Here is a 41,158-nt window from a genome sequence, read left to right as displayed (position 1 = left end):
GAGTTGAAGCAGGAAGATTTCAGTTTGTTAGCAAACGTTAGTAAATTATGAGCGGCGGTCGCTTACACTTCAACAGCTTGGGCGATCGCCCCATCAAATTCACAACTTCATCAAAGCCCTATTTCCCAATCCATTCCTCAGAAACTTCCCGGATTGTCGTCTAGTGCCAGCAAGAAATTGACCAAATCATTCTGCTGAGAAGGCGAAAAACCAGTCGTAGCATCTACATAAAATTCGTGACCTGTGCCGTCTAGATTGCTCAGTTGCAGGGCAGGATTTAGCCGATTTACCGCAATCACTTGAGTTCGGAGAGACCGATCGAGCAACGCCCGCAAACTATCTGCCGGATCTGCTGGAATCGCCTGACTGAGCGTGCCCGAAAGTCCCAATCCGCTAGGGTCAACGATACTAAAACTGCCGTCTGCTCCCACTTGCAGCGCCCCCTTACGAACCGCCACGCCGCCATCGTGCAGGTAAGGTGCCGTCAGATACAATCCCCGCAAAGAAGGCGTTTTGTAGCCACCGTCTGGCAACAATCCCTTGGGCAGTGTCGTTGGGCTGTCAGAAATGCCCGCCGTCGGCACGTCGATCACTTCAGCATTGGCAGGAATGGGAACTGGCGTATTCAAGCTGTAAATTTTGGGCGGAACCAGCAGCGCATTTTGAGCCAGACGCGATTCAGCACGAGCCGGATTTGATTTAATCTCAGCGATCGGGTGAATCAGATTATCTGTAAAGAAGGGCGATCGATGGCAGGTGACACACTGCGCTTGTTCAAAAATTTGGGCACCCCGTTCGACAGACCCGCTCTGCAACGCTTGCTGATTTTGTAGCGTCTGATTGGGTGGCGGCACCAAACTATTTTGCCAAGCGGACATCGCATTTGCCGCAAACAAAAACCGACCACTGGCAATGTCAAACTTAAGCGTATTGGGGCTAAACACCAGACCATTGTAGGTAAACAGCGACAGCTTTAGATTGGGATAGCTGCCCACTCCCGGAGCCGCCACCTGATCTTCAAGTTCTGCTTGAGACAAATTGGGAGCCACCTGACGCAGCCACTCCGAGGGTTTGACGGGCGGCCCTGCTGGCAATCTCAGTTTTGGATCAGCCGCATTTTGCAGAACTGTCCCTAAATAAACTTCTCGATCGACCCCAAGCGTTTCTGCACTTCTCTGCGCCGCCGCCAACAAATTAATCTCCGACGAGTGAACGCCATTATTGATCGCACTCAACCCCCCAAACGGGCCAACCGCAAACTCGCCACCTGCTGTATAAGGGCCAGACTTAAAAGTAAATACCGCCGGAATTTGGGTCGTATTGTCAATGCTGTCGGGCGAACTTTCAAAATGACCGTAAGGCACCGCCAACACTGCATCATCAAACGCTCGTTCAAAGATTTGCGGGTCGGGAAGTTTCACTAATTTTCCGGTGCTGTCGAGGATCGTCTTGCCGTTGCCCTGATATTTAGCATCCAGCGGGTTGAAATTTAAGCGGGCAAACCCTGCGGCCGAGTTAGGAGCCAGCGCAATCAGCAGCGGCACCCCCAAATCGCCATTGGGAACGCCCTTAAGCTGCTCGCCTTTGGGTGAAAGCGCAACATGGCAAATGGCACAGGTCACATCACCGCTGACTTTGAGACCGATCGGTAAGACACCCCCTCGCGGAATATCCAGCCCCGTACTCACCGTTGTTCCTTTAAGAAAGGTTTGACTTCCTAGCGTGATGTTTTTCTGAAGCGTAATTTTGAGATTGCTGGTGGGCTGCCCGCCTTGTTTGAGAATCGCCGCCGTTAGCTCTGGAAACACTTGGGTGATGCCCTGTCCAAACCCCAAAACTCGCTGTAATCCAAAGGTATCGCCAATTTTGCGATCAAAAAAGATTTGCTCTCCTTTACTAATTAGTTGGGACGTGATTTTAACAGCCCCAATTCGAGCGTAGGACGTGGAGCTATTTGGATCAAGCCCTTTTTGACGAACGAGATCTGCGGCTTCTTGAGCAGTCAGCGATCGCCCAAAATAATCATAAGAGCCGATCACTTGAGTAGGCGCAGGGGACAGTAAAGGAGAAGTAGCATTTACTGCACCTGGATGTACTAAAAGATTTGAGATAAAAAAGGCTAAAAAGCTGACTAAAAGGCTGATCAAAAAGAGAAAAAGTGTTCGACGATATCTCATGGAATTCTCCTCGTCTAGCTTTACTAAACTGCGGCAAAAGTTAGGCACTTCGTCAGACTCAACGATGCCCCTTCTGGATTTGGCTTGTAAAACTTACTTCGAGCGAATTCAACAATCAGACGCATAATAGCGATCGATTCATCATCATCTTCTCGACAAATCCATTCAAAATTTGTTAATTATTATTTCCGTAAGCCTTAAGTTAAGAACTGTCTCATACAACTCAAAAAATTAGCGCTAACTCAACGTCTTAATTCATGTTTTTTAACAAAACTGCTAAATAGAAGAGATCCCTTACGATGAGATCGAGAAGGAATCAAGATGTCTTGTTATTCGCCTCTAAAATTCTGTTTTGGTCAATCTTGTTTCAGGAGATTTCCTTTATGAAACTTGCCCTTTGTCTGACGACAGCGTTCTACTGCTTACTTCTATCAATGTCGCCTGCTTTAGCTCAAAACGTTGACTACCCATGCTACATGCAAGGAGAAAATCGACTTGTAGATCTTTCTAAACTGTGTGGTCAGCCTGTCTCAATGCCTGCCAACAGTGCCTTTGTGAGCGACTTTCAAACGTTGGCTGGCCAGTATCCGACTCAGGTCAATCAAGCACTCAACCAGTACATTGGGCAAAATCAAGGAAGCGCGATCGCCGCCGCTAAAACCACCTGCCGAGTGGTGAAATTTGGTGGTTCAACTGCCACAGAAACTCGCCAACGAGCGCTTTTGGCTTACAACAATTCACCTGTAGACCAGGCAAAGCAGCAGATTACCGCAGATCTGGCAACTACACACTTTTGCCCATAAACTGCTCAGTGCTGAAAAGTTCTAGCTTTGGAGTCCAGCGGGCAACTCAAACAGCCCATCCGATCCGGGGACAAAATTTACGACTTCGACGATCGCATCCAGGTTTAGCACGCCATACAAATGAGGAAACCACTTATCTTCCTCGACAAGCTCATACTTAATCTCTGACTGCACCTTGTCAATCTCAATGCAAAGCAACACCAGCGACAATTCGCCTCGGTAAAAGCGGTTAGCTACCCAGACAACTTGTTGAAGCTCGGAGCAGTGAATAAAGCCCTCTGTTTCTAGAGAATCACACCGATAAAAGCCTTGCTGTTGTGCTTGCTGCCATTGGTCTTGAGAAGTAATGTGGAAAATAAGACTCATAGCCAGCCAAAACGATTAGTGCGTCAGCGTCTGTTGCGGTGAAGAAGTCTGCATGTGCAAACTCAATGAGGGCAGTGAGAATGCCTGAAACGATGAGAAACTAGGCGCTTCACTGGCTTTGGGTGATCTTGCCGCCGCCAGAAGACTCAGGAGTAAGGTGATTACCGCCGCTTGGAGTAGTTTTTCTAACATCACAAATTCTCGACTTCAGGAACAACCGAACTGCGTAACCACCCTTTCAAAAATCCTACTCAAGAAAGGTACGATCGCGTTCTTCTTTTAAGATGTCCTAATTGATTGAGATGGTTTGTGATTTCCCTCACGACGGCATAAACACTTAATCACTTTGCTCAGAATCTTCATATCCTGAGAATTACTGGATCAAGTGAGCAGAGCCTAACAGTAAAGCACTCAGACCATGTTTTGCCTACGGAACGGTGGCTGCGATCGATTTGAGTTACCCGCAAGGAGTCACCTCGCACTAAACCTTGTCACACCGAATTTCAATCAAAAACCCATCCGGGTCATAAAAATAGATCCCGCGCCCCGTCGGACGGCTAACCGGGCCATGATCGATGAGAATCTGATGGTGATGCAACACCTCAACGGCACGATCGAACGCTTCAGGAGCGATGTCAAACGCTAGATGATTGGCGCGAGTAAACTGCTGTCGGGGGTCAGGATGAGGCGCAGACAAGTCAGGCTCCCAAAACAAATCGAGAATCATGTCATCTGGAGTCTTAAAATTGGCAACCTTCCCAGAAGCAACTTCAGCCTTTAGCGTTTCGGGGACTTCTGCACCCGTTAGCTCGTGTAGCCCTAAAACTTCGCCGTAAAAATGACGAGACACCTGCATATCGCGCACATTGATGGCAAAGTGATGCACACGACGCAGGCTACCTGGAGACAACGTAAGGGTTGGAGATGTGGAGAGCATATAACGTGTTGAGGAGTGAGGGTTGGATGTCAAAAGATTTTCATAGCAGCTAACACTCTTTTAGCGTGAGACTCTACAAAACTCACCCTTTTCTCAAAATTCAGTCGATCGCAGGCTGACATTACGTGGATCGTCAAATCTCGATTGTTTAAAACATCTGCGATCGCAGGCTGAGATCTGGGAGGACTTTTGAGGAGAGCTAGAGGGAATCTAACGGCGAGTCACCGACTAAAGATATTTATCTGCGCTCAGTTTGAAATTGTTTGAAAAGACGTTTGAGAAGCAGCGAATCGATCGTAGATACAGGATATTTCAGCTTATTCTTTATCAGAATCTTAACGAAGTCAGTTTTCTCTAACACATCCACTGAGTACGTCTGAGGCTTTTCTAGACCTTCCAGACAACTAACAAAATTAACTCAGCACTCGCTTAAAAGTCTGATGTCAAAATTTAGAACTGACCCACGGGGATCAATCACTTTTCGATAAATAAAATTACTTCCCTCAGATAGAGATTTTTACTTCACATTAACTTTATACTGTTTGTTGGTGAAAAAGTATCGTCTACTACAATTTATTCTAGACACACATGTCAATCCTTGGTTTTGTATGGGTAGCATCATGGTTTGGCTGCTTTCCAGAGATTGGGGAAAAGCTGATCGAAGCGCCTAAACACCTGGCGCAGATCTTCTCCAACCAGATACCGCAGCCTCTTCGAGATACCCGCAAGGGGTCGAGCAATGCGTCTGACATTTCAAAAACCTCCCTAAAAAGCGCAATCAACTCAGTTCGCAGTTCCTATCTTTTCAACCTTGTACCGCTTAACTTAAAGCTGAGTCAAAGTTTTCATCCAGCACAATCCACAGAACAGCCCGCCTCACCCAACGCAGTTTTGTTAGGAGCGATCGAATCTTTTTTAAGTCCCAAGTCAGCTTCTCCAGAGACGCATTCAGAAAGCCCAGAATCAGCCTTGCAGCCGATCGCTTGGACAGTCTCCTCAGAAGTTGTTACGGACAATCCGTTTAACTACCTGGCCGAAGTGGTGCAAAACTTCTTTGCGGGGGTGCCGACTTTAGCTGCGGAGTCCAGTTCTGTAGTCGTGCTTCAAGCAGGGTCGCAGCAGAGCGAAAGTTTGAAACAAGTCCGCACTGGCTTTTGGCGATGTCCCACCCAACCCGAAAGCTTCTCAGGGCAGACCACAGGATTTCAAATTTGGGTCAAAGGATGCCTCGTGGCAGAGATTCCCCATCAGACTGAGGCAGAAGCGATCGCTCAGAAACTGGAAGATCTGCTCAAAGAGCCTGGACTTGATGCTTCCCAGTTAAGACCCAGCATTGAGCGCAACCATCCCGCCGGAAAGTGGGGCGATCGCGTCGTATTTGTCATCGACGATGATCTGGCGGCTCAGTTTGAGCGTCCGGCTGAGATGGTGGCGATCGAATGGGTCAACAATTTGCGCGTTGCTCTGAGTCAGTCGTCGCTTTCGCTGGCAGACGCTCAGGTGACTATGCACAGCTTGCGAGACACCGGAGACAGTATCAGTGGGTTAGCGTCCTGGTACGGCCCTTACTTTCATGGACGAGAGACGGCAACCGGGGAGATTTTTGACCAAAATGAATTGACCGCTGCTCACCCTTCCTTGCCCTTCGGCACCTATTTAAGGGTGACCAATCTGGCAAACGGCAAAAGTGTCGTCGTGCGGGTTAACGATCGCGGGCCCTACTTTGACAACCGAGTATTGGATCTCTCTAATCGGGCCGCCCGTTGTATCCACAGCGAAGACAAAGGGGTGGTGCCGATCGAAGCTGTGATCATGCAGCCCACCCTCAGTGAAAATATTGCCTTTAAGTAGTCCCAAACGGCAAAACGATGTGGCGGGTCGCATCGATCGTCAACCATCCTTCTTCTCGAAGCTGACCGAGGAGGCGGGTAATCGTGACGCGAGTGGTGCCGATCGCATTGGCCAGGTGTTGATGTGTCAGCCTTACGTTAATGCGAACTCCTGCCTTGACGGGTTGCCCAACTTCATGTTGTAGCAGCAAGAGAAGCTGACGCAATCGATCTTCGACTCGGCGGCATCCGGCCAATGCCAGAAAGGCTTCTGCTTGCTGAAGGCGACGACTCATATGGCGACAGATTTCCTGGGCTAGAACAGGCGATTGCTCGATTTCTGACAGGCTGACAGCCATCAAGTCTACATCGGTGAGGGCGATCGCTTGATAAGGCTGAATGTAGGTCAGAGGCAGCCCAAAGGGCATAGAGGAGTTGGCTAGTCCCAGTAGCGCCTCGTCCCCAGAAGGATAAAGCGTACTCAGGAGCACTACACCTCGACAGACGACCCAAATTTCGTGAGGCGACATCTGGATTGATTGCCCACTGCGAAATGGCTGCAAATTGCGTCCTTGATAGCGCTGCTCTAAAACTTGGCGCAGATCAGGATGGTTGAGAACTTCGGAACTAAAAGATTGGATCATGTGAGGTTCAAGGGGATATCAGATCCTATTTCTCACCTTAGAACCTCGACTTCAAGGTTAGGTAATTTCAAGGTTGGGGTCAGGTTAAGCTTTGGAGTAATCAATGATTTGAGTTGGGAAAGTCGATCGCGCTTTCGACGTTGCCGAAGCTTGAAGTAGCGAACAACCGAATCCTCACAACTCAAATAAGATAGCGATAGTTGCGCTTTCCTTAACCTGGTTACAATGAGGGGTGAGAACCGGATAAGGGTGAAATTGCGGTGACTGCAACTCCAGATGGCGACGGGCAGAAGGGGCCTTACCAGAAGGTCGCGAGTTCTAATCATTACACCCTGTTGGGGCTGCATCCCTCAGCGTCGGTGCAAGAAATCAGACAGACTTACCGGGAAATGAGTAAGCTGTATCACCCAGACACGACTCAGTTGCCGCCTGCGATCGCCACTCAAAAATTTCAGCAACTCAACGAAGCCTACGCGACGCTTTGTAATCCCGATCGCCGAAGTGCTTATGATCTCAAGATTGGGTACTCTCGTGTCGTTGTGGTACAGCCGCTTCCTAGTTTGAGTCGGCCCCAGCCGCGCTACACCGATTCTGCTTACATTGACGCAACTGATCGACCGCTCTCGCCCGGAGAGATTTTTGCCCTGTTTATTTTGGGCATCACTTTTGTGGGATGTTTAATTTTGGCCATTACGATCGGCTTCACGAGAGGAGAGTCTGCTTTCCAGCCGCTGACGACTCAAGAAGCGATCGTCCAAGAGATTCCACAACTTCCACAGCCGATGGAGAAATTAACTTCTCCTGAAACGCCCGAAATCCCAATAACGTCCAATGTCCCTTGATCGAATCTCAACCCAAACCCGCATGACTCTTCCTTCGGCTGACACTCCCTTATATAACCATCCTCTTCCCCAGATTGAATTCTGGCTTGCCAAAAAAGGCGGTCAGCAAGATTCTGAAGATTTGCACTGCTGGCTGATCGAGACTCCCCAGTGGCGAGCCGAAATCTGTCTAGAAGTTGAGCAACTGGCAGTTCGCTACTTATTAGATGATCGGCCCGATGTGCAAAGAGCCTTTAAATACTCGCTGAGTCGTCAGGATATCGAAGACGCTATTTTTGCTGGCCCGTGACTGTCTTCTATTTTTCTAAAACTCTGCCAAACCTGCGATCGCGCTCCTGATAAGACACCAGAGCTTGATGAAATTCGTGGCGATTAAAGTCAGGCCACAAGGTTTTCGTCACGTAGATCTCGGCATAGGCCATCTGCCACAGCAGAAAGTTACTAATCCGCATTTCTCCACTCGTGCGAATTAGCAGGTCAGGATCACAGGTTCCCGCAGTATAAAGGTGTCGCTCAAACAAACTTTCGTCGATCTCGTCGGGCTGCAAATGACCCTGTTGTACCTGAGTAGCGATCGCTCGGCAGGCTTTGAGAATCTCTTGTCGTCCGCCGTAATTGGTGGCAACTGTAAAGCGAATTCCTTGATTGTCCTGGGTTTCTAGCATCGATCGCTCGATCTCATTTTGTAGCGTTGGGGGCAGAGCATCCAGATTACCCACGAATTTGATCCGCACATTTTCCTGCATCATTTCGCGCAGTTCTTGCCGTAAGACTCGCTCAAACAGCGTCATCAAAAACTCCACTTCTTCGAGCGGCCGGCCCCAATTTTCGGTCGAAAAGGCATAAGCTGTTAGCGCTTGAACGCCCCAATCTCGACAGCACCTCAACAGATCTTTGAGCGCATCCACCCCTCGCCGATGACCCATAATTCGCGGGAGACCCTGACTTTTTGCCCAGCGGCCGTTGCCATCCATAATGACAGCAACATGTTTGGGAAGGCGAGCGCGATCGAGGTCAGCCGGGAGTTCTTGAAGGATCGTTTGCTTGGCAGTCATTGTTTTCTGGGGGAAGCCGATGCTTGAGGTGGAAAAGGGTTGTAGGTGTCGAGCAGGATTCGACTCTAGAGTAACGATTCTGAGACGAAATAAAGATAAATCTCTTGCAAAGATGCCATAAGATCAGTCCCTTCATTCTGCTTTTTTTTCATCTTTGGGCCGGCCACTGATTTTTTGGGTGCCGCTAATTTTTGAAAACAGGGCGAAAACTTTGGTAGCAATTTGGCGGCCCAGGGTGCGGAAATCGGGGGCAACGGCTTCGCGATCGCCGGATTGAGAAAATCGCGCTTCCAACAGTTCTTTGAGTTTGCTGCTGGTTAAAGGACGGTTTAGTGTGCCCCGCTCGGCTAAGGAAATTGATCCGGTTTCTTCAGATACAACAACACAGATGCAATTTTCGACTCGTTCGGTAATTCCCATTGCGGCTCGATGTCGCGTCCCCAATTGTCGAGAAGCCGTCCGCTCTGAAAGGGGCAAAATCACGCCTGCGGCCAGAATGCGCGACCCTCGAATCAGCACCGCCCCATCGTGCAGCAGCGTCGTCGTTTGAAAGATGGTTTGCAGCAGTTCTTTAGACACTTCCGCGTTGATCTTGACCCCAGGGACGGAGAAATCTCGCTCATCGATCGGGCTAGAAGTCTCCAAAATTAACAGCGCCCCCGTCCGATTCTGAGATAATTCTTTAACGGCATCGACAATCTCATCGCTGACGCTATCAGTTCTAGGTAAGCTGCCACGCGATGGTTGGAACAGTTGAAGGATCTCTCCTCGTCCAAGCTGTTCTAAAAAGCGTCTAAACTCTGATTGAAGAATAAAAGCCATCGCAACCGCCGCCCCGATCACCAAATTATTCAGCACAAAACTGAGCAGCGTCAGGTCGAGTCTGCGACTAATCGCGGCTGCCAACATCAAAACGATAAAACCTCTGACCATCCAAAGGGTTCGACGCTCACCAATGATGACTAACATCACATACGTAAGCGCCAACACTAACCCAATGTCAATCAAAAACCTGAGATTTGAAAGTATAAAAGTCAACAAGGACTGTATTCCAGTCAGGGGTGAGGGAGAACTTCGTTCCGCTTCGCGAGGAGGGACGAGGGAGGGCGTTGCCCCGCTTTTGCGAGGAGGAATGAAGAAGTCATGCGATCGAGAAAACGTCTAGGTTGCCTCTAGCGTAATCTGACCAAACACCTTTTTACCTCTGCCCTGATCCTCTATTCCGTCTTATTTCAGCCGTTCGGGTAATCGATCGTGCCGAATCAAATCTTCATAGGTTTCGCGCTGCAAGATGATGTTAGCTTCACCTGCATTGACCAAAACCGCCGCCGGGCGGGGTAGACGATTGTAGTTAGAGGACATGCTGTAATTGTAGGCTCCTGTTGACATGACAACCAGCAGGTCACCTGATTGCGTTTCTGGCAGTGCAGCCTCTTTGATCAGAATGTCGCCCGATTCACAGTGCTTTCCGGCGATCGTGACTTGAGTGGCGATCGGCGCAGACATGCGATTGGCGATTAAGGCTCTGTAAACCGACTGGTAAGTGATGGGGCGAGGATTATCCGACATGCCGCCATCCACACTGATGTAGGTACGAATGCCCGGAACCGTTTTTTGTCCCCCGACGGTGTAGACGGTCACGCAGGCAGAGCCAATCAGCGATCGACCGGGTTCCGACAATAGTTTTGGCAGAGGAATATTTTCACTTTGACAAGCTGCCACTACGGAATTACAGACAACTTTTACCCACTCGTCAATGCTGGGAGGATCGTCTGATTCTGTATAACGAATGCCCAACCCGCCGCCGATGTTGAGTTCTTGAATCTTCAGGTTATAGTTAGCCGCCTTACTCAACCACTGCACCATGACTGATCCCAAATCCTGGTGAGGTTGCAGTTCAAAAATTTGGGAGCCAATGTGAGCATGTAGCCCGACAAATTCCAACTCGGATTGCTGACTGACAAATTGAAAGATTTCGTCTACATGGTTGGGATCAAACCCAAACTTGCTGTCGAGGTGTCCGGTGCGAATGTATTCGTGAGTGTGGCACTCGATGCCCGGTGTCAAGCGCAGCATAATCCGAACGGGATTTTTCCCTTTCACCAAGTCAGCCAGCGTTTGCAGCTCTAGCCAATTGTCGATCATCAAAGTGCAGCCTGAGTCGATCGCCAGCTTCAACTCATCCAAAGATTTATTGTTGCCGTGGAGATAAAGCTTTTGGGGATCAACGCCGGCCTTGAGTGCAGTGTAGAGTTCGCCACCCGAAACGATATCGATGCCTAAGTCCTCACTGGCGACGATCGCGCAGACCGCCAGACAGTTCCAGGCTTTGGAGGCATAGAGAACCTGCGACTCACCCGGATAGTATTTCTTGAATCCATCTCGATATTGACGACAGGCCGTTCTCAGCGTTTCCTCGTCCAGCACATATAGGGGAGAGCCAAACTGTTTGACCAACGCCGTCAAGTCACAACCGCCGATTTCGAGGTGGTCGCGATCGTTGACGGTTGCTGTTAGCGGCAGCAAAAATTGATTGGGGGAGCGATCGGGGTCGGAATCTGGTAAGTATTGGCAACCAGAAGCCGTCACCACGAGAGGGGTCGAGACCATGCGGAATTCCTCAATGCTGGCAAGAGTTTAGTAAGCTTTTCTGCTATCTCTAACCAGTTTACAATTGAGGGCTATGCATTTGAGGCAAATTTTGAGCGGCGATCGTCTCCAGCACTAGCGACTAGAGGGAGGTTTCGCGGCTGGTACTGTAAAGATTTGCGGTAGTTGCATCATAGGAAGAGGAAACCGAGCCTTGGGAAACATTCGATCAATCGCGGCCGCTTTTTGGGGTTGTTTGAGCGATCGATACCTCATTGCGATTTCACTGAGCGTCCGATCGCGCCATTCTACAATTGGCAATGTGCTTGAAGAAGGCAATCCCTCAACCGAGTTTTCTTTTTTGCTAAAAGCAGTCTGGACGGCGACTACAGCAAGATCCAGAGTTTGGACAGCACTCGGCACCTTCTGAAACTTCTCGTACTGTTGGGCAATCTCCAGCAAAATTTCAGCCCGATCAGCATAGAACTGAAACCGCTTTTGATCCTCCGTCACCTGCTGGAGTAATTTTGTCGCTTGAGTCGTGCGCCCAGCCCGAAAATTAAACTGCGCCAGTGACAATCGAAGCTGCGCCAATGCTCTACGATCGCCGAGCTTCGATTCGTCGATTCCATTTAGCAAAGCTTCAATTTGGGTTAACGTTTCACTTTTTTCTCGGCTGTGATCCTTGGATGGCGAGTCAGTTATGCGATCGGCGATTTCTAAGAAAAATTTAGACCGAATCACGCAATCCTCAATCTCATTTGCCACAACCCATCCTTTGAGCGCTTCTTGTCCAGAAGCATAAAGCCATTTCATCGCAATTTTTCGTAGGGTCTGCGATCGCAGCTTTCGATCCTCAATCATCGCCGCAATCTGCTTGGACAACAGTGGCTCAAAGGAAATCCGATCGGCGATCGCCAGCCAGATTTTTGCTTGAGCATCCCGGCTCGGAAAAAGCGCCGTCACCTCTCTAAGTTTTTCTAGCTGATTGGTTTTCACCAGCGCAATCGCCACTGGAGTCGTCGTTTCATCTAAATACTTTGAGTCTTGAGGAACTGTTTTTAACACTGCGATCGCTTTTGGCAACTGATCCCGCCTAATCAATGCCTTGGCGATCGTTCCGACTCCTTGTGCGCGTTCATACGTCTGTCGAGGAAATTGGGCAATCACCAGACGAGAAGCGCGATCGCCCTCGTCAGCCCAAACCAGCCCACTCAACAGTTGAGGAAACATCTCTAGCTGAATCCGTCTAGGCTGCTTCTGAATCTCTACAAGCGCTTCATCCCATTGCTTGGAATAAATTAACTTCCAAATGCGCTCTTTGATTTGCTGTTCTTGCTTAAAGTCAATCCTTCCCCCATTGTCTGAACTGCTTCCATTTCCAAAACCATAGAGCAAGATTGGCTCACGCGGCTGAAATTCTGTTTTGCAGTTGGTTTGAATCTTGGGAAGCTCAACTCTCCTCACCGTTTCCTTGACGTTTTGCGGAGCGCCGATCGCAGGATGTAGAGGAAACGCCATCAAAGCTGCCAGCAAGACTATCTGCGATCGACCGTTCACAAATCTCATATTCCTCGCCAGTAGTAACACTTAGTTAGTCTATTCTACAGCCAGAGCTTGTGTGTCTAACTTCACTCTCCCCCCACAGGGCAAAAAAAGCTTCGGTACAATCAGAATCGACCTCTGCATCCGATCGTCTGTGACTTGCGTTACTCTACAATTGATTGACGAATCCCTGTTGCCCGCCGTACTTGAGCTAGACCAGCTTTGCTTTAGCGGACTTTGGACGATTGCAGGCTATCAGCGCGAACTAGACAGCCCAAACAGCGACCTCATCGCACTGGTCTCCGACAAAAAACTGATTGGGTACGGATGTTTATGGGCGATCCTAGACGAGGCGCACATTACGATCGTCGCTGTCCATCCCGATTACCGTCATCAAGGCTTAGGTCAAACCCTCCTGCTCGCCCTCCTAGAGTCTGCTTATCAGCGTGGATTGGAACGATCAACCCTGGAGGTCAGAATTTCTAATCAATCAGCTATTGACCTTTATCAAAAATTCGGTTTCAAAGTAGCCGGACGACGCAAAGGTTACTACGAAGATACTGGTGAGGATGCGTTGATTTTGTGGCGGGGCGGACTGCAAACCCTTGAGTTTTCTGACTTGTTGAGCAAATGGGCAACTGAAGTGAGCGATCGTTTAACGCGATCAAATTGGGCAATAACGGTCAATTTAGATACTATTACAAGAAAAAAATCTTTCTTGACAGATTCTTAAGACTTCGTTGACAATCTGCCCTTGGCGGTAAAATTCACCCTTTGACGAAAGCGAATCATAGCGTTCGGTTATCGTCACCTTAACCTGTTGCTCAAACCCAGCGACCGGAGATTTCGGCTATGTTAGAATCTGTTTTACCGGCAACGCAGCAGGTGAGTGGAAATACGCCATGTTTGAACGCTTCACAGAAAAAGCCATTAAGGTGATCATGCTAGCCCAGGAGGAAGCTCGCCGCCTGGGTCACAACTTCGTGGGTACAGAGCAGATCCTACTGGGTCTGATTGGAGAAGGGACCGGCGTCGCCGCCAAAGTACTGAAATCTATGGGTGTCAATCTCAAAGACGCTCGGATTGAAGTTGAGAAAATCATCGGTCGGGGTTCTGGTTTCGTTGCGGTGGAAATCCCATTTACACCGAGAGCCAAGCGGGTACTAGAACTGTCACTTGAAGAAGCTCGCCAACTAGGGCACAACTACATCGGCACCGAACATCTGCTCCTGGGTCTGATCCGGGAAGGTGAGGGTGTCGCGGCCAGGGTACTCGAAAACCTGGGAGTTGACCTTTCTAAGGTGCGGACACAAGTGATTCGGATGCTCGGCGAAACGGCCGAAGTGTCTCCTGGTGGTGGTCAAGGCCGTACCAAGACACCCACGCTGGATGAGTTTGGCGCAAACCTGACTCAGATGGCTGCCGATGGCAAGCTTGATCCTGTCGTGGGTCGGCAGAAAGAAATCGAACGGGTGATTCAAATCCTCGGTCGCCGGACGAAAAACAACCCTGTCTTGATTGGTGAACCTGGGGTTGGTAAAACCGCGATCGCCGAAGGACTTGCTCAACGCATCGCCAACGACGACATTCCAGACATCCTGGAAGACAAGCGCGTCGTCACATTAGATATTGGACTCCTGGTTGCAGGCACTAAATATCGGGGTGAGTTTGAAGAACGGCTGAAGAAGATCATGGACGAAATCCGCTCCGCCGGAAACGTCATCTTGGTTATCGACGAAGTTCACACTTTGATTGGTGCAGGGGCCGCAGAAGGGGCGATCGATGCTGCCAACATTCTCAAGCCAGCCTTGGCGCGGGGTGAATTGCAGTGTATAGGTGCGACCACGCTGGATGAATACCGTAAACACATTGAGCGAGATGCTGCCCTAGAGCGACGATTCCAGCCCGTCATGGTGGGAGAGCCTACCGTAGACGAAACGATCGAGATCTTACGTGGACTGCGAGAACGGTATGAGCAGCACCACAAACTGAGAATCTCGGACGAAGCGCTGGAAGCGGCTGCCAAACTTTCAGACCGCTACATCTCCGATCGCTTTCTGCCAGACAAGGCGATTGACTTAGTAGACGAAGCAGGTTCCCGTGTCCGGCTGATTAACTCTCAGTTACCTCCTGCTGCGAAGGAACTGGATCGGGAACTGCGCCAAGTTCTCAAAGACAAAGATGATGCGGTACGGTCACAAAACTTTGATCGGGCTGGCGAACTACGCGATCGCGAAATGGAAATCAAAGCTGAAATCCGGGCGATCGCTCAAACTAAGAAGGCTGAATCTGCCGATTCTGATTCGGCTGCCTCTCCTGTGGTGGGCGAAGACGATATCGCTCAAATTGTGGCTTCCTGGACAGGCGTTCCGGTGAATAAACTCACCGAATCCGAGTCTGAGAAACTGCTGCACATGGAAGATACGCTGCATACTCGTCTGATTGGTCAAGACGAAGCAGTGAGAGCTGTTTCTCGTGCAATCCGTCGGGCGCGGGTGGGCTTGAAGAATCCCAATCGACCGATCGCCAGCTTCATCTTCTCTGGGCCGACGGGGGTAGGTAAAACAGAGCTTACGAAGGCTTTAGCAACTTACTTCTTTGGGTCTGAAGACTCGATGATTCGTCTGGACATGTCTGAGTTTATGGAGCGGCACACCGTTTCTAAGCTGATCGGGTCGCCACCTGGCTATGTGGGCTACAACGAAGGCGGTCAGTTGACCGAAGCCGTTCGTCGTCGGCCTTACACCGTTGTACTGTTTGACGAAATCGAGAAAGCGCACCCCGACGTGTTTAACATGCTGCTGCAAATCCTGGAAGATGGTCGCCTGACCGATGCCAAGGGTCGCACAGTGGACTTTAAGAACACGCTGCTGATCATGACCTCCAACATTGGATCTAAGGTCATTGAGAAGGGTGGCGGTGGTCTGGGCTTCGATATCGCTTCGGAGAGCGAGGCAGACAACCAGTACAACCGGATTCGATCGCTCGTCAACGAAGAATTGAAGAACTACTTCCGTCCTGAGTTTCTCAACCGTTTGGATGAGATCATCGTCTTCCGTCAGTTGGTGAAGGAAGAGGTGAAGCGCATCGCCGACATTATGTTAAACGATGTCTTCAAACGTTTGACTGAGCAAGGAATCACGCTGGAATGTACTGAGCGATTTAAGGATCGCCTGGTAGAAGAAGGCTATAACCCCAGCTATGGGGCACGTCCTCTTCGTCGAGCGATCATGCGTCTGCTTGAAGATTCGCTGGCAGAAGAAATCCTCTCAGCCCGGATCAAAGATGGTGATGTTGCGATCATTGATGTGGATGAGACAGGCACCGTGAAGGTCGTTCAAGGTGAAAAGCGAGAGTTGCTTCCTCAGGCGGCTGAGTAGCTAAACTTGACAATTAGAAATTAGCGGGCGGTGGAGACTTTAAGTTTCTGCCGCTTTTTTGCTATTACAACTTAGTCGAGCCCACAAAAACTTTTTCTAGCCTGGATACTTAACAATTCTTAAAATAATCTGAATTGTTGGCAAAATATAATACGGCCCAAGCACTATGTAACCAATAACTCAGGTTGCACTAAACGAAAGGAATGGACTGACCTATGGCACGTAGTGGATTTTGGGCTGATTTTCAGAAATTTTTGATGCAAGGCAATGTCATCGATCTGGCAGTCGCTGTGATTATTGGGGGCGCTTTTGGCAATATTGTCAAATCCTTTGCAGATGACATCGTTACGCCAGCAATTTTGAGTCCTATTCTGACTCAGCTTAACCTTAAGAATTTGCAAGACCTATCGACTGATGGCGGCATCAAGTATGGACTCTTTCTTTCCTCAATCATCAATTTTGTGATCATTGCGTTAGCCATCTTTCTGATGATTCGTGCATTTGAGAAGGCAAAGCGACGATTCGTTCGACAAGAAGCAGTTGATGAGATTGCTGCACCTGCTGATCCGGTTTTGGTGTCTCAAGAACGCTTGACGGGGGCGATCGAGCGCCTTACCTCCAGTCTCGATCGTCGCTAGAACCTTTAAAGATCAACTAAAGATTAACGATCGCTGAACTTCCTGATTAGAGTTAGGCGATCGTTGTTTCTAGAGAGGCTATTTTGATCGAGGCGGAGTGGACAAAATTGGCTTGTTATTGACCAACAGCAGGGGAAGGCTCAAGGTGCCAAACACGATCACAGCCCCCGTCATCACCCACACTAGCAGCCGACTCGGACGATAATCACCCCGCTCAATTTGTTGAAACACCTGGTTATAACGCCAAGCTGCTAGCGTGATCGTCAGAATGCCAAACGCCACCAACCCCACGCCCAACGTTTCAGAGTTAAAGATTGAATTTAGCTGGTCTGGCTGCTGAGTGAGCGTCAGTTGAAGCTGATGGAGAAATAACCCAAACCGGGCAATTGCAAACCCGAAACCGATGAGGGCGATCGCCGTCCGTAGCCAGGCCAAAAAGGTACGCTCGTTTGCTTGATGTTCTCGTTGACGGTCGATGGGAGGTCTCGTCATAAGATTGTCAAGTCTCAACTAGGGAATAAGCCGATATACGGCTGTGATAAAGGCCTCATCTGTTAGCGTTCTCCTGGCGTGCAAGTCTTTTAGCGTTGCCAAGTCTGCTCTGAGCTTTCTCAAAGTTTCAAGTTCGCTGGAAGGGGTGGGCGTAGGAGTCGGAGTCGGCGAAGGGGTCACTCCGGGAGGTCTGCCGATGATTTTTCTCGCATCGTCATCTAGCTGTTTGCGAACGGGGCGGCTGGCAATCCCGGTTACTGGAAATCGTCTATTCTGCTGATAGGTCTTGACGGCGGCGATCGTTTGAAACAGATAGCGCCCCGTGATCGGCAGAGAATTCGCTAGAACAATCTTGAGGTTGTTTTGCAAAATTCTGACAGATTCCTCAACTTTGTTTTGCAGGTCAATCCCGTTTTGTCCCGTTGCTGCCATGAGATTGTCAGCCTGAAACTGAAAGATGGCTGCCTGAGTATAGCCTTCAAGCTGGTTGACCTCTCGCAGCGAGGTTGTTGAGCAGTCAATGTTGCCTAGAATGTTGCGATCGCAAGATTGATTCTCGTTGCCAATCCCAAATAGACCTCTTGGCCCCAGGTAATAGCCCAAACCATCTAAGTTGTCTCTCAATTCTGCAAGCGTCAGTGGCATAGAAATCAGATTCCTTGTACAAAAACAGATAGATGTCGAGTTGAGTCTAAGGTAATTTTGCTACAGACGCATTCAATTGATTGCGAAAATTTTTGAAGCTAGCTATTCTACCAAAAGTGACCTTTGAAGATGGTTCTTGAAAGTGGTTCTGCGCTGTGAAGGTTTGCAGTTGACCGTACAATGACGAAAGCCACATATATTGATAAGCCTGCCCATGACCTCCGATCCGACGACTGAGCCAAAGACTTCATCTCCTGAAAAAGTCTCCCCGTGGAAAACTTTGTGGGAAAACTTTCAGATTCTGCTTGTGGCGTTGATTTTGGCGCTGATTGTCCGGGCTTATGTGGCAGAGCCGCGATTTATTCCTTCTGACTCGATGATGCCAACGCTGCATGTGGGCGATCGTCTGGTTGTTGAGAAGATGTCTTACCGCTTTGGGTTGCCCAATTTTGGCGATATTGTCGTGTTTGATCCACCCCCTCAACTACAAGAACAGGGATATTCTAAGGATCAAGCTTTCATCAAGCGGATCATTGGCACACCAGGAGAAACGATCGAGGTCAAAAACGGCAAAGTCTACATCAACAATCAGCCGCTTCAAGAGTCTTATATTGCCGAGGCTCCCAAATATTTGATGTCTCCCGCAAAGGTTCCAGAAGGTTCATTTTTCGTGATGGGCGACAACCGCAACAATAGTAACGATTCTCATGTGTGGGGCTTTTTGCCCAAGGAATATATTCTCGGTCGAGCCTGGATTCGATTTTATCCGTTCGATCGCTTGGGCAAAGTTTGAGAAATCAGAAGCTCAAATAGTGCATCAGGGTAGAAACAGTTTCGCTGGGTAGAGACAGTCTTTGTTGAAGCTCAACCAGATTTTTGTAAGCTCCGTTTGAGACGCGATTGCGAACGATCGCTCTTGCCAACACTTTGCCCATTCCAGGAATGCTAGTCAGGTCTTCAACGGATGCTGCATTCAAATTAACTCGTTGAATCACACAAACGCTTTCAGAGTCGTAATAACAAAAGCTGAGAATCGGCTCCAAGGGTTTGAGGCGCTGGAGTGAGAGTCCTAGAGCAGCGGCTAAATCTTCGACACAAAAGAACTGGACTCCAGAATCAGACAACTGGGTCAACATGCGAGCTTGATGAATCGATAGACCTGGAATCCTTAACCAATCGTCAACGCTGGCTTGATTAACGTCAATTTGAATGCCCAGTGATGCGGCTAGACGGATTTCTTCTAACGATTGAAACCGATAAAACGGATCATTGAGAATACGTGAGCGTAGTGAGTTTGGCAGTTGAGAACCCAACTGAGCGCGAGATTGTTTGGAGAACCAGTCAAAAAGGGTCATCAAAAAGAAAAATAGGAAAATCAGTGAATTCGATCGAGCAGTTTTCGGCGCTTTTGTTCAAATTCGTACTCTGAAATTAGCCCATCTTGCCGCAGTTGATCCAACTCTCTCAAGTCCTGAGCGATCGTGCTGACTTTTGGGGAGGTTTTTCTGGAGACGACAGGTGGCTGAATGGTCTCTTGTAGTGAAACCCCTTCATTAAAGTTTTGGTCAAACTCATCGGGGTCTTGAATCAAATACCAAACACCTTCGATCACGCCAGCCACTGCGGGAATGGGAGTAAACGCTAACAGCATGTACAACACCCCCCACCACTTTTGTCCCAGATAAAATTTGTGTAGCCCCGCCAAATGCAGTGAAACCCCTAACAAAGGAAGGGGAACAGCACTCACCAACGCAAGAATTGCAGCAGTTTTTCGGTTTTTTGGCTTGCTCAACATGTCACATCAGACTCTAGGACAAAAATAGTAACGTATGGGACAATTAAGTGCCAAAACAAAAGATATGTCTTTTGGGCTACAAGACTTCTAGCTCATTCTCCTGTTCTACCCGTACTGACCGAGTACATTAGAGTATAGACTCCTACAGCAGTGCTGCTTTACGGGCCAGCAAGATAGGATAGCTCTGAAGTGCGATCGTCACGGGGCTGCTTATCCACTTAAGTAAAGGTCTAGACCTTGAGTAGAGGCTAGTTGAGGATCGTATCTCTTCATCGGGTTGCGGGGCGAATCTCTGTTTCACTATAACTAACGAAGAACTGCTGCTGAGAGTCGTTTGATTTGATAGATGACATAGAATCTTTGTAACTTTTGGCCTCAGCAATTTAGATCGCTGCGTGACTGTTTTTTAACGCCCGTTCAGGTTTTATTTTATATAGAAGTTTAAGGACAGACGATCGATGCCCTTCTCGCAAGACTGGTTAAAGTATTTGTCAGACCCCTTCGCAGTACTGGGGGTTTCAGTTTTAGCGGAAGATATCCGTGTGTCAAAACGATACCGAAGTGTTGCCAAAATCTTGCGTCCTGATATTAGCGTAGCAACTGATCCAGAGACGGGTGAATTGATCGAAAGGCTGTTTGGGCGGCTCGTCAATCCTGCTTACGAAAAAATTAGACAGGAAAAGGGCCGGGCTGAAACGCTGGCCTTGATGCGGCTCAAAGTGCGGCAGATGGTAAGAGATCAATCTCCTGCCCCTCAGAGTGAATTGGCGCGTGAGTTGTCTCGTAAGTCTCTTCAAGAAGCAGATATCTTTTATGAGCAAGCGATCGCCAATTTGTCTGAGCGTCAATATCAACCCTTAGAAAATTTTCAAAGTATCACCCAACAGCTTAACGAGTTAAACCTGGCTTACCTCAAGCTAAAGATGGGCGGTGAAAATATTTTCATCGGAGAGAAGCGAACAGGAATCACAACCAACAGCGTTGAGGTCAGAAATTCTCAAGCGGCGAGCAACTCTTCTAACATTAGGTCGCAGTTAGACTATGCTGATCTTCATTACAAACGGGCGCAGGAATACATGAATAAAAATGCCTGGCCAAAAGCGATCGCAGAGCTAAAAGATGCTTTGAGAATGGAGCCAAACAAAAGTAATTACCACTCACTGATTGGGCTGGCTTACATGAGACAAAACATCACACCTAGTGCGGCAAAACCTCACTTCCGACGAGCGCTCCAACTTAACCCAGACGATCAGATCGCGAAACACTTTGCGGCTAGATTTGACATTCAACATAATGCTTCAACAAATGGTTCTTCACAGAAACCTGAACCTAAGAAACCTGAATCTAAAAAACCTGAACCTAAAAAAACCGAGTCTAAGAAACCTGACAAACAGAGTAAAAAAGGCTGGTTTTTTGGATTGTTTGGTCGCGGGTAGATGTGGGTAGGGGAAACACTACTTAACCTGAAGCGATCGCTCCACTAAAATAATTGTATTGGGATTGCTTACACAGTCCTACTTAGCGCTTTTTTGCTCAACTGATCGACTATTTATTAAATTACAGCGATGGGAATTTTTGACTCTGAATTGGTTCAACATGAAGCCAAAAAGCTATTTGAAGATTATCAGTCCTTGATGCAGCTTGGAAATAGCTACGGGAAGTTCGATCGCGATGGCAAAGTTCTATTTATAGAACAAATGGAAGCCATTATGGATCGCTACAAAATTTTTATGAAGCGCTTTGAGCTATCCGAAGACTTTCAGGCGCAGATGACCGTCGAACAACTCAAAACTCAACTTGGTCAGTATGGCATTACGCCTCAGCAGATGTTTGATCAAATGAACCGAACGCTAGAGCGCATGAAAGCAGAAATTGACAAATAGCCCTCAGCCAAAACCTCTATTGTAGAAACCACGCTAATACAGAAATTAAAGCAGTTTCATTCCCCATCCCTTTCTCTACTAGGGTCGATCGAACTCAGAGGTTGGCGTGAACCGCTCAACGGGTTCTCCTTGCATGGCTTGTTGCATAAAGTCTCGCCAAATTGGGGCGACAAAGTGACCGCCCGTTGCCCCGTATCCAAGCTGCTTGTAGTCGTCGTTTCCGACCCAGACGGCCGTCGCAAGCTGAGGCACATAGCCGACAAACCAAATGTCACGCTCAGAAGAAGTCGTGCCTGTCTTGCCTGCTGCCGGACGACCGATCTGAGCCGCTGTCGCAGTGCCTCGCGTCACGACCCCTTGTAAGACATCGTTGACCGCAGCAGAGGCCCACGGATCAAGCACCAGTCTCGGCTTTGGCGTGTTGTCGAGCAAGACGTTACCACTGCTGTCGGTCACCTGCACAATTAGCGTTGGTTCTGAATACCATCCATTGCTGGCAAATGTGGCGTAAGCGCCAGCCATCTCTAAAGGAGTCAGATCCACCGCCCCCAACGGTAGAGAAATCACCGGGTCGATCGGGCTTTTGACCCCAATACTTCTCAAGACCTCGACGACTTTATTCAATCCAACTTCTTGCCCCAGCTTAACTGCGGGAATGTTGCGCGACACTTCTAACGCTCTACGAATCGTGATCGCTCCCGCAAACGTCCCGTCATAGTTGCGCGGAGAATACATTTCGTAGCCATCGGGGTAGCTGACCGGAGAATCATACACCGTCGAGTCAGGCGCATACCTTCCAGACGCAAAAGCGGCATAGTAAACAAACGGTTTGAAGGCTGACCCCGGTTGACGAAGGGCCTGCATCGCCCGGTTATATTGACTCTTTCTGTAGTCCACACCGCCCACCATCGCTTTGATAAAGTGGGTTCTCGGATCAACCGCGACGATCGCCATCTGGTCAGCATAGACCCCTTCGTAGTTCAAGGTCTGAATCCAACGTTTGGCCGTATCTTCGCCCATGCGCTGAAGCTTGGTGTCGATCGTCGTTTGGATTCGCATTCCCCCTTTGAGAACGGCATCTCGCCCAAACTTTTTGGTCAACTCTTGAATCACCGCTTCGGTCACGTAGGGCATTGCACTCGTCTGAAAGGAGGTGATTTTGCCCAGCTTGATCGGATACTTTCGAGCGGCGGCGGCTTCTTGAGGCGTGATCCACTTCAGATCCACCATGCGACGCAAAACATCATGCTGACGACGGGTCGCTGCTTTGAGATCGACAAACGGACTCAAGGCTTCCGGGGATTGAATCAAGCCCGCCATCATGGCCGATTCGGCGAGGTTTAGCTGAGAAGCAGACTTCCCAAAGTAGCTGGCGGCGGCGGTTTGCGCTCCATAAGTATTGTGTCCCCAGTAGACCTGATTGAGGTACATCTCTAGAATCTGGTCTTTCTTGAAGATTTGCTCTAACCGCAAAGCTAAAACAGCTTCGGCAATCTTGCGGCTAAAGGCGCGTTTGGGTGAGAGAAATAAGTTCTTCACCAACTGCATGGTCACCGTGGAGCCGCCTTCAACCGTGCGTCCGTGGTTAAAGTTGACCGTAAATGCACGAGCGACGGCCGGAGCATTCACGCCTTGGTGTGAGTAAAAATAGCTGTCCTCGATCGCCAACACTGCCCGCTTTAAATGAGGCGAAATCCTATCCAAGGGCACCACTTCTCGATTGGCTTCGCCGTGAATGCTGGCGAGATTTTTGCCCTTAATGTCATAGATATGCGTCGTCTCGCTAGGCGTGTAGCCGCGCAGCACTCGCACATCCGGCAAATTGCGAAAACTGATGGCCAGACCGACGAGACCCCCCGCGACGATCGCACTGCCCAACATGGTGATTCCCAAAACGGTGCCACCCGTTACTTTGCCCACTGTTTGGACAAAGTGTAAGGTAGACCCGGACTCTTTTTTTTGTTTTTGTCGAATCGTATTGGATGCCACGTTAATCTCTCTTTCTTAGGGGTGCGACGGTTGGGGCAGGCGATCTTTGAAGGTAATTCAGAAAATTCTATAAGAAAAAATTTCTAGGGGTAGATTTTTACTCAAATCGCTCTAGATAGGATAGTGGAGACTGACCCAAATGGAGCGAAGTTTCTCTAGTACAAATGGCGGGCGGGCTAGAGAAAAAGCGATGATGGCACCAATTATAGTAGGCTGACTAGAGAGCGTGTGAATTTTGGCAGATGGGTCGGGTGTGATCTGTCTAGTGTAATGGGACATCAGTTTCCTCTCAGTCGATCGAGAATGTATGTCGAATCTTAGCTGGCTCAGTCGGGGCACTTATGAAATTTTCCCTGACCAGCCCAACTCAAGTAGCCCTGACGAAAATTTGGTACAGCGTATCGCTAAAAGAGATCGTCCCCTTCGCGTGAAGTTTGGCATTGACCCGACGGGCACTGACATTCATTTGGGTCATAGTATTGTATTCCGAAAATTACGGGCCTTTCAGGACGCTGGGCACACGGCGATCGTGGTAATTGGTGACTTTACGGCGCGCATTGGTGATCCGACGGGCAAATCAGAGGTGCGGCGACAACTTACGGCTGAGGAAGTGGCTGCCAATGCAGAGACATACCTAAATCAGGTGCGGCCGATTCTCGATTTTGACACGCCTGGCCGATTAGAGATCCGTTACAACTCTGAGTGGCTGTCACAGCTTGACCTCCCCAAAACGCTGGAACTGTTGGCGACGATGACGGTCGGGCAAATGTTGGCTAAAGAAGGCTTTGCGGAGCGCCATAAGCAGGGGACGGCGATTTATTTGCATGAATTTCTTTACCCGTTGATGCAGGGGTACGATTCGGTCGCGCTGAATGCCGATGTGGAGTTGGGTGGTACTGATCAAAAGTTCAATTTGGCGGTGGGTCGCGATTTGCAGCGTCATTTTGGGCAGACTCCGCAGTTTGGCTTGCTGATGCCGATCTTGTTGGGGACGGATGGCGCTCAAAAAATGTCGAAGTCGATCGGCAACTACATCGGACTCTCAGAAGACGCACTGGGTATGTATTCTAAGCTAGAAAAAATTCCCGATTCGATTATCAACAGTTACTTTGAGTTGCTCACTGACCTGCCGTTAGACAAGCTGCCCGAAAATCCGCGCGATCGCCAAAAACTGCTTGCGCTAGAGGTGGTCAGTCAATATCACGGCAAAGACGCTGCGTTAGAAGCTCAACAAGCTGCGATGAGTTTGATTCAGGGTGGCAAAACGACGATCGCTGCCGTTCCCGAATTTTCGTTAGCGTCGGTTCAGTTTCCAGTAAAGTTGTTCTATCTATTAAGCATCACCGGATTGTGCAAAACCAGTTCTGATGCGCGTCGCCAGATTCAAGGAGGAGCCGTAAAACTAGACGGTGAAAAAGTGGGGGAAGCCGATCGTATGGTTGAGTCTCCTGACGACTTGATCGATAAAGTTCTTCAGGTTGGTAAGAATAAATTTGTGCGTTTTGTCTCCTAATGGCTTTGATTTCCGATCGCATCATTGTGCCGCTCGATGTGCCTTCTTTAGAGGACGCGATCGCACTCGTTGAAAAGCTGCCCCAAGTCACATTTTGGAAGGTAGGGCTAGAACTGTTTGTCAGTAGTGGTTCTGATATTCTGACTGAGTTAAAAAATCGTCAGAAGCGGATCTTTTTGGATTTAAAGTTTCACGATATTCCCAATACGATCGCAGGCGCTACGGCCGCCGCTGCCCGATTTGGGGTCGATTTGCTGACCATTCATGCAACCTGTGGCAAAGCCGGGTTAACCCAAGCCCAAACCGCCATGCAGATGAGCGCCGATCGTGTGGGTTTACCTGCTCCCAAATTGATTGCCATTTCGCTGCTGACCAGCATTTCTTCTCGCACGCTGGCCTTTGAGCTAAAAGTTCCGCTAGAGTTGCCAGAATATGCTTTGGAGATGGCGTTGTTAGCTCAAGAAAGCGGGTTAGCGGGGGCAGTTTGCTCGCCTCAAGAGGTGGCGCAACTCAGACAAACCTGCGGCGATGAGTTTTTGTTGGTGTGTCCGGGAGTGCGACCCACTTGGGCTGAGACAGGCGATCAAAAACGAGTGATGACCCCGATCGCGGCCTTTCAAGCGGGAGCCAACTATCTCGTGATCGGTCGCCCCATTACGGCATCTGACGATCCAGCAGGCGCATTTGAGCGGATCTGTGAAGAGGTGGGCCGTTCAGAATGAGAAGAGACTGGGGCGTTGCTGATTGAAGGGATAAATCTGTGGGAGGTGTCCATCTTTTCGCCCCCTAAATCCCCAAAATTGGAGGACTTTGAACCAGACTGGTTATGATCGAGCGTCGGTTTGGTCGAGTTGTTCTTCCCACTCGTTGAGAAGCTCGGCGATCGATTGAGTTCTGATGCCCATCGGCTGTGCAGCTTTGCGCTTTTCTGCCAAAAGATTTCGTTTGTCTGGTCTGCCTGTCACTCAGTACCAAAGGTTTTGAAACATGACTCTATTCCTCGAAGCGCTCAATTTTATGCTTAGAGAAAATAGTACAGCCTCCGCTATCCAGGGAACAGGTAGGAGAATTTTCTATATAGGTAACAAAAAGCACCCGTGAGTCCGATTAAACGCTTGTCTTCCTACTTGCCGTTTCTCACGTCGGTCACGCGCCAGCTTAATTTGAGATTGATCCAAAAATTCCAGAAGGTGACGAGGACGATCGCCAATAGTTTAGCCCCAAATTCATTCACTCCGAAGGCATCATGCAGCAGACTCACCAGCAGCGCTTGTAGAATGATCCCCGCAAGACAGACCAGATTAAACTTCAAAAACCGCTTTAACCGTTGAGAGGTGCCTGGTTGTTTTTGAGAAATATCCCCAAACGTCCATAAATCATTCCACAAAAAATTATTAATCACAGCCACTTCGGCCGACAGTATCGTACTGCGAGCGATCGGTAACCCAAACTGCACCCGCAGCAGGTAAAAGGCCGCCAGATCGACAAAAACGCCACTAAACCCGACCAGTCCAAACCGCAGAAAGCGATCGACGGGAAACTTTGCCGTAAACTGACTAATCCGGCCTTTCGATCGCAGCTTTAGCAAATGTCCCAAATATTCAACATACTGCCGCCAAGTGACCTTACTTTCACCTTCTTTGCGCTCTTGAAACACATAGCCGACCTCTGCGACCTCTCGCACCTGCCCCCGTCCCAAAACTTCTAGCAAAATCTTATAGCCGAGCGGATTCATCACGTAGTGAGCGATCGCCGATCGCCGCACCATAAAATAGCCACTCATGGGGTCAGACACTCGCCCGACCACATTGGGCAAAATCACCAGTCCGACCAGTTGCGCACCTCGTGACAACACCCGCCGTATCAGCCCCCAATCGCTCGTTCCGCCGCCTTCTACATGACGACTCGCAACGGCCAAATCCGCCCCTTGAGCAATCTTTTGTAAAAGCTGAGGCAACACTTCGGGCGGATGCTGCAAATCTCCATCGATCACGCCTAGGATTTGTCCTGTTGAGGCTTGCCAGCCTCGGATGACGGCCGTTGAGAGTCCGCGTTCGGTTTGGCGACGCATCACACGCAGTTGGGGATAGTCTGGCAGCATTTGTTGGGCGACTTCCCAGGTGCGATCGGGGCTGTCATCATCCACCACAATCAACTCATAATCCTGGGGAAAAGCCTGATCGAGCAAGCCCGTCAAAATGCTCACAATGCGCTGAATGTTTCTACCCTCGTTGTACGTCGGAACGACCAGTGAGAAAAAAATGGGACTGGCTGTTTGAGCAACTTCTGGTAAAGCAGGGATTTCTAGCGATCCGGTAGGAGTAGGCAGCAGCGATCGAGACACATTTAAAGTCATGGGTTCAAGAGGGGAGAGGAAGCACGCTTGTACAATTTAAGGCTAAACCGATCTAAATTCATGGTGCCGGAGAGGTCGCTGGACTGGATGAATTGAAATCGATCGCTCAAAATTTTCTCAACTTGCTGCCGCTCTGTATCCGTCGTGGGTGGAGACCAGAGCGGCCGTCCGCTTTCTAACCAGAGAACTCGTTGATAAGGAGAATCATTTAGAGTCAGCGTTTTTTCTAGAGCAGTCGCAAGCGTTGCTGAGGGTTGAGCCAGCAGAGAAACCGAAAGGTGATCAGGGACATAATACGCTAAACGGTTGACATGTCCCCAGGCTTGAGAGTTGAGGACAACCAGAGTCGGGACGGTGGGATCTTGTTTTAGAAGGTCGGCAATCTGGTGAAAAACCTGCCGAGGTCGCCCACTGAGATCACTGATATCGATCGTCAAATACACCAGGAGGATACCCGTTGAGAGCCAGTTTCGCCACCGCCCACTGCGCTCGATTCCCAACGCTATTAGCAGCAGACACCCCGGTAAAATGCACAGCAAAGCCCTTCCCCAGCCAAAGCCAAGCGTAAACTTGCCAGCGGCGATGTCTACTCCAAGCGCCAGTAAGAGCGGCCCCATTCCCATCACAGCAGCCACCTTCAAGACGCGCCGATCGTCCGCTTTCCAGAGGCTTATGCAGATCGAGACTAAAATCAGCAGCCCAACCAGCCCGATCGTCTGAACGGTACCCAACGGTAGCGCTGTGGCCCAATCTCCGGTGAATAGGTGAATGCCTAGAGTCTGCAAGACATCCTGAACATGGAGCAACAGAGGGTTTCCGGCTGCTTTGAGGGTGCTAAACCGATCAAAATCTGCGCTCCTCAACTGTTTGAGCGTTCCCCAGAGGGCCCAGGGCACCGTAAGCAAAACGCCCATTCCTAGCCGCAAACCCTGCTGCCACCAGTGCCGACGATCGACGAGTAAGACCAGCCCTGCCAGCGCAATCACCCAATAGGCAAACAGGTAAAAAGTCATCAGTCCAGCGGCGATCGAGCCAATCAAAATCATTTGCCAGCGACGATTGTTTAGCTGTTTTTCCTGACCTTTTTGGGGTATCAGTTTCAAAAGCGCCCAGGTACTCAAAATGACCCAGAGTGCTAGTGGCGTGTACATTCGCACATTTAACGAGTGAAAAAGATAGAAGGGGTTAGTTGCCAGAAGAGCTGCAAACAACAGTCCGCCGCGTCGGCCCAGTAAAGTGCGCCCCAATCCAAAAGCGGCCACGATCGCGCCCACGCTCCATAGGGCCGGCAAACTCCGCATCGCCCCTTCCCCATTGCCAAACAGCCGCAGCCATCCGTGTTGGACTAAAAAAAATAACGGCGGATGAGGTTCTCCTGCGTATAGGCCTCGAAGCAGTCCTTGTAGGGTTTTGGCGATCGCGCCCAGACTCGATTCTGAAGGTAAACTCAAGAGAGCCGTATACTGACTCAGCGGCACTGCTACATCTGGGGGCGTTGCGTATTGGATCTTTTGCCCGGTGATGAGCAGCAGTGAAAGAACTTCGTCATACCAAAATTCTCGTGTGCTGAGATTGAGTAGTCTAAGGAGAATTCCGATCGCCAGGGCAAGTCCTAAAACAAACTCTATGCGTTGAGTCTGTAGAGGAGTGAGCGGTGCTTTTTGGGGACGGAGCAGCGAATCGAGTCCAGGTGCCATAGCATCAAGCCTTTGGGGTAGCGCAATTTAAGCAGAAGTAGACCATTCCCCTGTGCAGAATCTAGTGCTGTCGTGTCAACCCCTCGATCGAGCGATCGGACGCAGCGATTTCTGACAACCGTGGAGCCTCTGCATGGTTGGGAGATTTGCGGAGGTGTCCTGGTGTTGCGATTATTCGCTCTCTTGGAGTCTGGGTTTTTGAAGGGAATTTGAGCGATCGGGGTTGCAAAACACGCTGTATGCGGCAAAACGTCATCGGCTTGCGTCCCGTGTTACTTATTTATTGCCCATTCATCTCAGTAAATTCCGGATGCCCAAGGGGAAACACTGACTTAGCAACTTGGTTGATGCCTTTCAAACTTCTATTGGTAGGAAACTTGAGCAGAAAAATCCGTAAAGGTACTGGCAAAAGGTTTATCAACCTATAAAAACGAGGTAAATTCTGCAAGTTTTCCGGCAGCCAACTCGACAGACTCTCTGAGTTACGATTGGGATGCTTAATTTTGAGAAGTGACCGGATTTCTATGACCTCAGCGCGTTGGAGTTTGAAGAAGCCGATCTCTTCGAGTTACCCGCAAGGGGTCGCTTGCTATTTGATTAAAGGAACGATCTACCCCTCTGTCTTTTTGCCCTGCGTGATTTCTACCCTATGCCCAAGCCCAAACGCAAAGCTTCTCAAACCGACGATGCTCCCGTCTTGAGCCTCAAAGAACGCCTCGCCCAAAAACGCAAAGCTGCTCAGGCTCGCAAGGAAGTGATCAACTTTGTCGCGATGACAACTGGGATCTCGATCGTGGCAGGTTTATTAATGGCGATCGTCGGTGGGCCAAAAGGCGCGATTGGCGGTGGGGCGGGGATCTTCTGTTTGATGCTGTCTTTTAAGTATCCGTGGCAAGCGCTTTATGGCTTTTTGATCTACATGCCGTTTAGCGGAACGATCACCTACACGATCGGGGGCAACAGTCCCTTATTTCAATTAGCTAAAGATGCGTTTTTTATCCCAGCGTTGATTGCGATCATTCAACATTGCAAACGACACAAGCAGCCGATCGTCATTCCCAAATCTCTGGGGACTCCGTTGAGTTTGCTGCTGGCGTATTGCATTCTGGTGTTGCTGTTTGTCAACGGTTCGCAGCAGCTTTCTGGAAACACGGGAGGCGACAAACCATTTTTTATGGGACTGCTGGGACTCAAAGTGCTGTTGGGCTATGTGCCGTTGATTCCCTGCGCCTATTACATGATGCGAAAAAAGCAAGACCTGTATCTGCTAACGCGAATCATGGTAGCTCTGGTGATCATCTGCTGCGGACTGGCTTTTGTGCAGTACATGTTCCTCCAAACGGGTCGCTGCCAGGGCACGGTCGGCGAAGGGGCGGCTCTGTTTAAGGCTTCTCTAGAAGCACGCTGTTTTGTCGGAGGTTCGCTGCTCTACAGTCCTGAGCAGGGGGTGATTCGCCTCCCCGGAACGTTTGTCGCACCCTGGCAATGGGGCTGGTTTCTCATCTCTAGCGCCTTTTTTAGCTTTGCGGTCGCTTTTATGGACCCGTCTTTTTTGTGGCGAGGGGCAGGGCTAACGGCGATGGCTGGGACGCTCATGATGTCTGTTGTGTCGGGCCAGAGAATTGCGCTGATTTTGGTGCCGATCGTCACGATCATCTTGCTAATCACAACGGGACAAGTCGCCAACTTAAAGCGATTTATTCCGATCGGGGTCGGTTTAGCGTTGATTCTCAGCTTTGTGATGGCCTCAAACCCGGCTTTGGTGCAAGAACGACTAGATAGCGCTGTCAGCCGTTGGAACGCCGCCCCACCCACCGACTTTATCGCGTCGCAGTTTGGCTTTGTGAACGATGGCCCAGGCTTTTTGGGCAAAGGAGTCGGACGTGCCACCAATTCTGCCCGCACCTTTGGAGACACGACACTAATCGAAACGTACTATCCCAAGCTGCTATTTGAAATCGGGCCGATCGGGGTGATTCTATTTCTAACGGTTGTCACGACGCTGACGATCGCCACCTTCAAAGCCTACCGCTCGATTCGCGATCGCAGTTTACGAGGTTACGGCGCTGCCTTTTGGACGTTCGTTCTCTTCATCAGCTACAACACCTACTACTACCCGTTGGATGTCGATCCGGTTGCTGTCTACTACTGGTTCTTTGCCGGAATTGTCTTGAAACTTCCTGAACTTGATCAACAAGAACCCACCTCGATCTCTTCGAGATACCCGCAAGGGGTCGCCTCCAAAAAATCCAAAAAGTCTCGTCCCAAAAACCTCAAAACCGCCTAATTTTATAGTTTCTCAACACTTTCCCCGATCGCCGGGAACTCTAACCACTACGTGAATTCGATGAGAGTTTTTTCGCTTCGTTGTTCACGGCTTCTGCCCCCAACCCCCCAATTTTAGGGGACTTTCAGAGAGGAATTCTGGTTCAAAGTCCCTCACTTGTGGGGGATCTAGGGGGCGTTCCTGGATCTAAAAGCGAAGCGAAGCGTTCATCGAACTGACGTTAACCACTAGTTTCATCCCTCATCCCTCATCCCTCATCCCTCATCCCTCCCATGTCCCTCCCCTTCATCTCTGTCATCATTCCTACCTACGGCCGCGAGGAACCGTTGCAAACGACGCTGCTCGACGTTTTAAAGCAAGACTATCCTCACTTTGAAACGATCGTCGTTGACCAAACCCAAAACCATCAGCCCGAAACTCAGGCATTTCTAAATGGATTGGCCAGCGAGGGCAAAATTCGTCTCTTTAAAGTTGATTGGGCCAGTCTGCCGGGTGCGCGAAACTATGCGGTCAAGCGGGCAAACGGTGACATTCTGCTGTTTTTGGATGATGACGTACTGCTGGAGCCTGGATTTTTAGCAGCCCACGCCAAAAACTATGACAATCCAGACATTGGAGCCGTAGCGGGTCGAGTCTTCGATCGTATGAAGCTGGCCGACTTCCAAGAAGGGCTAGAAATCCAAGACCTGCCACCTGAAGCGATGGACGCTGGAATCGCCTGGTATCACATCAATTTGGTGCATACGGTCAAGCCTCAACGGGTACTCAGTGCCAGAGGTTGCAATATGTCGTTTCGCAGAGAAATCTTTGAGAAACATGGCATTCTGTTTGACGAGCGATTTCAGGGCAGTGCGGTGCGCGAAGAATCTGACTTTTGTCTGCGAATTCGCAAAACGGGACTGATGATCTGGTACGACCCCGACGCGCATCTGATCCATTTGGGTGAGGAGACGGGCGGCTGTCACGATATCACCACGCGATCGCTCAAATATCAACTCACTTTTTATCACAATCACTTTTTGATGGGGTTCAAAAACCTCACCTTTTGGCAGGCTTCGCGCTTCTTTTTGCGACTATTTGACTGTCATGTGTTGGGTCGTCCGCCCTGTCACAAAAGCGGTTCGCCGATCAAGATCATCACGCGATTTGGATTCTACAGTTTGGGATTTTTGCAAGCGCTCAAAACGGTGGTGCGATCGCTTTGGGATGACGGTCAAATCTATAGCCGCAAGTCCCAAGAAACTTCGCCAGTTTTAACTCATGAAGCGGGGGCTACGCTATGAAGATTCTCGTTGCCAGCCATTCCTATATTGTGGATTTGAACTGTGAAAAGCTGCGAGTTCTCGCCAACTTGGAGCCAGAAATCGAGGTGACGATCGTCGTGCCCAAACGCTGGAAACCGGGCGGCGTGATGAAAGAGGTCGTCGAAACCCAACCTCGGCAAGCAGGTTCCTTTCGAGTCGTGCCTGTCTCCAATTTCAGCCAAAACAATCAGGGAATGCTCACCTTTGGCGCGGATTTGATTGCTTTGATGCGATCGTTTCGACCCGACATCATTCAAGTTGAGCAGGGTGCCAAATCGCTGGCGTATGCCCAGATGATCACGCTAAATCGATTGCTGGGACTCAAGGCCAAGAACGTATTTTTTACCTGGTGGAATCTGCCCTACAGTTTGAAGTTTCCTGTCTCGCTGCTAGAAGCTTACAACTTGCGACACACCGACGGCATTGTGGTCGGAAACGTGGACGGTGAGAAAATTTTGTGCGATCGCGCCTACGCAGGCCCGATGAAAATCATGCCGCAATTGGGAGTAGACGACAGCCTGTTTCGCCCCCAACCTCAACCCAACCTCGCCGCCCAACTGGGAATTTCTCCCCAAGATTTTGTCGTCGGATTTGTGGGGCGCTTTGTCCAAGAAAAAGGATTGTTGACCCTGGCCAAGTCTCTCGCAAAATTGAGCGACCCCTTGCGGGTAACTCGAAGCGATCGCCCCTGGAAATGGCTGCTCTTGGGACGCGGGCCGCTCAAAGAGACGCTGCTCCAACAGGCTACAGAGTTGGGACTGAGCGATCGCTTAATCTGGGTTGAGAGCGTGCCCCATGCCGACGTGTATCGCTACATCAACTTGATGAACACGCTGGTCTTGCCGTCTGAAACCACCTATCAGTTTAAAACGCTGACCTCGGCGGGCTGGAAAGAGCAATTTGGGCATGTCTTGATCGAGGCGATGGCTTGTCAGATTCCCGTAATTGGCTCTGACTCTGGTGAAATCCCTAATGTGATTGGTCAGGCTGGCTTGGTCTTTCCGGAGGGTGATGTAGACGAGTTGAGCGATCGCCTATCGCAACTGATGGATCAGCCCGATCGCGCCCAAGCACTCGGACAACGCGGATATGAACGAGCGATCGCCCACTACACCAACCACGCTCTCGCCAAAGAACTTTTAAGCTTCTACCGACAACTCAATCCTCAGCATCACTAACGATTCAACCGTCAGCTAACAGTCAAACAACCATCAGGGTGAAATCAATGTCAATTTTAGATTCGAGTAGTCCCCCCTACAAAAAGAGACAATGGTATTTCAAAATTCACGGTTTTGTTTTTGCTCCTTAGCAATTAGTAAGCCCTATCGAGATCTCGCTTTAGAACTGGCCAAAGATCTTGAAAAGTATGCCCCAGAAACTTGCTTTATCGTTCTAACAGACCAGCCCAAAGCCTTTAGTCAGCAGAAAAACGTTCGAGCTTTCTATCATCAACAGCAAGGAGTGAAGTGTTACCACGATAAAAGGTTTGCGATCGCTAAAGGACTGAGCCTTTTTGAAACCTGCATTTTTATCGATGCAGACATGCGAATCTTAGAGCCGCTGCCGCTAGAAATGGACTGGATTAAAACTCCAGGACTTACCGCTAGAAGCTGTCACAGCATGACCAAACAATATGCTGAAATTTACGCAGGAACTGCTGACGCAAAACTAATCAAAGAATTTGAAGTCACTCAAGCGGCGGCTCAAGAGTTGGGATTGAGCTTAGATGATCCAGACACAAAGTTTGTTTATGAGTACTTGATCTGCGTTACGAGAGACTCTGGCAAAGAAGTAGATTTTCTCGACTGGTGGGATCAACTTGCTAACTACTTTGAGTTACGAGGGGTGTATGTGGGTGAAGGTAATGCGATCGGTCTAGCCGCGGCCAAAGCAGGAATGACTGCCCGATGGGGAGAGATGGATGGCATTCACTTCTTCATGGATAGAACGGAAGGAGTCAGAATCAAGAAAGGACAGTCTGATCCAAAAAAGATGGCGGTCTATTTTGAGCGACAGAACGTGTTGAAATATCCTCAGCGTTCTTTATCCCAAAAAGTAATCCTCAAACTGAAACAAAAGATTGGGGAATTCTATCGTTTAGGTCGCTTACAGCTAGTTGCATCGAGACGCTTGGATACTCAATTGCGCTAGTCGGGCGAACTCCCCCAAAAGAATGTTTGTCTTTAATTCCCATGCGAATCCTTCAAATTGTCCCTTCAATTTCTCTAATTTACGGTGGCCCCAGTCAAATGGTGATGGGGCTGTCAACTGCACTGGCCAGCCAGGGAATTAAAGTCACCATTCTGACCACGGATTCTAATGGCGATCGCGGTCAGCCTCCTTTAGATGTGCCGCTCGAAACGCCTGTTGAGCAAAACGGCTATGAGGTTTACTATTTTCGGTGTTCTCCATTTCGGCGGTACAAATTCTCGTTAAATTTGCTGCGCTGGTTGGCAAGCCACAGCCATGAGTACGACTTGGCCCATATTCACGCTTTGTTTTCTCCGGTGAGTTCGATGGCGGCGCGGGTGGCTCGATCGCAGCGTCTCCCTTACATTTTGCGTCCGTTGGGTACGCTTGACCCGGCTGATCTACAGAAAAAACGTCAGCTTAAAACCCTCTACGCCACCTTGTTAGAACGGCCCAATCTAGCGGGGGCGGCCGCCGTTCATTTCACCAGTGATCAAGAAGCTAAGATTTCTGATCGCTTTGGTACATTGACTCAAGATCTGGTGATTCCGTTAGGGGTGACGTTGCCAGCGATGAATCAGCCGATCGACATCAAGGAAAAGTTTGGCATTCCAGGCGATCGTCCCTTACTACTCTTCATGTCTCGCATCGATCCCAAAAAAGGGTTGGATTTGCTGATTCCTGCTTTAGAAAAATTAGCAACAGAGCAAGACTTTCAGTTTGTATTGGCGGGGGCAAATCCTCAAGATCCAGAATTTGAGGCAGCGATTCGTGATCAAATTCAACAGTCAAATTTGGGCGATCGTACCACCCTCACCGGATTTGTCTCCGGGAGCGAAAAAACTGCGCTGTTGCAAGCCGCCGATCTGTTTGTGTTGCCTTCTTATTACGAAAATTTTGGCATCGCCGTCGCCGAATCCATGGCCGCCGCAACGCCTGTCGTGATTTCTGATCAAGTTCACATTTGGCAAGACGTGCAGCAGGCTCAGGCGGGATGGGTCACTTCCTGTGATATTGAAGCGTTGACGAGTACCTTGAGAACTGCCTTAAGCGATCGCTCCGAACAACAGCGTCGAGGCAAATGCGCTCAAGAATACGCTGAAAAATATTACAGTTGGGGCGCGATCGCTGACCAGATGATCCACGCTTACTGCCAGATTTTGAGTCGTCAAGTCTGATAAAGCAAAAACAAGAGCGGACTGACCAAAAACACCGTGATGGTTGCGATCGTCCGGTTGAGTTTTGCGTGGGCAGAAGGAATCACCGTTTCGCGCACGACAATCAGCGCACAGGCTCCCACTGTATAGATCCAACTCAACAGCAAGTAGGGCATTGCCCGTTCGCTCGCCCAGATCAACACCAGCAGCGCTGCCAACATCAACATCACCGCTTCTACAATCTGAGGTGGGTTGTATTGACCCAAAAAACTTACATTGTGCCAAAACTGCCGCCAGTGCCTCATCTTTTACTCCCAAACGCCCCGCATTAGTCTATCAATTTTGCTTGCGATTATTGGTCATCAGCCATTTGTTTTGTATCTAGTGTGGATGGCTCTGACGGATGAAGCTTTGACTGATAAAACTGTTTTAGACAATCCAGTGCTTCCTGCATCTCTACTTGAGCAAAGACTTGATAAAAACGGCTGACACTCTGAAAGCGATCGGGCGTTGCCAAAACAATTAAGCGATCACACCCCTGCTGTAAAGCGCTCACCAACTCAATTGGAGCCACAGGCGCACAGATCCAAATTTGGGCAGGATTGCGAGTCCGTAAAGCTTTGACCGCAACGGCCATCGTCATTCCGGTCGCGATGCCATCATCGACAATTAGCGCGATCGCGCCTTCTGGGTCGATATCGGGACGATCGACAAATTGAGCGAGTTGCTGCTGGGCCTTTTTCTGCGCTCGTTGGCGGGCTTGTTCCCATTCTTGAGAAGCCTCCCCAGACGATCGCGATTTTGGTAAGAGAACCTGTCCATCGGCGGTGACGGCTCCGATCGCTAACTCCGGATTCTCAGGGCGCGTCATTTTCTTGGCGACAATTACATCCAGCGGGCAGTTCAACGATCGCGCCACAGGCTCGGCAACAGGCAACCCGCCACGCGGCAGCGCATAGACGACGAATCTGGCATCCAAACCCTGAGCGGCTGACAAAACGGCTTGAGCCAGCTTTTCTCCGGCTTGAGCGCGATCGACAAACAGCGTGTTTGATCCTGAAAACAATTGCGATAGGGACATCGCCTCCTCCAGCCGAGGGCATTGGCTTTCCCCTATGATGGCAAAATTCTAAAAGTTTGATGCACCGATAAAGACGTGCGTTTCGCCTTACGACACAATGGTAAACCTTAAAAACGCAAAACTCTTTCTCTCGATCGCCCTCATCCCTCACAATTCGCCCTAAAATTTATAAGTTAAACTCCTGTCTGCCAACTCACGGTGAACGAAGAACAATTCAGCTTATTTGACCTTGCACCTAGCGCAGAACCTGCCGCCCCCAAAGTGCCGAAGGATTTTGATCCGAGTTTGATTCCGACGAGTGCCAAGATTCCGATTCCGATCGGCACCTACGAATCGATGGAGCAGATGAGCCAGCACTGTAACCAATGTCATCGCTGTGACCTCGGAGCCAATCGGACTCATGCCGTAATCGGGCGAGGCAATCCCAAAGCACCGATCATGGTCGTGGGCGAAGGGCCGGGGCAAAACGAGGATGAAACCGGGCTGCCGTTTGTGGGCAAGTCGGGGCAACTGTTGGAGAAAATTTTGGCGGCTGTAAAGCTGACGATTGAAGAAGATGTCTTCATCTGCAATGTGGTCAAGTGTCGTCCGCCCGAAAACCGCACACCCGCAACCGATGAGGCAGAGGCTTGTAAAGGCTATCTGTTGGAGCAGATTCGCATGGTTGACCCCAAAATCATTTTGCTGACCGGGGCGACGGCCATGAAAACGCTCGTCGGCATCAAGCAAGGCATTACCAAGGTGCGCGGTCAGTGGGTGGAGCGAGACGATCGCCTCTACATGCCAATATTTCACCCGGCGTATCTGTTGAGAAATCAGTCGCGCGATCAGGGCAGTCCCAAGTGGTTGATGTGGCAAGACATTCAAGCTGTCAGAGACAAATTGGACGAGATTCGTACCAAATTATGAACTCTGAGTGCTGAGTAAAGCTTACGGACTTGCCTTTCCTCTCCTCATCCTGGAATACGTTCGCCCTCAACACTGTTAGAAATTGGAGTTGAGGGCAACTTTCCATCCGTTTGCATAAGTCCTGCTGAACTTGCCCGATAACCCAAATTAAAGTTAGTTTGGCATCAGTGCAAAAAAGTCCAAGATCGGCGAGGATCTTTGCTTGAAACCTCACTTATTCTTGCCCTTACATCGGTTCAAGTCCTTGAAATATTGGCAAAAGTTGTTGTTCTAGCAGACCGGACCGCAACCGCCTCTTGTCATTTTTTGTGATTCCTTCCGTCACACGCTTACAAGCAAGTTGAACATTCTCCTTACTGATATCGCATAGTAAGAAATCACGTCCATGCTCTCGACAAACTACTCCTACTGTTCCTGAACCACCAAACGGATCAAAAATCACGCCATCTTCTGGGCAGGAAGCTAGAACTATAGGCTCAATGAGTTCCGATGGAAAAGTCGCGCAATGAGCACCTGTAAAGGGGCTACCCGTGACACGCCAAACAGATTGAATATTAGCACCCGTATCAGTTAGCAAAGCCGACCGCTCATAGTAGTAATGTTGGCTTTTGGAGAACATGAAAATGAACTCGTGAGCGTGAGTTGGGCGATCTTTAACGCTCTCGCTAGCTGACGGGCGGTGCCACACTATGTCGCATCTGAGGAGCCATCCATCATTTTGTAGTGCAAAGGCTACGCGCCAAGGCATTCCTACTAAACTCTTCATAGGTAGCCCCATTGCGTAAAAGGCTTTGTTTCGCTTGGTGCGCCCTGCTGTTGGAACGCCATTCATGTGCTTACGACTGTATCGAGAACTTTTTCCTTGAGATCCGCCTTCTCGATGCTGACTAGTTGCCCCAACATAATTATCGCCAATATTCAGCCAGAGCGTGCCATCTTTCTTCAAGACGCGGTTCGCTTCCCGAAAAACAGCAACTAAAGCGTCAATATATTCTTGCGCCGTTTCTTCTAAACCGATTTGCGCCTCTTCTCCATAATCGCGTTGTCCAAAATAGGGCGGCGACGTGATTATCGAGTTAATGCTCTCGTCTGGCAGCGTTTTGAGGAATGTCAGTGCCTCCGAATGCTGCACGGTATTAAGTAAGTGTGCAATGCTACTCGTACTCATCCCAAAATTTGATCCATAAACGTCCCAATGGAGTTAATTGGGTTAAACCCACATAATTCTCGAATTCAAGAATAGAGCATAAAATGAACTTTTAATGAGTGAAAGGCAACTTTACTAATTTTGAACGAAATTTACTCCTTCATGCAGGTATGGAATGACAGCGAGGCATATGCACATACCAATGAAAGAATTCGCGTTGGAATAGGGCAGTAGAAAATCGACCGATGAAGCAAACAATTTATGTACTAAGCAATACCGTTTTGCCTAGTTCAACTAATTCAAGGCCTCTTCAACGAGCGGAATCAGATCAGCTTTTCTCAAGAATAAGAATGCTCCATCAACAAGCTTGTAATCGTTGTTGTGCGCGTGAGGGGTAGTTATTCGTTCAAATAAAGAAGTATCTGAACTTGTTACTTTGCTAGCAACCATATAATACTTCCAGGTTTGCCTAGCTACACATCCTAATTGCTTAACTAAATCAGCTTCAAACAATGGTTGATAACGGCGGTCTGGACGGTACTCCGTTTTGACAGAAATTGCTGCTTTCAGCTCAGAAACCTTTAACGTTTCTCTTAAGTATTGGTAAGCTTCTGCGTTGCTTGGTTGTCTTGCCTGATTCTCTAAAAGTGTTTGAACTTCCTGTGAGCAGTCTCGATGAAGTACTGCAATTATGTAGTCTGGGCTTGAGAAAAAAATCCTGTCTTTATACTCATCAATTCCATGTAATGCGCCTCCAATAGCAAATTCACTTTTTCTGAACAGATTTAGAAACTTTGAGGACACTTGACTTGATCCTACAGGACTTATTTGTGAATTTGGAAGTGGGAATATAACAACAATCGACTCTCTCTTACTAGCATTTATGTCTATAGCGATCTCAGAGAAAGCAGTCGTTACCATATACTCATTCCAGTCCCCTACCACGTTGTTTAAAGCACCAACTTCGAGCGATAAACTGTACCTTTCCCTATGAGCCTGTCTTGTTTGCTCTTTAATCCAATTTAAGATCTCATTTGCAGGCAAATCACCTTCAATTCTTTTCACTATTTCTGAAGATAAAGCTTCGTAAATTTTCAGTTTTTTGATTTGCCCTACCACTTCACCTTTCGAGTTTTTTCTATCTACAAACCAATCCGAATAATTATTCATTTTGCTCTTGTGTCTCAATGCCGTAGCTAGCAAAGAGATTAGAAACAGAAATTTCTAGGGCATCTACGAGCTTCTCAACGTTTTCGATTGAGATATTTCGACATCCCCTTTCAATATCGGAGATGTAGGTGCGATGGAGATTAGCACGTTCAGCAAGTTCTTCCTGTGAAATGTTCAGCTCGTAACGCCGCCGTTTCACAGCAAGCCCAAAACGCTGCTTTATGTCTGTTCTTTTCTCTTGCCTCACGGCTCATTGATGGCCCAAATGTAGACGATCAGTCTACAGACGATGAGTGACATCCAAGGACATAATACATTTATGCTACAAGTAGTAGTTTGGAATTGGGCTTCTGAGAGTAATACAACGTTAATCAAACCCTTTGCTAGATGTCGTTTCAACGCCAACTCAAAACCCTCTGAAGTCTTCTTTGGCGAGTCTGGGAACTTTATCAAAAGAACCTATCCAGAAAGATGTGCATCAACTGGAACAAACTACCGAAGAGGCTTTATGTTAGAGGGCTTGCTGGCATCACTTGGACTGTGGGTACTGCTGCCCAGCGCATTCTGGATGCTGATGATTTTTGACTGTGTGCGAAACGAGAGCGATCGCCAAACCTGGCTCTGGGTATTACTATTTCTCAACGTGATGGGAGCGGTGATCTACTTTTTTGCCTGCTGGCTGCCTCGCGCCAATCTGCCCATCCCCAACTATTTCAAACGCTGGACGCACAGCCAGGA

The 41,158-nt window shown here is 49.2% G+C and carries 43 protein-coding genes (1 of these 43 running past the window's edge); 19 read left to right on the top strand and 24 right to left on the bottom strand.

Features of this window, described 5'->3' with window-relative positions:
* Positions 1-137: 137 nt before the first annotated feature.
* Complete coding sequence (locus ACKFKF_RS03615; protein ID WP_446866425.1) at positions 138-2,177, bottom strand: hypothetical protein; 2,040 nt, start codon at positions 2,175-2,177, stop codon at positions 138-140.
* A gap of 383 nt (positions 2,178-2,560) precedes the next feature.
* On the opposite strand from ACKFKF_RS03615, the gene ACKFKF_RS03610 reads away from it, so the two are divergent.
* The gene (locus ACKFKF_RS03610) at positions 2,561-2,980 is read left to right on the top strand and encodes a DUF732 domain-containing protein (RefSeq protein ID WP_446866424.1); all 420 of its coding nucleotides are present in this window, start codon (positions 2,561-2,563) and stop codon (positions 2,978-2,980) included.
* Between the two features lie 21 nt (positions 2,981-3,001).
* Here ACKFKF_RS03610 and ACKFKF_RS03605 read toward each other — a convergent pair whose 3' ends face one another.
* From ACKFKF_RS03605 to ACKFKF_RS03595, 3 genes are all read right to left on the bottom strand, one after another.
* The gene (locus tag ACKFKF_RS03605) at positions 3,002-3,346 is read right to left on the bottom strand and encodes a DUF952 domain-containing protein (protein ID WP_446866423.1); all 345 of its coding nucleotides are present in this window, start codon (positions 3,344-3,346) and stop codon (positions 3,002-3,004) included.
* A 15-nt stretch (positions 3,347-3,361) separates the two neighbouring features.
* Complete coding sequence (locus ACKFKF_RS03600; protein WP_446866422.1) at positions 3,362-3,538, bottom strand: hypothetical protein; 177 nt, start codon at positions 3,536-3,538, stop codon at positions 3,362-3,364.
* A 289-nt stretch (positions 3,539-3,827) separates the two neighbouring features.
* A complete protein-coding gene (locus ACKFKF_RS03595) occupies positions 3,828-4,283 on the bottom strand; it encodes a VOC family protein (RefSeq protein WP_446866421.1) in 456 nt (151 codons plus the stop codon).
* Positions 4,284-4,871: 588 nt separating this feature from the next.
* Here ACKFKF_RS03595 and ACKFKF_RS03590 point away from each other — a divergent pair.
* Positions 4,872-6,134: a septal ring lytic transglycosylase RlpA family protein gene (locus ACKFKF_RS03590; RefSeq protein WP_446866420.1), complete on the top strand. Its 1,263-nt coding sequence runs from the start codon at positions 4,872-4,874 to the stop codon at positions 6,132-6,134.
* On the opposite strand, the gene ACKFKF_RS03585 is transcribed toward ACKFKF_RS03590, so the two are convergent.
* A complete protein-coding gene (locus ACKFKF_RS03585) occupies positions 6,127-6,756 on the bottom strand; it encodes a Crp/Fnr family transcriptional regulator (protein WP_446859538.1) in 630 nt (209 codons plus the stop codon). The two genes, ACKFKF_RS03590 and ACKFKF_RS03585, sit on opposite strands and share 8 nt — an antisense overlap.
* Before the next feature lie 260 nt (positions 6,757-7,016).
* Here ACKFKF_RS03585 and ACKFKF_RS03580 point away from each other — a divergent pair, with 260 nt between their 5' ends.
* Both ACKFKF_RS03580 and ACKFKF_RS03575 read left to right on the top strand, forming a co-directional pair.
* Positions 7,017-7,598, top strand: a complete 582-nt coding sequence (locus ACKFKF_RS03580) for a J domain-containing protein (protein WP_446866419.1) — start codon at positions 7,017-7,019, stop codon at positions 7,596-7,598.
* A complete protein-coding gene (locus ACKFKF_RS03575; RefSeq protein ID WP_446859540.1) occupies positions 7,588-7,887 on the top strand; it encodes a DUF3143 domain-containing protein in 300 nt (99 codons plus the stop codon). The genes ACKFKF_RS03580 and ACKFKF_RS03575 overlap by 11 nt, the downstream gene beginning before the upstream one ends.
* Before the next feature lie 7 nt (positions 7,888-7,894).
* Here the strand turns inward: ACKFKF_RS03575 and uppS are convergent, their stop codons facing one another.
* The 4 genes from uppS to ACKFKF_RS03555 form a co-directional block, all read right to left on the bottom strand.
* On the bottom strand, positions 7,895-8,653 hold the full coding sequence (uppS, locus tag ACKFKF_RS03570; protein ID WP_446859541.1) for a polyprenyl diphosphate synthase: 759 nt from the start codon (positions 8,651-8,653) through the stop codon (positions 7,895-7,897).
* A gap of 132 nt (positions 8,654-8,785) precedes the next feature.
* Positions 8,786-9,694, bottom strand: coding sequence for a diadenylate cyclase CdaA (gene cdaA / locus ACKFKF_RS03565; RefSeq protein ID WP_446866418.1), 909 nt, complete (start codon positions 9,692-9,694; stop codon positions 8,786-8,788).
* 186 nt (positions 9,695-9,880) lie between these two features.
* The gene (lysA, locus tag ACKFKF_RS03560; protein ID WP_446866416.1) at positions 9,881-11,263 is read right to left on the bottom strand and encodes a diaminopimelate decarboxylase; all 1,383 of its coding nucleotides are present in this window, start codon (positions 11,261-11,263) and stop codon (positions 9,881-9,883) included.
* A 114-nt stretch (positions 11,264-11,377) separates the two neighbouring features.
* On the bottom strand, positions 11,378-12,811 hold the full coding sequence (locus ACKFKF_RS03555) for a hypothetical protein (protein WP_446866415.1): 1,434 nt from the start codon (positions 12,809-12,811) through the stop codon (positions 11,378-11,380).
* A 151-nt stretch (positions 12,812-12,962) separates the two neighbouring features.
* Between ACKFKF_RS03555 and rimI the strand changes: the two genes are divergently transcribed.
* The 3 genes from rimI (at position 12,963) to mscL (ending at position 16,805) form a co-directional block, all read left to right on the top strand.
* Positions 12,963-13,520 (top strand): ribosomal protein S18-alanine N-acetyltransferase, encoded by a 558-nt coding sequence (gene rimI, locus ACKFKF_RS03550; protein ID WP_446866414.1) that lies wholly within the window; start codon positions 12,963-12,965, stop codon positions 13,518-13,520.
* Between the two features lie 169 nt (positions 13,521-13,689).
* Positions 13,690-16,167: an ATP-dependent Clp protease ATP-binding subunit gene (locus ACKFKF_RS03545; protein ID WP_446859546.1), complete on the top strand. Its 2,478-nt coding sequence runs from the start codon at positions 13,690-13,692 to the stop codon at positions 16,165-16,167.
* A gap of 215 nt (positions 16,168-16,382) precedes the next feature.
* A complete protein-coding gene (mscL, locus tag ACKFKF_RS03540; RefSeq protein WP_446866413.1) occupies positions 16,383-16,805 on the top strand; it encodes a large conductance mechanosensitive channel protein MscL in 423 nt (140 codons plus the stop codon).
* Between the two features lie 78 nt (positions 16,806-16,883).
* On the opposite strand, the gene ACKFKF_RS03535 is transcribed toward mscL, so the two are convergent.
* Positions 16,884-17,297, bottom strand: coding sequence for a YidH family protein (locus ACKFKF_RS03535; protein ID WP_446866412.1), 414 nt, complete (start codon positions 17,295-17,297; stop codon positions 16,884-16,886).
* 18 nt (positions 17,298-17,315) lie between these two features.
* Positions 17,316-17,942, bottom strand: coding sequence for a peptidoglycan-binding domain-containing protein (locus ACKFKF_RS03530; protein WP_446866411.1), 627 nt, complete (start codon positions 17,940-17,942; stop codon positions 17,316-17,318).
* 214 nt (positions 17,943-18,156) lie between these two features.
* Between ACKFKF_RS03530 and lepB the strand changes: the two genes are divergently transcribed.
* Positions 18,157-18,735, top strand: coding sequence for a signal peptidase I (lepB, locus tag ACKFKF_RS03525; RefSeq protein ID WP_446859550.1), 579 nt, complete (start codon positions 18,157-18,159; stop codon positions 18,733-18,735).
* 4 nt (positions 18,736-18,739) lie between these two features.
* Here the strand turns inward: lepB and ACKFKF_RS03520 are convergent, their stop codons facing one another.
* Positions 18,740-19,297 carry a helix-hairpin-helix domain-containing protein gene (locus tag ACKFKF_RS03520; RefSeq protein ID WP_446866410.1) on the bottom strand — a complete coding sequence of 186 codons (558 nt, stop codon included), beginning with the start codon at positions 19,295-19,297 and terminating at the stop codon, positions 18,740-18,742.
* A gap of 20 nt (positions 19,298-19,317) precedes the next feature.
* Positions 19,318-19,737, bottom strand: coding sequence for an SHOCT domain-containing protein (locus ACKFKF_RS03515; protein WP_446866409.1), 420 nt, complete (start codon positions 19,735-19,737; stop codon positions 19,318-19,320).
* A gap of 542 nt (positions 19,738-20,279) precedes the next feature.
* Here ACKFKF_RS03515 and ACKFKF_RS03510 point away from each other — a divergent pair.
* The gene (locus tag ACKFKF_RS03510; protein ID WP_446866408.1) at positions 20,280-21,173 is read left to right on the top strand and encodes a hypothetical protein; all 894 of its coding nucleotides are present in this window, start codon (positions 20,280-20,282) and stop codon (positions 21,171-21,173) included.
* 129 nt (positions 21,174-21,302) lie between these two features.
* Positions 21,303-21,620 (top strand): DUF1825 family protein, encoded by a 318-nt coding sequence (locus ACKFKF_RS03505; RefSeq protein WP_446859554.1) that lies wholly within the window; start codon positions 21,303-21,305, stop codon positions 21,618-21,620.
* 78 nt (positions 21,621-21,698) lie between these two features.
* Here ACKFKF_RS03505 and ACKFKF_RS03500 read toward each other — a convergent pair whose 3' ends face one another.
* Both ACKFKF_RS03500 and ACKFKF_RS03495 read right to left on the bottom strand, forming a co-directional pair.
* Complete coding sequence (locus ACKFKF_RS03500; protein ID WP_446866407.1) at positions 21,699-23,609, bottom strand: transglycosylase domain-containing protein; 1,911 nt, start codon at positions 23,607-23,609, stop codon at positions 21,699-21,701.
* A 111-nt stretch (positions 23,610-23,720) separates the two neighbouring features.
* Positions 23,721-23,888 carry a hypothetical protein gene (locus tag ACKFKF_RS03495; protein WP_446866406.1) on the bottom strand — a complete coding sequence of 56 codons (168 nt, stop codon included), beginning with the start codon at positions 23,886-23,888 and terminating at the stop codon, positions 23,721-23,723.
* 28 nt (positions 23,889-23,916) lie between these two features.
* Here ACKFKF_RS03495 and tyrS point away from each other — a divergent pair, with 28 nt between their 5' ends.
* On the top strand, positions 23,917-25,122 hold the full coding sequence (tyrS, locus tag ACKFKF_RS03490) for a tyrosine--tRNA ligase (protein ID WP_446866405.1): 1,206 nt from the start codon (positions 23,917-23,919) through the stop codon (positions 25,120-25,122).
* Positions 25,122-25,844 carry an orotidine-5'-phosphate decarboxylase gene (pyrF, locus tag ACKFKF_RS03485; RefSeq protein WP_446866404.1) on the top strand — a complete coding sequence of 241 codons (723 nt, stop codon included), beginning with the start codon at positions 25,122-25,124 and terminating at the stop codon, positions 25,842-25,844. The genes tyrS and pyrF overlap by 1 nt, the downstream gene beginning before the upstream one ends.
* 102 nt (positions 25,845-25,946) lie before the next feature.
* On the opposite strand, the gene ACKFKF_RS03480 is transcribed toward pyrF, so the two are convergent.
* The 4 genes from ACKFKF_RS03480 to ACKFKF_RS03465 all read right to left on the bottom strand — a co-directional run bounded on the left by ACKFKF_RS03480 (position 25,947) and on the right by ACKFKF_RS03465 (position 29,431).
* The gene (locus ACKFKF_RS03480) at positions 25,947-26,087 is read right to left on the bottom strand and encodes a hypothetical protein (RefSeq protein WP_446866403.1); all 141 of its coding nucleotides are present in this window, start codon (positions 26,085-26,087) and stop codon (positions 25,947-25,949) included.
* Positions 26,088-26,245: 158 nt separating this feature from the next.
* Complete coding sequence (locus tag ACKFKF_RS03475) at positions 26,246-27,478, bottom strand: glycosyltransferase (RefSeq protein WP_446866402.1); 1,233 nt, start codon at positions 27,476-27,478, stop codon at positions 26,246-26,248.
* Complete coding sequence (locus tag ACKFKF_RS03470; RefSeq protein ID WP_446866401.1) at positions 27,475-29,175, bottom strand: glycosyltransferase family 39 protein; 1,701 nt, start codon at positions 29,173-29,175, stop codon at positions 27,475-27,477. The genes ACKFKF_RS03475 and ACKFKF_RS03470 overlap by 4 nt, the downstream gene beginning before the upstream one ends.
* 61 nt (positions 29,176-29,236) lie before the next feature.
* On the bottom strand, positions 29,237-29,431 hold the full coding sequence (locus ACKFKF_RS03465; protein ID WP_446866400.1) for a hypothetical protein: 195 nt from the start codon (positions 29,429-29,431) through the stop codon (positions 29,237-29,239).
* Positions 29,432-29,824: 393 nt separating this feature from the next.
* On the opposite strand from ACKFKF_RS03465, the gene hpsL reads away from it, so the two are divergent.
* The 5 genes from hpsL to hpsP all read left to right on the top strand — a co-directional run bounded on the left by hpsL (position 29,825) and on the right by hpsP (position 36,134).
* Positions 29,825-31,462: a hormogonium polysaccharide biosynthesis protein HpsL gene (gene hpsL / locus ACKFKF_RS03460; RefSeq protein WP_446866399.1), complete on the top strand. Its 1,638-nt coding sequence runs from the start codon at positions 29,825-29,827 to the stop codon at positions 31,460-31,462.
* A gap of 272 nt (positions 31,463-31,734) precedes the next feature.
* Positions 31,735-32,745 carry a hormogonium polysaccharide biosynthesis glycosyltransferase HpsN gene (gene hpsN, locus ACKFKF_RS03455; protein WP_446866398.1) on the top strand — a complete coding sequence of 337 codons (1,011 nt, stop codon included), beginning with the start codon at positions 31,735-31,737 and terminating at the stop codon, positions 32,743-32,745.
* Positions 32,742-33,944 carry a hormogonium polysaccharide biosynthesis glycosyltransferase HpsO gene (gene hpsO / locus ACKFKF_RS03450; protein WP_446866397.1) on the top strand — a complete coding sequence of 401 codons (1,203 nt, stop codon included), beginning with the start codon at positions 32,742-32,744 and terminating at the stop codon, positions 33,942-33,944. The genes hpsN and hpsO overlap by 4 nt, the downstream gene beginning before the upstream one ends.
* A gap of 91 nt (positions 33,945-34,035) precedes the next feature.
* A complete protein-coding gene (locus tag ACKFKF_RS03445) occupies positions 34,036-34,917 on the top strand; it encodes a hypothetical protein (RefSeq protein WP_446866396.1) in 882 nt (293 codons plus the stop codon).
* Between the two features lie 41 nt (positions 34,918-34,958).
* A complete protein-coding gene (hpsP, locus tag ACKFKF_RS03440; protein ID WP_446866395.1) occupies positions 34,959-36,134 on the top strand; it encodes a hormogonium polysaccharide biosynthesis glycosyltransferase HpsP in 1,176 nt (391 codons plus the stop codon).
* On the opposite strand, the gene ACKFKF_RS03435 is transcribed toward hpsP, so the two are convergent.
* Together ACKFKF_RS03435 and ACKFKF_RS03430 are read right to left on the bottom strand one after the other, a co-directional pair.
* Positions 36,125-36,418: a hypothetical protein gene (locus tag ACKFKF_RS03435; protein WP_446866394.1), complete on the bottom strand. Its 294-nt coding sequence runs from the start codon at positions 36,416-36,418 to the stop codon at positions 36,125-36,127. The genes hpsP and ACKFKF_RS03435 overlap by 10 nt on opposite strands.
* Before the next feature lie 47 nt (positions 36,419-36,465).
* On the bottom strand, positions 36,466-37,194 hold the full coding sequence (locus ACKFKF_RS03430; RefSeq protein ID WP_446866393.1) for a phosphoribosyltransferase: 729 nt from the start codon (positions 37,192-37,194) through the stop codon (positions 36,466-36,468).
* Positions 37,195-37,392: 198 nt separating this feature from the next.
* Here ACKFKF_RS03430 and ACKFKF_RS03425 point away from each other — a divergent pair, with 198 nt between their 5' ends.
* Positions 37,393-38,103, top strand: a complete 711-nt coding sequence (locus ACKFKF_RS03425) for a uracil-DNA glycosylase (RefSeq protein ID WP_446866392.1) — start codon at positions 37,393-37,395, stop codon at positions 38,101-38,103.
* A gap of 226 nt (positions 38,104-38,329) precedes the next feature.
* On the opposite strand, the gene ACKFKF_RS03420 is transcribed toward ACKFKF_RS03425, so the two are convergent.
* From ACKFKF_RS03420 to ACKFKF_RS03410, 3 genes are all read right to left on the bottom strand, one after another.
* Positions 38,330-39,271 carry a DNA-methyltransferase gene (locus ACKFKF_RS03420; protein WP_446866390.1) on the bottom strand — a complete coding sequence of 314 codons (942 nt, stop codon included), beginning with the start codon at positions 39,269-39,271 and terminating at the stop codon, positions 38,330-38,332.
* A 273-nt stretch (positions 39,272-39,544) separates the two neighbouring features.
* Positions 39,545-40,420, bottom strand: a complete 876-nt coding sequence (locus ACKFKF_RS03415; protein WP_446866389.1) for a Cfr10I/Bse634I family restriction endonuclease — start codon at positions 40,418-40,420, stop codon at positions 39,545-39,547.
* Positions 40,413-40,667, bottom strand: coding sequence for a helix-turn-helix domain-containing protein (locus ACKFKF_RS03410; protein WP_446866388.1), 255 nt, complete (start codon positions 40,665-40,667; stop codon positions 40,413-40,415). The genes ACKFKF_RS03415 and ACKFKF_RS03410 overlap by 8 nt, the downstream gene beginning before the upstream one ends.
* A gap of 261 nt (positions 40,668-40,928) precedes the next feature.
* Here ACKFKF_RS03410 and ACKFKF_RS03405 point away from each other — a divergent pair, with 261 nt between their 5' ends.
* Positions 40,929-41,158, top strand: partial view of a tetratricopeptide repeat protein gene (locus ACKFKF_RS03405; protein ID WP_446866387.1) — the 5' end (the start) only. It continues 520 nt past the right edge of the window; the window shows 230 of its 750 coding nt (coding positions 1-230); its start codon is at positions 40,929-40,931; its stop codon lies beyond the right edge, outside the window.

It is taken from the genome of Phormidesmis sp. 146-12 (assembly GCF_052939495.1).
Note: the sequence above shows the minus strand (reverse complement) of the source record. Positions and strands in the feature narration are given on the sequence as shown.

Bases quoted from the DNA above. Each gene is read 5' to 3' on its own strand.
- ACKFKF_RS03470 (WP_446866401.1), bottom strand. From the start codon at position 29,175: ATGGCACCTGGACTCGATTCGCTGCTCCGTCCCCAAAAAGCACCGCTC.
- ACKFKF_RS03475 (WP_446866402.1), bottom strand. From the start codon at position 27,478: ATGACTTTAAATGTGTCTCGATCGCTGCTGCCTACTCCTACCGGATCG.
- hpsN (WP_446866398.1), top strand. From the start codon at position 31,735: ATGTCCCTCCCCTTCATCTCTGTCATCATTCCTACCTACGGCCGCGAG.
- ACKFKF_RS03520 (WP_446866410.1), bottom strand. From the start codon at position 19,297: ATGACCCTTTTTGACTGGTTCTCCAAACAATCTCGCGCTCAGTTGGGT.
- ACKFKF_RS03590 (WP_446866420.1), top strand. From the start codon at position 4,872: ATGTCAATCCTTGGTTTTGTATGGGTAGCATCATGGTTTGGCTGCTTT.
- ACKFKF_RS03575 (WP_446859540.1), top strand. From the start codon at position 7,588: ATGTCCCTTGATCGAATCTCAACCCAAACCCGCATGACTCTTCCTTCG.
- hpsO (WP_446866397.1), top strand. From the start codon at position 32,742: ATGAAGATTCTCGTTGCCAGCCATTCCTATATTGTGGATTTGAACTGT.
- ACKFKF_RS03495 (WP_446866406.1), bottom strand. From the start codon at position 23,888: ATGTCCCATTACACTAGACAGATCACACCCGACCCATCTGCCAAAATT.
- hpsL (WP_446866399.1), top strand. From the start codon at position 29,825: ATGCCCAAGCCCAAACGCAAAGCTTCTCAAACCGACGATGCTCCCGTC.
- ACKFKF_RS03465 (WP_446866400.1), bottom strand. From the start codon at position 29,431: ATGACGTTTTGCCGCATACAGCGTGTTTTGCAACCCCGATCGCTCAAA.
- ACKFKF_RS03610 (WP_446866424.1), top strand. From the start codon at position 2,561: ATGAAACTTGCCCTTTGTCTGACGACAGCGTTCTACTGCTTACTTCTA.
- mscL (WP_446866413.1), top strand. From the start codon at position 16,383: ATGGCACGTAGTGGATTTTGGGCTGATTTTCAGAAATTTTTGATGCAA.
- ACKFKF_RS03515 (WP_446866409.1), bottom strand. From the start codon at position 19,737: ATGTTGAGCAAGCCAAAAAACCGAAAAACTGCTGCAATTCTTGCGTTG.
- ACKFKF_RS03615 (WP_446866425.1), bottom strand. From the start codon at position 2,177: ATGAGATATCGTCGAACACTTTTTCTCTTTTTGATCAGCCTTTTAGTC.
- ACKFKF_RS03530 (WP_446866411.1), bottom strand. From the start codon at position 17,942: ATGCCACTGACGCTTGCAGAATTGAGAGACAACTTAGATGGTTTGGGC.
- ACKFKF_RS03420 (WP_446866390.1), bottom strand. From the start codon at position 39,271: ATGAGTACGAGTAGCATTGCACACTTACTTAATACCGTGCAGCATTCG.
- ACKFKF_RS03430 (WP_446866393.1), bottom strand. From the start codon at position 37,194: ATGTCCCTATCGCAATTGTTTTCAGGATCAAACACGCTGTTTGTCGAT.
- ACKFKF_RS03535 (WP_446866412.1), bottom strand. From the start codon at position 17,297: ATGACGAGACCTCCCATCGACCGTCAACGAGAACATCAAGCAAACGAG.
- uppS (WP_446859541.1), bottom strand. From the start codon at position 8,653: ATGACTGCCAAGCAAACGATCCTTCAAGAACTCCCGGCTGACCTCGAT.
- ACKFKF_RS03545 (WP_446859546.1), top strand. From the start codon at position 13,690: ATGTTTGAACGCTTCACAGAAAAAGCCATTAAGGTGATCATGCTAGCC.
- lepB (WP_446859550.1), top strand. From the start codon at position 18,157: ATGACCTCCGATCCGACGACTGAGCCAAAGACTTCATCTCCTGAAAAA.
- ACKFKF_RS03415 (WP_446866389.1), bottom strand. From the start codon at position 40,420: ATGAATAATTATTCGGATTGGTTTGTAGATAGAAAAAACTCGAAAGGT.
- ACKFKF_RS03505 (WP_446859554.1), top strand. From the start codon at position 21,303: ATGGGAATTTTTGACTCTGAATTGGTTCAACATGAAGCCAAAAAGCTA.
- ACKFKF_RS03605 (WP_446866423.1), bottom strand. From the start codon at position 3,346: ATGAGTCTTATTTTCCACATTACTTCTCAAGACCAATGGCAGCAAGCA.
- hpsP (WP_446866395.1), top strand. From the start codon at position 34,959: ATGCGAATCCTTCAAATTGTCCCTTCAATTTCTCTAATTTACGGTGGC.
- ACKFKF_RS03435 (WP_446866394.1), bottom strand. From the start codon at position 36,418: ATGAGGCACTGGCGGCAGTTTTGGCACAATGTAAGTTTTTTGGGTCAA.
- tyrS (WP_446866405.1), top strand. From the start codon at position 23,917: ATGTCGAATCTTAGCTGGCTCAGTCGGGGCACTTATGAAATTTTCCCT.
- ACKFKF_RS03585 (WP_446859538.1), bottom strand. From the start codon at position 6,756: ATGATCCAATCTTTTAGTTCCGAAGTTCTCAACCATCCTGATCTGCGC.
- ACKFKF_RS03595 (WP_446866421.1), bottom strand. From the start codon at position 4,283: ATGCTCTCCACATCTCCAACCCTTACGTTGTCTCCAGGTAGCCTGCGT.
- ACKFKF_RS03555 (WP_446866415.1), bottom strand. From the start codon at position 12,811: ATGAGATTTGTGAACGGTCGATCGCAGATAGTCTTGCTGGCAGCTTTG.
- ACKFKF_RS03445 (WP_446866396.1), top strand. From the start codon at position 34,036: ATGGTATTTCAAAATTCACGGTTTTGTTTTTGCTCCTTAGCAATTAGT.
- pyrF (WP_446866404.1), top strand. From the start codon at position 25,122: ATGGCTTTGATTTCCGATCGCATCATTGTGCCGCTCGATGTGCCTTCT.
- ACKFKF_RS03600 (WP_446866422.1), bottom strand. From the start codon at position 3,538: ATGTTAGAAAAACTACTCCAAGCGGCGGTAATCACCTTACTCCTGAGT.
- lysA (WP_446866416.1), bottom strand. From the start codon at position 11,263: ATGGTCTCGACCCCTCTCGTGGTGACGGCTTCTGGTTGCCAATACTTA.